Source organism: Methylobacterium sp. AC315, assembly GCF_979253755.1.
Map to the genome: position 1 here is coordinate 1 of NZ_CEEDEA010000023.1, position 54,260 is coordinate 54,260.

The following is a 54,260-nucleotide window of genomic DNA, read 5'->3' on the forward strand; positions in this document are numbered from 1 at the left end:
GGACGGGGCGGGATTGGGCGCGGCACCGGCGGTGCCTCCGGAGTGCGCGTCCCGGCGACGGGTTGCGGCGCGGGCTGGGCCACCCGCGGCGGGCTCGCGGGAATTGCCGTGTCAGGCTCGGCGCCGGGGGCCGCCGGGATGCGCTCCGGCTCGGCCGGCGGCAGCGCGGCTGGCGGGGGCTCCGGGCGCGGCTCGGGCCGGGCCTTGAGGCTGGCGATCTCGGTATCCTGGGTGCTGACCACCGTCGTCAGGTCGCGGACGATGCCGCTGAGCAGCCCCAGCTCCACGGTCAGCTCCTGGACCTCGGCCCGCAGTGCGGGATCGCCGGCCTCCGGCCGCGGCGGCACGACGGCGGTCTCGGCCTTCAGCAGCCGCCGGGACAGCAGATCGACCTCGCCGGACAGCTTCTCGCAGCGCGCCTTCAGGGCGGTGGTACGCGCCTGGGCGAGGCCGGCCGCCACGGCGGCGAGCGCACCGAGCGCCAGGGCGCTCATGAGCGGCGCGAACACCGCCAGCGGCCCGAGCACGACCAGCGCCAGGAGCCCGGCCGCCAACAGCCCCGCGTACCGGCCGAGGACCGGGACCATCTTCAAAAACACCTACCCGGGTCACGCACCGGCCGCCGGGAGAAGTCCCGGGATTGATTCGGCGGGCGAAGACCGATTCGGAGATCTTTGTCGCCGCGCGGCCCCGGCGGCAAGGCGAGCGGACGCGATTTCCGCCCGGTGTGGTGCCGGAGCCAGCCGGAACGTTGCGGAATCGTCACGGACAGGCGGTTTGCGAGTGCTCGGAAGACGATTGCGCGGGTCGCTCATGTGGATGGAAAGAAAAGGCGGCATAAAGCGCGGCTATGACCACAGTGTCTTCAAGCGTTCCGAAGTGCGTTCCGATGCTCCGTTCTCTCCGTCGTGTCGGCTCGTCCGTCGGCGCCCTCGTTCTGGTCCTCGCCGCCGCCCCGAGCCGCGCGGCAGATCTTGAGGCGGCGCCCGCGCGCCGGGGGCCGGTCTTCACGCAGCTCGACCCGGGCGCCGTCGATCCGAGCACCTGGATCGTCACGGTCAGCGCCTCGCTCCAGGCAATCCCGCGCTATCCCGGCGCATCGGACTACACCGCGGTCGGCTATCCCTCGGTCGACATCCGCAAGGCCGGCGAGCCGCGCCGCTTCTCGACCCCGGATGACGGCTTCAGCGTCTCGTTCTACGACGATCCGGTGTTCCGGATCGGCCCGACCGCCCGGATCGTGCCCGGCCGCTATTACGGTGACGACCGGCGCCACCTGTTCGGATTCCGGGATGCGCGCATCGCCCTGGAGCCCGGCGTGTTCGCCGAGTTCTACCCCGCCCCGTCCATCCGCACCCGTGTGGAAATCCGCCAGGGCGTCTACGGGCATCACGGCACGGTCGGCTCCTTGGCCGCCGACTACCTGATGCCGACGGGTGCGTTCCTGTTCTCGATCGGCCCGCGCCTCAACGTCGGCGATGCCAGCTACGCCCGGAAGTATTTTGGCGTGTCGCCGGCCGAGGCCGCGCTCAACGGCCGTGTGACCCCGTACAATCCCGGCGGCTTCTATTCGGCGGGGGTGCTCGGCGCCGTGACCTACACCCAGAGCGAGACCTGGGCCTACACGGCCTATGCCGGCTACGCCCGCATCCTGGGCGCGTCCGGCGACAGCCCGCTGGTGCGCCGGCCGTTCGGCAATCCCGACCAGTTCCAGTTCGGCCTGAAGGTCGACTACGCGTTCCGCATGCCCGCTCAATTCTGAGGCGTCTTGCGCCGGCTGCGCCGCGCTCCGACATGCCCGTCACAGGAATGCCGGTGACACGGTTGATGGAGGCCCGGATGGACGAGACGCGCGCCGACCTGCTGATGCAGGTGGAGGGCATGACCTGCGACGGCTGCGCCGCCGCGGTGACCCGCACGGTCAACCGGATCGACCCGGGGGCCGAGGTCGAGGTGGACCGGGAATCCGGGCGTGTCGCGATCCGCACCGACGCCCAGGCCCTGGTGATCGCCGACGCCCTCACCAAGGCCGGCTACACCGCCACGGCCATGACCGGGTGAGGGGAAGCCCGGTCGGCATCTCCCGTCCGCGCTCGGCTCGCGTCGGATGAGGTCGCGCCGCGGGGTGGGGCGGGGAACAGCTACCCCCCGATTTCGACCGCCACGCCCGCCTATGACCGGCTGAGGAACATCCCGGTCAGCAGCAGCCCGAAGGCCGCCAGGCCGAACAGGCCTTCCTTGCGGTGGGTGTGATCGAGGAAGTGGGCGGCGGCGCCGGCCGCGCAGCAGGCGGCACCCAGGCCGATGGTCAGCGACGACATCGCAATCCCTCCGCATCGCGCGCCGCCCGCCGACGCTGCGAAACAGTCCCGGTCCCGGGGCCTGTCGGACGCCGTTGTCCGTTCAGGATTTCATCTCGTGTACAGGCTGGCACGACGCGAAAGCACTGGCAAGCGTGCGCGAGAGCTTATCTGTCTGCGCGCCGCTTGGAATTTCCGAAGTTCTGCCGGCAAGAATTCGTGCTGCGCTCGCCCGGACGGCCTCGAATACTGCGCCGTGTTCATGGCCCCCTGCCCCGCCATGCGTGGGACACAGGCGTCGAGCGCGTCGATTCTCTGGTTCGATCCAAGGGTCCCGCGGCCGGATGCGTTGACCGTCCCGGCCGCACCCGCGTAATCACCCGCATGCGCACCACATCATCCGACCGGTTCGACGTCGTGGTCGTCGGCGGCGGCCATGCCGGCGTCGAGGCGGCTGCCGCCGCCGCCCGCTGCGGCGCCCGCACGGCCCTGGTCACCCACGACCCCGCCACGATCGGGGCGATGTCGTGCAATCCCGCCATCGGGGGGCTCGGCAAGGGCCATCTCGTCCGGGAGGTCGACGCCCTCGACGGCCTGATGGGCCGGGTCGCGGATGCGGCCGGCATCCAGTTCCGGCTGCTCAACCGCCGCAAGGGGCCGGCCGTGCGCGGACCCCGCACCCAGGCCGACCGCAAGCTCTACGCCGCCGCCATGCAGGCGGCCGTCGCGGAAACGGACGGCCTCACGGTGGTTGCGGGCGCCTGCGAGGATCTCGTCCTCGATCCCGAGGGGCGCCTCCGCGGTCTCGTGCTGGCCGATGGCCGCACCATCGCCTGCGGGGCCCTGGTGCTCACCACCGGCACGTTCCTGCGCGGGCTGATCCATATCGGCGAGCGCCAGATCCCGGCCGGCCGGGTCGGGGAGGCGCCGGCGATCGGGCTGGCCCAGACCCTCGACCGGCTCGACCTGCGACTGGGTCGTCTGAAGACCGGCACCCCGCCCCGCCTCGACGGACGCACCATCGACTGGTCCGGTCTGGAGATGCAGGACGCGGATGCCGACCCGGTGCCGTTCTCGACGCTCACGGACAGGATCACCACGCCGCAGATCCGCTGCGGCATCACCCGGACCAACCAGGCGGTCCACGACCTGATTCGGGCGAACCTCCACCGCTCGCCGATGTATTCCGGCGGCATCGCCAGCCGCGGCCCGCGCTACTGCCCGTCGATCGAGGACAAGGTGGTGCGCTTCGGCGACCGGGAGGGGCACCAGATCTTCCTCGAGCCGGAGGGGCTGGACGATCCGACGATCTACCCGAACGGCATCTCCACGGCTCTGCCCGAAACTGTGCAGAACGACTTGATCCGGCTGATCCCCGGGCTCGAGCGCGCCGCCATCCTGCGGCCGGGCTACGCCATCGAGTACGATTACGTCGATCCGCGCGAGCTCGATGCCGGGCTGCAGGTCAAGCGCCTGCCCGGCCTGTTCCTGGCCGGCCAGATCAACGGCACCACCGGCTACGAGGAGGCGGCAGGCCAAGGGCTCGTGGCTGGGCTCAACGCGGCCCGGCGCGCCGGCGGCCTCGACGCCGCGACCTTCGATCGGGCCGAATCCTATCTCGGGGTGATGATCGACGACCTCGTCACCCACGGGGTCAGCGAGCCGTACCGGATGTTCACCTCGCGCTCCGAGTATCGCCTGTCGCTGCGGGTCGACAATGCCGACGAGCGCCTGACCCCGCGCGGCCTCGCGCTGGGCTGCATCGGGCCGGGTCGGGCGGCTCATTTCGCGTCCTCCCAGCAGCAGCTCCAGGCGGCGCGGGCCCGCCTCGACGCGGTCAGCCTCACCCCCAGCCAGGCCGCCACCCACGGGATCGTGCTGAACCGCGACGGCATCCGCCGCAGCGCGTTCCAGCTGCTGGCCTATCCCGAGATCGCCTGGGGGCAGCTCGCCGCGATCTGGCCGGAACTGGCCGGGACGTCGCCGCGGGTGGCGGACCGGCTCAAGACCGACGCGACCTACGCGGTCTATCTCGATCGGCAGAATGCCGACATCGCCGCCTTCCGGCGCGACGAGGCCGTGCGGCTGCCGCCGAGCCTCGACTATGCCGGGATCAGCGGCCTTTCGAACGAGATGCGGGTCAAGCTTGAGACCGTTCGGCCGGGCACCCTCGGCCAGGCGGCGCGGATCGAGGGCGTCACGCCGGCTGCCCTCACCCTCCTGGCCGCCCATGCCAGACGGGCCGTGCCGGACGCCGGCCGGCGCGCGTCATGAGCGACTCGGACCGCACCCGGATCCTGGCGGCCTCCGGTGTTTCACGTGAAACAGCCGCGCTGCTCGATCTCTACGTCGCGCAGCTCCGGCGCTGGCAGCCGATCAAGAACCTCGTCGGCCCGGCCACCCTGGCGGAGGTCTGGAGCCGGCACATCGACGACGCGCTGCAACTCCTGGACCTCGCCCCCGAGGCCCGAACCTGGCTGGACCTCGGTTCCGGCGCCGGGATACCGGGCTTGATCCTCGCCATCGCGGGTCGGTCACGCGGCATCCAGGTCGATCTGGTGGAGAGCAACGCGCGCAAATGCGCCTTCCTCACCGAGACGGCGCGGCTGACCGGTGCCCCGGCCCGGGTGCGCAACGCGCGGATCGAGGCGGTGATCGGCGAGTTCGCCGGCGTCGACGTGGTCTGCGCCCGTGCTCTGGCGCCGATGACGCAGCTCCTCGCCTGGACCGAGCCGCTGTTGAAAACGGGCACCACCGGCCTGTTTCCGAAAGGGCGCGACGTGCAAGCTGAATTGACCCAGGCCGCCGCGCAGTGGAGAGTCGTTAACGACCTCGTGCCGAGCCGGACTGATTCCGAAGCCCGGATCGTGCGCGTCACTGCCCTCGCCGCCCCGAGCCATCGATGACCGAAGCGATCCTCGGCGACTCCGCCGACCGGTCCATGGATCCTTCCCGCGATCCTGTCCGTGATCCCGCCCGTAGCTCCACCCCAGGCCCGTCCGTGCGGCATCCCCTGCGCATCCTCGCGCTCGCCAACCAGAAGGGCGGCGTCGGCAAGACCACGACCGCGATCAACCTCGGCACCGCGCTGGCGGCGATCGGCGAGGACGTGCTGGTGCTCGATCTCGATCCGCAGGGCAACGCCTCCACGGGGCTGGGCATCGACCGGGCACGCCGTCACGTCTCGACCTACGACGTCATGATCGGCGAGGCGACGCTGGCCGAGGCGGTGATCCCCACGGCGGTGCCGCGGCTGTCGATCGCGCCCTCCACCATGGATCTGCTCGGCCTGGAGATGGAGCTGGCGACCCTGCCCGACCGGGCGCACCGGCTGCGCGCCGTGCTCAAGGACATCGCCCAGGCGCAGAGCCTGAACCGGATCAGCTACGTGCTGATCGATTGCCCGCCCTCGCTCAACCTGCTGACCATCAACGCGCTCGCCGCCGCCGACGCGGTGCTGGTGCCGCTGCAATGCGAGTTCTTCGCCCTGGAGGGCCTGAGCCAGCTGCTGCGCACCGTCGAGCAGGTCCGGGGCGCCCTGAACCCGAAGCTGACCATCCAGGGCATCGTGCTGACGATGTTCGACCCGCGCAACAACCTCTCCGCCCAGGTGGTGGCGGATGTGCGCGGTTTCATGGGCGACAAGGTCTACGAGACCGTGATCCCCCGGAACGTCCGCATCTCCGAGGCGCCGTCCCACGGCAAGCCGGCTTTGCTCTACGATTTGAAATGTGCCGGCAGCCAAGCGTATCTGCGCCTCGCCTCCGAGGTGATCCAGCGTGAAGGCCGGGTGCCGGCGGCGGCGTGATTGTGTGATCCCCAGAAGCCGGGGATCGAGTGCGGAGCGTGACACGGGTGACAAGGATGGCGGAGGAGGGGGCACGACCCCGTCTCGGGCGCGGGCTCGCGGCGCTGATCGGCGATTTCGGCGACGCCGGACAGGCGGCCAAGCTCGACGGAAAGATCGAGCCGCAGCGCAAGGTCCCGGTGGAATTCCTGCGCCCGAACCCGCGCAACCCGCGCCGCAGCTTCGGCGAGGCGGAACTCGCCGAGCTCGCGACATCGATCAGCCAGCGCGGCATCATCCAGCCGATCGTGGTCCGGCCGCTCGGCGATGTGCCGGGGGCTTTCGAGATCGTGGCGGGCGAGCGGCGCTGGCGCGCGGCCCAGAAGGGCGGCCTCGACGAGGTGCCGGTGGTGATCGTCGAGATCGACGACCGCGCCTCCCTGGAATTCGCCATCCTGGAGAACGTCCAGCGGGCCGACCTCAACCCGATCGAGGAGGCTTCGGGCTACGAGCGCCTGATGCAGGATTTCGCCTATACCCAGAAGGAGTTGGCCGAGATCCTCGGCAAGAGCCGCAGCCATCTCGCCAACACCCTGCGGCTGCTCAACCTGCCGCCCGCCGTGCAGGACCGGGTCACCGCCGGGGAACTTACCGCCGGCCATGCCCGGGCGCTCCTGGCCGTGCGCGATCCCGAGGGCGTGGCCCGCCGGGTCGTGGCCGAAGGCCTGTCGGTGCGCGAGGTCGAGGCGGTGGCGGCGTCGGAGGCCGCCGATGCCGCGAAGCCCGACACTCCCCGCCCCGGCCGTCCGCGGCTCTCCGCCGAGCGCCCTGCCCCGGTGCGCGACCTGGAGTTGCGCATCCGCCGGGCCCTGGGCGTCGAGGTGACGTACAAGCCCAAGGACGCGGAATCCGGCGAGATTCGCATCCGCTACGAGACCCAGGACGAGCTGGAAGGTTTGCTCAACCGCTTCAAGGTGTCGGAGCCGGAGGAGGGCTGAGGACGCGTTTCGCGGTCTCCCAGCGCTTCAACGACCTCCGAGATCCCGCCTTCGATCGGAGGTGTCGCGGCCACAGGATGAATCGCCTTGTCGTTCCGGGGCGCCGCAGGCGAGCCCGGAATCCGGATCCGCCGACGGCGCCGGACCTTGATCTTTCGGCGGCTATGGATCCCGGGCTGCGCTGCGCGGCCCTGAGATGACGAAGTGGATGATCGCGCGCTGCGAGAAGTCCCGACCGTGCGAAGACTCAAATCCCCCCGTGAGGGGAACGCACGCCATTGCAGGCCTGCGCGTCCTATCGAGCCAGCATCACCTCTAACGCCGCCGCCTTGCCCCCGCCTCCGCCACCCGCAGCAGCGCCGCCGAAGCGAGAGCGTGGGCCAGTTCCGGCTCGGCCCGTCGGCAGGCCAGGACGGCCTCCTGCAGGGCCTTGGCGGCCTGCCGGAGGGTGCCGGCCGGCCACGTGGCGAGCTGGCCCTCGATGCTGGCCTTGCGCTTGAAATGCAGGCCCCGCCAGGCCGCCGCCATCAGGGCCGGGGTCTTGTCCGGATTGTCGAGGCGAGTCGCCAGCAGGGTCAGGGCGTGCCGCAGGGCCGAGCCCAGCACCACGCCGGGATCCAGCCCCTCGTGCCGGAAGCGCCGGTAGTCGCGCTCCACCGCCTCGCGGCGCCCGTCGAAGGCGGCGTCGATCAGGGTGTTGAGCACGCTGGCGGCGACGTCGCTGGTCACGGCCTCGACATGGTCGAGGGTCACGGTCCCCTCCCCGGCCGCGTAGAGCGCCAGCTTCTCGATCTCCATCAGGCTCGCCCGTCGGTCGCCGCCCAGGCTGCGGGCCAGGACTTCCCGGGCGGCCCGGTCGATCCGCAGGCTGCGCTCCTGAAGGGTGCGGTCGATCAGGTCGCCGAGCGTGCGCTCGTCGTCGGCGTAGCAGGGAATCGCCAGCGCCCGGGGCGAGCGCTCGCAGAGGACGCGCATCGGGTTGTTCTTGGCGAGGTCGCCGCCCTCCACGACGACGCGCGCGTCGGCGATCTCGGCGGCCAGCACCGCCTCGACGGCGGGCGCGTAGTTGCGGCTGCCGGGCCGGACCCAGATCGACCGGCGGCCGCCGAACAGCCCCATCGTGCCGGCCTCGTCGCACAGCCGGCCCGGGTCGGAGGCGAGGGTGTCGCCGTCGATCCGCACCAGCGCGAAGGGATCGCCGGGGTCGGTGACGAAATCCTCGGCGAGCTTGCGGGCGCGCTCTGTGACCAGGCCGGTATCGGGCCCGTAGACCAGGATCACCGGGATGCGCGGATCGGGCCCGCGCCGGATCAGCCCCTCGATCTCGCCCGCCTTGACGGCCGTCAAAGCCGGCTCACGGCTTGGTGGACAGCACGGCCGCGAGGCGGGTCTTGATCTGGTCCGCCAGCACGCTGGCCAGGCGGATCTCGGCGTCGCGCGCCGCCCGCTGGCTGGCGAAGCGCTGGACCGAGCGGTCGTAGGTCGCGGTCGAGGTGGCCACGCCCTCGGAGTAGACCTTGGCGCCGGCCATGTCCTCCAGGCTGTACTTGATGTTGGCGACCAGCGTACCGGCCTCGGCGCGGCCGGTGGTGGAGGAGACGATCGGGGTCTGCACGATCTCGGAGCCCGAGAGCTTCAGCCGATAGCGCTTGCTCGACGGCTGGCCCGACCCGTCGAGCTCGAACACCAGTTCGCTGCGCAGGTAATGCCCGAGCCGCTCCTGCCCTTGCGCCATCGCCACGTCGTCGACCTGCACGGAGGCCAGCAGGGCCTGCACGGTCTCGCCGGAGGCGGTCGGCCCGTACAACGGACGGAAGCAGGCCGACAGGCTCAGCGCCAGGCCGGCGACGCAGGCGAGGCGGCCGACCCGGCCCGCAACCGATACTTCCGAACGCACCATCACGTCGCCGTTCCGCCCCGCGTCATCGCCGCCACTCTTAGCCCGGACCGGGCGGGCCGCGCCATGAGGCTACGCGGCAACCGTTACGATTCCTCTGCGGCGGGAGCGTGGTCGCGGTGTTTCAGACCGTTGCCAGATAGCCCGACACCGTGACGATCGACAGGATCGTCGAGACCAGCACCACCCGGGCGGTCAGGTCGGCCTCCCGGCGGTAGAATTCCGCCAGCATGAACGGGCCGGTGCCGGTGGGGAGGGCCGCCATCAGCACCGCGACGTGCAGCAGCAGCGGCGGCAGGTCGAACAGGAAGCGGCCGAGCCCGTAGGCCAGCAGCGGCTGCCCGGCGAGCTTGAGGCCGACCAGAAGGGCGGCCGCCCGGGTCTGCGCGCCGCCGGGCCGGCGCTTCTGGGCCAGGAACAAGCCGAGCGCCACCAGGGCGCAGGGCGAGGCCGCGCCCCCGAGGAGCTTCAGGAAGGTCTCGGCCGACACCGGCAGGGTGAGGCCGGCGGTCGGTACCAGGGCGCCCAGCGCCGGCGCCACCAGGAGCGGGTTGCGGATCAGCGACCGGCCGACCGTGCGCCAGACCGGGACGCCGGACCCGCCCGCGCCGCCATCGCCGGTCTCCCGCCGCAGCCCGGTCTCGATCAGCACGATCGCCACCGCGAACACCCCGCAGACCGTGAGGATCGCAGCCACGGTTGTCGGGGCCAGCGCCTCCGGGCCGAACGCGACCAGCCCGAGCGGAAAGCCCATGAAGCCGGTATTGGGATAGCCGGCGTTGAGCCCGTCCACGGCGGCGTCGGAGAGCGGTCGCCCCTCCCCGCGCCGGATCAGCACCGTCAGGGCGAACACCGCCAGGCTGCTCAGCCCGAAGGCGCCGATGAAGCCGGGTTTCCAGATCGCGCTCCAATGCGCGTGCGCGGTCACGTCGAACAGCAGCGCCGGCAGGGCCAGGAACACCACGAACCGGTTGAGCTCGGTGGTCGCCGCAGTGCCGAGCACGCCGATCCGCCGCGCCAGCCAGCCGGCGAAGATCAGCGCGAAGATCGGCAGCACGACCAGCAGGGTCGAGAGCATGGGCGGCCCGGGTGGGAGGACGAGGCTCCGGCCTTAGGACAGGAGCCGCATCGACCTCCAGTGCCGGGGACGGGAACCTGCCATGCTCCCCTGCCCCGCGGGAGCCGCGACCAGCGATAGATCAGGCTGCCGATCACCGTGGCGGGGGCGCCGCGATAGCAGAAGCCCGCCTCGCAGGTCGTGGAGCTGCGGTCGAAGAGGTTGAGCGCGTTGATCGGTGCACGAAACCCTTTGTCTTTCGGATCGAGCGCCGCAACGTCGTAGGCGACCAGGGCGTCGGACAGGGTGACGGTCGGCGGTGAGACCCGAGGGCCGCCGCCCCCGCCGCCGGTGGCCGCGCTGTTGCCGTTGCCGCCGCTCACGTTGGCGCCGCCGAAGCCGGCCCCGGCCGGGAGAACCGAGGTCGGGCGGGCGGCCTCGACCGAGATCTCGTTGAGCTGCACGTCTGCGCCCTTGACGTCCGTGCCCCGCGCGACGGCGGCGTTCGTCAGGGCGGTGGCGGTGAGCAGAAGCCCGAGGCGGGCGGAACGCGGCGGCACGATGGATCCCGGGATGCGCCACGCATCGGCGCTTCGACCCCAAGATCATCCCGTCGCGGGCGATCGATCAGCCCGAAAGCGTGTCGTCAGTCGGACACTTGGAGGTGTTCGCATCTGGACTCGTTCGTGGCTCAGAACTCCAGCGGCGGCTCCCGGAGGGCGTCGGCCTCGCGGGTGCAGATGGCCTGGTCGGGGGCCGCGCCGCCGCCGGACAGGGCGCCCCGGAGCTCGGCCCGCGCCTTCTCCAGATCGGCCCGGAAGCCCGGATCGCCCATCAGCGTGGCGAGGACCGAGGAGCCGGTGATCCGCCCCGCCGCCACGTCGCTCAGCCAGTGCACCCCGCACACGACCCGGCTCTCGCCGTAGGCCCGGCCACGAGCCAGGATCGCGGTCGCCTTCTCGGGCACCAGGGAGGCCAGGATCAGCGCGTAGGCCCAGCCCTGCGTGGCATGGCCGGACGGGTAGCTGAAGCTGTCGGTGAGCGCCTGGGTCCGCTGGACGCAGATCGGCGCCTCGTTGCCCACGAAGGGCCGCAGCCGCCGGTAATGGACCTTGGGGCCGCGGGTCGCCCGGGCGAGGTCGAGGCGCGTGCGCTCGAGGAGGTTCATCACCGCCGGCACCCGGGTCTGGTCGATGCGGATGCCGAGCACGCAGGCGAAGTTCTCGAGGACCGCGGAGGCCCCCTCCGACACGTCGTTCGCGGCGATCTCCCAGCGGGCACTGCCCTTCAGCGCGCGGGTGCTGTTGAAGGCCGCCCGGTCGGCCTTGTCGAGCGGCGCGTCGTGGGCCGGCGGCGCCGGCAGGATCTGGACGGCATCGGGACCCGCGGTCTCGGCCAGGTAGGGCTTGATCGCCGGCTTGCCCGGCTTGAGCGTGTCGGCCCCGAGCGACGGCGCCGCCGGCGGGTTCGCCGGGGCTGGCTGGGGCATATCCTCGGCGCGCACCGGGGTCGCGGCCGCCAGCAGAGCGAGGATCGGCAAGGTCAGGGTGCGGCGCATCGGATCCTTGGCGGTGTCGGCGAAGGGGCGGGAGCGGAGGCGGGCCGGTCCCGCAGACAAACGACCGACTTGCAAACGAACGACTTGGCGGGACGGTTCAGTCCGCACACAGGGCTCTCATTCTGTCCAGGGGCGAACCCGGCGGTTCGTCGAGCGGGCGGGGCGGTTGACCCGAAGCCGCGTTCACGCGAACGCTGCACCATCCCCGCTCCGGCCTTCCGACCCCATGGCTCAGCCGCTCGACCGCGCCCGCCTCCTCGAGGCTTTCGAGGCACTCGGTGCCGACCTCGCCGAGTACGGACGGTTCGTCGAGATCGCCGTCTACGGTGGCGGCGCGCTGATGCTGCAATTCGCCTGGCGGCGCAGCACCGAGGATGTCGATGCGGTCGTGCGACCCGGCTACGACGAGGCAGCCCTGGCACCCTCGGTGGCCCGGGTCGCCGCGCGGATGGGACTGGAGTCGGATTGGCTCAACGACGCCGTCGGGATGTTCACCCCGCTCGACGAGGATGAGACGCTGTTCGCCCTGTCCGGCACGTTCCCGGCTGATGGGACGCCGGGACTTCGGACGGTTGTGGCCAAACCCGCCTACCTCCTGGCGATGAAACTCCATGCCCTGCAGAGCCTGGATCGCGGCGACCGTGACCTGAACGACGCCCGTGCCCTGGCCGCTCACTTGGGCCTGCGTGATGTGGAAGCCCTGGAACAGCTGTACCGCGCGATCTACGGCGAAGACCCATCACCGGAGGCCCGCAGTCGATTCTCGGCCGTCTTCGCGGGGACGCCATGAGGCCGCGTTCCCTGGCTGCCGTGGTCGAGCGCGCGCGCGGCGACGGCGACTGGGAGCATCACCTGCGCGACTTCCTCGACGCCTTCTACGCGGCCGATGGCGACGTTGCCCGGCAGGCCGCCTTCGTGGCCGACGAGCCCGGCCTGCTGGGGCGGCCGGAGGCGGACGCGTTCCTGGGTGGGGCCGGTGAGCATCTGGCCCGGCGCTGGGGCCTGCCCATCCCCGGTTGGGTCCGGGCCGAGGAGCGGTATCTGGCGACGGCCCTGTTCGTCCCCGGCGACAAGGCCCTGCGGGGCTACCTGATCTGCGTCAGCCCGGTCTCGTTCCGGACGCGGCTGATCTTCACCGGCCCAGATCCGCTCCAGCGCGCCCGCTTCCCCTACCATCGCGGTGTCATCACGATGCCACCGGAGCATGGGTTTCCAAAGGGCTGAGCCCGGTGATCGGGGCTGAGCCCTGATGATGCCAGGGCTCAGCCCTGGACCCGCAAAAGGTCCCGGACTTTTTGAATCGATAAATTTGCCGGCTAATTCGCTCGGATCGCGGTTGCGACCGCGGCCGGAAACTCCTCGTGCGGGCTGAGCGCGCCGGGGATCGCGGTGCTGGCGACCCGGCCGTGGGCGATCAGCGCGTCCATCTCGGCGCCGGAGCGGCGCGGGGCGTTCTCCGGCCGCAGCACCAGGGTCGGCGGCAGGCCGTCCCCGAACAGGTCCAGGAAGGCCGCGCGGTCGCCCACCGGGTCGAGGCCGCCGGTGACGAAGGCGGCGGTGCCGAAGCGGCCGTTGCGCTGCCGGGTGATGGCGTGCTTGGCGCGAATCAGAGCCGGTGTGACGTGAGCCGCGTCCGCGTAGACGTGGGCGCGCATCATCCGGCCGATGATCGGCGGGCTGATGTTGAGCCGGTAGAGCGCCTCGCCGAGGATCGGCGCCTCGACGGCCCGGCGGATCCGCGGGAACCAGTGCGCCCGGCTCGGCATCGCGGTGGGCAGCGGCCCGCGCCAGGTCGGCGCCACCAGAACCAGGCGCGCGAACGCTGCCGGGTGCCTGCGCGCCGCGGCGACGAGATAGCCTGCGGCGTGGCCCGCCGCGATCCCGACCGCGTAGGGGCCGGGCGCGGCGGCGAGCAGCGCGTCCAGGAAGGCGTGCAGGGTGTCGGGACCGAGCGGCAGCCGGGTGCGCGGCCGGGCGCCGAAGCCCGGCCAGTCCGGCACCAGGCAGCGGTACTCGGAGCCGATGGCGTGGGCGAGGGCGTGCATCTCGGACCGGTCCGAGATCGTGGACAGGGCCGGCAGCAGCAGCGCGTCGGGCCCCGCACCGATCACGGCGCACGGGGTCGGCACCGGCCGGCCCGCCACGATCAGGTCCAGGGTCCGCGTCGACTCCACAGGGCCGCCCTCAAGTCCCAAAAGAATCAGGTGCGCAGCAGCTCGTTGATCGCGGTCTTGGAGCGGGTGCCGGCATCGACGCGCTTGACGATCACCGCGCAGTACAGGCCCGGGCCCGGGGTGCCGTCCGGCAGAGCCTTTCCGGGCATCGTGCCCGAGACCACCACGGAGTAGGGCGGCACGCGGCCGTACATCACCTCGCCGGTGCTGCGGTCGACGATCTTGGTCGAGGCGCCGATATAGACGCCCATGGACAGCACGCTGCCCTGGCCGACGATGACGCCCTCGGCCACCTCGGCGCGGGCGCCGATGAAGCAATCGTCCTCGATGATCACCGGGTTGGCCTGGAGCGGCTCGAGCACGCCGGCGATGCCGGCGCCGCCGGAGATGTGGCAGTTCTTCCCCACCTGCGCGCAGGAGCCGATCGTCACCCAGGTGTCGACCATGGTGCCTTCGCCGACATAGGCGCCCAGGTTGACGAAGCTCGGCATCAGCACGGCGCCCGGCGCGATGTAGGAGCCGCGGCGCACGAAGCAGCCCGGCACGGCACGCAAGCCCGCGGCGCGGAACTCCGCCTCGCCCCAGCCCGCGAACTTGGACGCGACCTTGTCCCACCACGGCGCGCCGCCGGGGCCGCCATCGATCGTCGCCATGTCGTTGAGCCGGAAGGACAGCAGCACCGCCTTCTTCAGCCACTGATTGACGACCCAATCCTGGTTGCCGCTCTTCTCGGCGACCCGGGCCTTGCCGGAATCGAGCAGGTTCAACGCCTCCTCGACGGCCTCGCGGACGGCGCCCTGGGTCGAGGTCGAGATGCCGGCGCGCTCTTCCCAGGCCGTCTCGATGGTCTTGGCGAGGTCGGAGGTGGACATGGGCGCACGATGCTCTCGATGGCGGGAGCCCGTGCTTACTCGCGGGCACCGGGGCTGTCACCCGGGGAGCCGGCGCAATCCGCCCGGATCAATCCTCGAGCAGCACCCGCACCCGGTCGAGATCGGTCACGAGGTCCACGAGGTCGATCGCCAGGGTGTCGTAGACGGATTGCGCGGCCGCGGGGAATTCCTCCAGCACGCGCCGCATCAGCGTCGGGGTGATGCGCATCACCTCGGCGGCGCCCTCGGCCCGCGCTTCGGTCGGCCGGGTGCCGCGCACGAACAGGGCGAGCTGCCCGATCAGCGCCGAGCGCCCGGCACGGACCGGCTCGGCATCCGGCACCCGGGGCGCGAGCCGGATCGTGCCCGACATCACCACGAAGCCGCCATCGGCCGGGTCGCCGCGGGCGAACAGCAGGTCGCCGTCCGCCAGCTCGCGCCGCTCGGCCGCGAAGGTCAGCAGGCGCAGCGCGTCCCGGTCGAGGAAGCCGAACAGCGGCGCGTCGGCGAGGATCGCGATGTCGTCGTCGAGCCCCAAGGAACCGCCTCACCGCCTGCGTGCAAACGAGCCTGCGCCTCGCGTACACGCAAATCCCTAAAGCCGTTCCCAACCGCGTTGCAATCGCACCCGGCTCCGCGTGCGCCCTGCGACGGGCGCGATTCGATCAGGGCAGCAGCTTGTAGCCGCCGCCCTCGGTGACGAGGATCGCCGCGGTGGCGGGGTTCGGCTCGATCTTCTGGCGCAGCCGGTAGATATGCGTCTCCAGCGTGTGCGTGGTGACGTGGGCGTTGTAGCCCCAGACCTCGGCGAGCAGCGTGTCGCGGTTCACCACGGCCCGGCCGGCCCGGTACAGGAAGCGCAGGATCGCGGTCTCCTTCTCGGTGAGCTTCAGCTTCGAGCCGCGCTCGCCGACCAGCAGCTTGGCGCCGGGCCGGAACGTGTACGGGCCGATCTGGAACACCGCGTCCTCGGACGCCTCGTGGCTGCGCAGATGCGCGCGGATCCGGGCGAGCAGGATGCCGAACTTGAACGGCTTGGTGACGTAGTCGTTGGCGCCCGCCTCAAGCCCCTCGACGTGGTCCGCCTCCGAGTCCTGCGCGGTCAGCATGATCACCGGGCCGCGGAAGCCGCCGGCCCGCATCCGGCGCACGGCCTCGCGTCCGTCGAGGTCGGGCAGGCCGACATCCATCACGGCGAGATCGATGCGCTCGGCCCCGACCCGCCGGACCGCGTCCGCGGCGTTCGCCTCGGTGACCACGGTGAATTCTTCGCAGAGGTCGAGCTGCTCGGTGAGCGTGTCGCGCAGGATCGCGTCGTCGTCACAGATCAGCAGGCGATAGACATTCGACATCGTCCGGGGCCCTGGAGCACGCTGCGGGACCGGGAGACCCGGTGTTCGGAGACAGTGCGCGATGACAAGGATCTGGAGCACGCCGCCCGTCGCGTGACAACACGGCCGGCTCCAGGAAAGCGGGGCCGGCGCGCCGGAATCCAAGGGCGCTCGGTCCCCCCGTCGCAGGGCGGTGGGCTGATTCGCTCCCGAATCCCGGCTTCGACGGCCTAGGTTCCACCGTAAGGATAGAGCTTCGTTTGTGGCCGGAAATTGCCTTGTGCGCAATTTTTCACGGTTTCGGTATTGGATACCGGGCATAACCCCTGCCGATCCGCCCCTGGCGCCGCATCACCGCGGGCCGGACCGGGGCGCGTGCGACCGGTAGGGGAGGGGTGTTGTGCGGGGACATCGGCGCGAGCGGCCCGGACCGGTCCGCATGACCGTGAGCGAGATCCGGGTCCGCGCACTGGTCGGCGACCGCTGCCGGGGCCAGCTCCTGGTCGGCCCGGCGGTGATCCCCTGCGCCCTCGGGGCGGGCGGCATCGTCTCCGACAAGCGCGAGGGCGACGGCGGCTCGCCGCGCGGTCGCTTCCGCCTGCGGGGCGGCGCGTACCGCCCGGACCATCTCGGCCTGCGCCCGCGCTCGGCGCTGCCCCTGCGGGCGACCCGGCCGGGCGACGGCTGGTGCGACGACCGCCGGGACCGCCGCTACAACCGGCCGATCCGCCTGCCGGCCCCGGGCATCAGTGCCGAATCGATGTGGCGCGACGACGGGCTCTACGACGTGGTGATCGACCTCGACTACAACCGCGCGCCGATCCGGAGGGGACGGGGCTCCGCGATCTTCCTGCATATCGCCCGGGACGGCTACCGCCCCACCGAGGGCTGCGTCGCCCTGGCCCGGTCGGACCTGCTGCGCCTGCTCGGGCGCCTCGGCCCACGCACGCATCTTCGGATCGGGTGAGGCTCACGCCTTCCGGGGCCTGGCCCCGAAGATGGCGGTCCCGACGCGGACATGGGTGGCGCCCTGCTGGATCGCCGCCGGAAAATCCGCGCTCATGCCCATCGAGAGGATCGGCAGGTTGTGATCCCGCGCCAGGCGGGCGAGCAGGGCAAAATGGGCCGAGGGCGGGTCCTCCGCGGGCGGGATGCACATCAGGCCCTGGATCGCGAGCCCGTGGGTGTCGCGGCACTCGGCCAGCAGCGTGGCGAGCTGATCCGGGAGGACCCCGGCCTTCTGCGGCTCCGCGCCGGTATTGACCTGGATCAGCAGCTTCGGGGTCCGACCCGCGCGGTTGATTTCCTTGGCGAGCGCCGCCGCGAGCGACAGCCGGTCGAGGGCGTGGATCACGTCGAACAGGGCCACCGCCTCGCGGGCCTTGTTGGATTGCAGCGGGCCCACGAGGTGCAGCTCGACATCCGGGTAGCGGGCCCGCAGGTCCGGCCATTTCGCGGCGGATTCCTGGACGTAGTTCTCTCCGAACACCCGGTGCCCCGCCCCCAGGGCCGGAACGATGCCCTCCGCCGGCACGGTCTTGGAGATGGCCACGAGCTGGACCTCCGCGGGGTCGCGCTCCGAATCCTCGGCCGCCTGCGCGACGGCGGCTCGCACCTCGGCGAGGCCGGCGGCGACGTCGGCCTCGCCGACCGGGGGTTTGGCGGTCGGCTGCCCCATCCCGTCGGTGGCGGGAGCGGTCTGCCCGGTGATCGCGTCGTCCATCGCGTGCCTATCCTGATGGGACATCGGTCCCTTGCCCCGCCGACCTATGCCGTTGCGCGCCTCGCGCAAGCCCGGATCCCTGCATCCGTTGACCGGCTCCGGCGCAGATATGCTACTGGGCCGCAACCGTGCCGCGGCTCTCCCCGATCAGCCGCCGAGCCTCTGACCCAGCCGGACCCATGACCAGCACCGCCCCCCAGCCCGTCGAGCGCTACAACGCCAAGGATGCCGAGCCGCGCTGGCAGGCCGCCTGGGCCGAGCAACGCCTGTTCGAGACCGACAATTCTGACGGGCGCCCGAAATACTACGTGCTGGAGATGTTCCCGTACCCGTCGGGGCGCATCCACATGGGCCACGTGCGCAACTACGCGATGGGCGACGTGGTCGCCCGGTACAAGCGCGCCCGGGGCTTCAACGTGCTCCACCCGATGGGCTGGGACGCGTTCGGCCTGCCGGCCGAGAACGCCGCCATGGAGCGCAAGGTCAACCCGCGGGACTGGACCTACGCCAACATCGCGTCGATGCGCGACCAGCTGAAGGCCATGGGCCTGTCGCTCGACTGGAGCCGGGAGATCGCCACCTGCGACCCCGATTACTACAAGCACCAGCAGCGGATGTTCCTCGACTTCCTGGACAAGGGCCTGGTGACCCGGCGCACCGCCAAGGTGAACTGGGACCCGGTGGACCACACCGTGCTGGCCAACGAGCAGGTGATCGACGGGCGCGGCTGGCGCTCCGGCGCCCTGGTCGAGCAGCGCGAGCTGACCCAGTGGTTCTTCAAGATCACTGACTTCGCCGAGGATCTGCTCACAGCCCTCGACGGGCTGGACCGCTGGCCGGAAAAAGTCCGGCTGATGCAGAAGAACTGGATCGGCCGCTCCGAGGGACTGGAAGTCCGGTTCGACCTGGCCCGGCCTCCGGCCGGCGAGGCCGAGTCGGTGACGGTCTACACCACCCGGCCCGACACCCTGTTCGGCGCCCGGTTCCTGGCGATCGCGGCCGACCATCCGCTGGCAGCAGCGGTTGCCGCGAACAACCCGGATCTCCAGGCCTTCATCGAGGAATGCCGGCGCACCGGCACCGCCCAGGCGGCGATCGACACCGCGGAAAAACTCGGCTTCGACACCGGCCTGACCGTCCGACACCCCCTCGACCCGGCCTGGACGCTGCCGGTCTACGTCGCGAACTTCGTGCTGATGGACTACGGCACCGGAGCGGTGTTCGGCTGCCCGGCGCATGACCAGCGCGACCTCGACTTTTCCAACAAGTACGGGCTCGGCAACGTCCCGGTGGTCTGCCCCGAGGGGCAGGACCCGGAGGCGTTCCTGATCACCACCACCGCCTATGTCGAGGACGGGCGGATGATCCATTCGCGCTTCCTCGACGGCATGACCACCGGGGAGGCCTTCGAGGCGGTGGCGCGCCGGCTGGAGCGGGAGGGCGTGGCCAAGCGCAAGGTCCAGTTCCGCCTGCGCGACTGGGGCGTCTCGCGCCAGCGCTACTGGGGCTGCCCGATCCCGATCATCCACTGCGAGTCCTGCGGCCCGGTGCCGGTGCCGGTCTCCGACCTACCGGTGAAGCTGCCCGAGGAGGTCTCGTTCGACCAGCCCGGCAACCCGCTGGAGCGCGACCAGGTCTGGCGGACCGTACCGTGCCCCACCTGCGGCGCCCCGGCCCGGCGCGAGACAGACACGATGGACACATTCGTCGACTCGTCCTGGTACTACGCGCGCTTCACCGCGCCCTGGCTCACCGACGCCCCCACCGACCGCGCCACGGTCGATCGCTGGCTGGCGGTGGACCAGTATATCGGCGGTATCGAGCACGCGATCCTGCACCTGCTCTACGCCCGGTTCTTCATGCGGGCGATGCGCGAGACCGGCTGGGCCGGCGTCTCCGAGCCGTTTGCCGGGTTGTTCACCCAGGGCATGGTCGTCCACGAGACCTACAAGGACGCGGCCGGCGCCTGGGTGCCGCCGGCCGAGATCCGCTTCTCCACCGAGGAGGGCGAGCGCCGCGCGTTTCACGTGAAAACTCAGGCGCCGATCGCGATCGGTTCGATCGAGAAGATGTCGAAGTCCAAGAAGAACGTGGTCGATCCGGACGACATCATCGCAAGCTACGGGGCCGATACGGCGCGCTGGTTCGTCCTCTCCGATTCGCCGCCCGAGCGCGACGTGATCTGGAGCGAGGAGGGCGTGCAGGGCGCCGCCCGGTTCGTCCAGAAAGTCTGGCGGCTGACCCATGCCGCGCTGGCCGCGAGCGGGGATGGCGCCGCCGACCTCACCCTGCGCAAAGCCGCCCACCGGGCGCTCGCCGCCGTGCAGGACGATATCGAGCGCCTGCGGTTCAACCGCTGCGTCGCCCACATCTACACCTTGGCCAACGCCCTCGAGGACGGGCTGCGCGGGCCGGTCTCGGGCGCGGCGGCGACGGAGGCGGCGGGCATCCTGGTGCAGCTCATCGCCCCGATGATGCCGCACCTCGCCGAGGAATGCTGGACCGCGCTCGGCCGCCCCGGCCTCGCCGCCCAGGCCCCCTGGCCGGAGGCCGAGGCGGGGCTCCTGGTCGAGGACGAGATCACCCTGCCGGTCCAGATCAACGGCAAGAAGCGCGCGGACGTGACCGTGCCGCGCGACGCCGACGCTAAGGCTGTCGAAGCCGCGACCCTGGCCCTGGAGACGGTCCAGAAGATCCTGGAGGGCAAGCCGCCGCGCAAGGTGATCGTCGTGCCGGGGCGGATCGTCAATCTGGTGGTGTAACGAGGGCGGGCCTGCCGATCCCGCTCACCTCGGCCTGCGAGGTCCGGCGATCGAGGATCGCTGGGCCTCGCAGGAGGGCTCCAGGGATCGCGCGAACACACCGATCGAAGCGCCTGACATGGCGGCACGGGCCGACCCGCTGCTTGCAGCGTCGCCGCGCAGCCCGGCCTTGCGCGCCCGCGTGGCGACCTGATGCGCGGGAAGCGCGACACGTTCTCGCTGGACGCCCGCGTCGATATCGCCAGCGCGGCTCACCCTGCGCTGCGAATCGCGCTGATCGAGGCGGCAGGATGCACCCGGCTTGGATCAGGGTGCTGCCAGCCCGGGATCCTGCCCGCCGGCCGCGAGGCTGCGTGCGATCATCCCGTCCGCCTTCGCCTGGGCGAGGAAGTCGGCCAGATACGCCGCCCCCGCGTCCCGGCCCACCGGCAGACCCATCGCCTGCGGGATCTCCATGAAGTGCCCCGGCAGCAGTCGCACCTCCGGGTGCGCGGCCGCGTAGGCGGCGAGCGGCTGGTGGACCCCGGCGGCCACGTCGAGCCCGTCCCGGGCGAAGGCCGTGACCGCCTCCGCCGAGGTCGGCGCCCGCACCAGGGTCGCGTGGCGCAGCGTACGGGTCAGGAACAGGTCGTAGGCGCTGTCATGCCCCACCGAGATCCGGATCCCGTCGCGGTCGACGTCGGGCAGGCTCCGGATCGGCGCGTCGGCCGGGACGAGGTAGCTGCCGGCGATCAGCACGTAGGGGGCCGTGAAGGCGATGCCTTCGGCGCGCTTCGGGTCGATCGCCAGGAAGCAGATGTCCCAGGTCCCGGCCCCGGCCGAGCCCGAGACGGCCCCCGCGCCGGTAAACGTCACGAACGCCACCGGCACGCCGAGCCGCTGCGCCAGCGCCCGGGCGAGATCCACCGACACGCCGGCCGGGCCGTCCGCCCCGGACCGGGCGAGCACCGGATTGCCGAGATTGATCGCCGCCCGGAGGGTGCCGGTGGGGGCGAGGTCGTGCCGGGCCGCAGGGGAGGGGGGCATCGGGACCGTCTCCGCGCCGGCGGGGCTGGCGGTCAGCAGGGCGCACAGGAGGGCCGCGATCCGCATGGGTGTCTCCAGCGCCGTGTCGCCGCTTGCGCCGGAGGCCGGCGGGACGGGACCGCTCAGCGCGGGCTCCGCTCCGTGCCGGCGGCGGCCGCCCGCTTGCGTCCGCGGGCCAGCATGTTGAGGCCTTCGACGCCGGCCGAGAACGCCATGGCGGTGTAGATATAACCCTTCGGCACGTGCGCCCCAAAGCCTTCCGCGATCAGCGTCATGCCGATCATGATCAGGAAGCCCAAAGCCAGCATCACCACGGTGGGGTTGCGGGCGATGAAGGCCGAGAGCGGCTCGGCCGCGACCAGCATGACGATCACCGCCACGACCACGGCCACCATCATCACCGGCACGTGCTCGGTCATGCCCACCGCGGTGATGATCGAGTCGATCGAGAACACGAGGTCGAGGAGCAGGATCTGGCCGATCGCCGCGCCGAACCCGATCGTGCCGCCGGATTTCCCGGTGTCGGCCGGGTCGTCGGGGTCGACGCTGTGATGGATTTCCTTGGTGGCCTTCCAGAGCAGGAACAGGCCGCCGCCGATCAGGATCAGGTCACGCCAGGAGAAGTCCTGTCCGAGCACCGAGAAGACCGGCTCGGTCAGGTGCACGATGAACGCGACCGTGCCCAGCAGACCGAGCCGCAGGATCAAGGCCAGACCGATGCCGATCCGCCGCGCCCGCGTCTGCTGGTCGGCCGGCAGCTTGTTGGTCAGGATCGAGATGAAGATCAGGTTGTCGACGCCGAGCACCACCTCCATCACGATGAGGGTCGCCAGGGCGACCCAGATCGCGGGCTGGCTCGCAAGCTGGATCAGGTCGGTCACGGGTCGTGCGTCTCGCTGGTCGGGAAGAGGCGGCTGCCGAGGGCGGCCAGATCGAACGGACCGGCACTGTCCGCCGGATCGGGAGCGTACACCCGGAGGATCTTCGGGAAGACCTTGAAGTGGGCGGGCGTATGCGTGGTCAGCTCGCCGTCGGTATTCACCGGCCGGGGCTTGCGCGTCGCGATCTTGATCTCCCGGGTCTGGAAGGCGCGCACGTCGGCCGCGCGTCCATGGGTGCCCCGGCGCAGGGCCGGCAGCAGCGCGATCAGCCGCCACCAATGGGCGACTTCCAGGCTGTAGAAATCGAGCTTGCCGTCATCGACCGTGGCGGCTTCCTCCACGGTCATACCGCCACCGTAATGGCGCCCGTTGCCGACCGAGACCTGGATGGTCGTCACCCGCTCGACCGTGCCGTCGTGCTCGATCGTCACCGTGAACGGCCGCACCCGGCGCAGCACCCGGATGGCCGCCACCGCGTAGCCGAGCACGCCCCAGGTCTTCTTCGATTCGGCCGTGAGTTCGCCCGCGAGCTCGGCTGAGAAGCCGATGCTGGCGACGTTGAAGTAGTAGTGGCCGTTGACCCAGCCGAGATCGACCGGCCGCGTCGCGGCATTCGGGATGAACCGCGCCGCGGCGATCGGATCCAGCGGCAGGTCCAGGGATCGGGCGAGGTCGTTGGCGGTGCCCAGCGGCAGGATAGCAAGGGGCAGCCCGCTCTCCACCAGGGCGGGTGCGGCCATGTTCATGGTGCCGTCGCCGCCGCCCAGGATCACGAGGTCGACATCCTTGGCGTGCGCCCGGATCACTTCTCGGCAATCGGCGTCCGGCGGCGGCTCCACCGGCTCGATGCCGCCCGCCCGCAGGATGCTCCGCACCTCGTCGAGGTCGAGGCCGCCGTTGCGCGCCTTCGCGTTGCAGATCAGCAGCGCCCGGCGTTGGTCGGCACTCATCACGGGCTCCGATGCATCTGCGAGGTCACCGCGGTCTCGAGTCGGGACACAGGAACCTCGATGCTCAGGGCGGCGAAAGGGGGGATGACAGCCCGAAACGCGCGACAGCCAAGATTGTCCCCGACTTGGTGGTGAAAAGATCGAGCGCAACCCCGTCATCCACGCAATCCCGGGCTGGTGTGGGCCCGGCACATCGTCAGAGTCACGGGTGCGCCCGGGGAAACCGTGGAACCGCTTCGGCATGCGGGCGCGTTCTCCCCACGTACGCTCCGGCCGCCAGGAAGGCACCGATGCCCGCCACCATTCCCACCCGCTCTGCCCTCGCCCTCGGCGTGATCCTGCCGCTGGCCCTCGTCGGCGGCGCCTCGGCCCAGCAGCAGGGGGCGGGGTCCCAGAGTTCCTGGGTCGATCCGCCGGCCCGCAGCGCGCCGTCCGCGGCAGCCAAGTCGAATCCGGCCGACCAGGCGAAGCGGGCCGTCCCGGAGACGGAGCCGGTCCGGCAGGCTGCCAAGCCAGAGCCCGCCGACGACGGCCTGCCCAAGAGCGCCACGACCAAGAGCGCTACGACCAAGAGCGCCGCAACCGGGAGCGCCGCGACCCAGGACGCCGTGACCCGGGCCGCGGGCCCGAAGCGGGCGGCCGCCCTGGAGCGTCCGCACGCCCGCCAGGCCTCGCCGCGGTATGCTGCGCATCCGCGCCGGCTCGCCGACACGCCGGCGGCCGTGGCGCCGGCTTCGGCCGCCTCGGGGCAGCGGGCCGCCGTGGCCCGGGCCCTGGCGGCGAACTACCTCGCCACCGTCTCCAGCTCGGGCGACACGATGGTCGGCGCCGCACCGCATTTCTACGGGTCGCGGGTGCGCTTCTACGGGCACCCGGTCACCCTGGCGGGGCTGGTCGCCGAGAAGCGCAGCTTCGTGCAGCGCTGGCCCGAGCGGCGCTACGAGCCGCGGACCATCCGCACCGCCTGCGACACCGAGACCTGCACGATCCGCACGATCGTGGATTTCCGCACTGCGAACCCGGATCGCGGCGCCGTCTCCACCGGGGCGGCCGAGCTGGTCCTGGAGGTGAGCTTCGCGGGCACGCGCCCGGTGATCGTCGGCGAGTCCGGACGGGTCCTGCACCGGAGCGTCCAGGCCGGCACCCTGGCCCCCTCGCCCGGCAAGGCGTAAAGCGGCTTCCGTGCGGCGCGCGGTGATGCCGGGATCGGGTTTATGACGTCTTCAACGGTGGTGGCGGAACAGGAATCGAGGCCGGCGCGTCCGGCGCTCGACGATCCGGAGCGCGCCGCCCTCCGCGAGGCGATCCAGGCGGCGATCGCCCGGGCGCGCCCGCGCCCGGTGGCGGTGCGGACCCTCGGGCTCATGGCCGAGGCCGCGATCGTGCGCGGAGACGCGGGCTACCGGGTGCTCGACCGGCACGGCGTCGTGCGCACGCGGCCCGGCACCGGCGAGCCGCTGACGCTCGCCGACTTCGTGGCGGAACTCCAGGCGCGGCATCCGGCCCTGTTCCTGCCGCCGGAGGTGGCACCGGAGCCCGAGGCCGAGCCCGAAGATCCGAAGGATTCCCCGATCCTGACCGGCGCCTACGAGATGAAGGCCGCGACCGCGCGCTTCGTCGAGACCCAGTCCGAGCGGGCCCGGTCTCTCGCCGAGCGCTCCTCCGTCCAGGGACGGGCGCTGGCGCAGACCGCGGCCGGCCGCTTCGCCACCCTGCGGACGGGCCTGCAGGCCCGTCTCACCCGCCGTTCCGAGGCCGCGGCGTCCGGCGCGGATCCGGTCTCGGCGTGGAACGACGGCCCGGGCCGGCTCGGCGAGTCGGTGCGTGACAGCCTGCCCCGTCTGCGCGAACGGCTCGGTCTCGCCGGCGGCGACGAGGGCAGCCGCCGGCATCGGCGCTGGCTCGCGGGCGCGAGCGCGGCCGCCCTGGTGGCGGTGGTCGCGGCGGGCCTCGTCCTGGCCGGCCGCGAGCCCGAAGCCACGCGCTCCACGACCACCTCGCCCCAGACCGGCGACGCGCCCGCGAGTGTCCAGACCGCCGCACCGCAAGCGGGATCGCAAGCCGGATCTCAAGCTACTGGGCCGTCGGCGGCGTCTCCCGCGGCCCCCGATACGGTCACGCCCCCGCCCGAGACCGGCGGCGATCCGGAGCCCGATACGCCGCCGCCCGCGGCCAACGCCATCACCGGACCGGCCCAGGTGATCGACACCGCGACCCTGAAGGTCGCCGGCAAGGTCGTGCGCCTGTTCGGCGTCGAGTGGGTGCGCGGCGGCCAGGCCGACGAGCTGACCCGCTACATCGGCGGCCGCCCGGTGACCTGCCAGCCGGCGCCGGGCAGCGACACGATGAACTGCCTGGTGAACGGGCGGGACCTCTCGGAGGTGGTGCTGTTCAACGGCGGCGGCCGCGCCTCCCCGGAGGCCAGCCCCGAACTGGTCGCCGCCGAGGACCACGCGCGCACCGAGCGGCTCGGCGTCTGGAAGCGCTGAGCGGGGATCGCAGCATGGCGGGCGAGATCTTCGGGCGCACCGCGGACGGTCAAATCGTCACCCGGCACCGACTGGCCCGGGGGAGCCTGCGCGTCCACGTCATCGATTTCGGCGCGGTGATCACGGCGATCGAGGTGCCCGACCGCGTGGGCCGCAGCGCCAACGTCGTCCTCGGGCTCGACACGCTCGCGGGCTACGAGACCGTGAGCCCGAGCTTCGGCGCGGTGGTCGGGCGCTACGCCAACCGCATCGCCGGCGGGCGCTTCAACCTCGACGGCCGCACCTATCGGCTGCCGGTGAACGAGGGACCCAACACCCTGCACGGCGGCGACCGGAATTTCGGCACACGCCTCTGGCAGGCGGAGGCGGCGGACGCCACCAGCCTCACCCTGGCCCGTCGCTCCCCGGACGGCGAGGAGGGGTTCCCCGGCAACCTCGACGTCCGCGTGCGCTACAGCCTGCCGGAGGACGGGCTGCTGCACATCGCCTACGAGGCCCTGACCGACCGGCCCACGGTCCTGAACCTCACCAACCACAGCTACTTCAACCTGGCCGGGGAGGGGACGGGCAGCGTGCTCGACCACGTGGTCCAGATCGAGGCCGACGCGTTCACGCCCACGGATGCGACGCAGGTCCCCACCGGCACGGTCCAGCCGGTCGCCGGCACCCCGTTCGATTTCCGGACACCGCACCGGTTGGGCGCGCGCATCCGCGAGGGCGACCCGCAACTCGCCTACGCCAAGGGCTACGACCACACCTTCGTGCTGCGCGGCCCCGCCGGGACCCTGCGCCCGGCCGCCGCCTGCATCGATCCGGGCAGCGGCCGGCGGCTCGACGTGGCGACCACGCAGCCGGCCCTGCAGCTCTACACCGGCAACAACCTGGACGGCACGCTGATCGGCCCCTCCGGCCGGATCTACCGCTCCGGGGACGGCGTCTGCTTCGAGACGCAGGGCTTTCCGGACGCCCCGAACCAGCCGGACTTCCCGTCCGCGACCCTGCGCCCGGGGGAGGTCTTTCGGGCGGCCACCACGTTCCGGTTCTCGGTGGCGTGAGGCGCCACGCCTTCGAGACACCGGTCTCCGCAGGCGATCGATGATCAGCCCCTTCCCCTGCCCAATGGTGGGTTCCCGTGACCGGGGCCCGCATCCGAACTGCGACCCGCCGAGAGCCGCCAGCCCAGCGCCGCTGTCAGAGACGCGGCCACGATGATCCAAAGGGCGACGGGCAGGGCGCGGTCGAAGCTGGCCAGTGCCGTAAGCAGCGCGCCGAAGATGGCGACACCCAAGGCCGCGCCCGTTTGCCGGGCCGATTGCAGGGTCGCGGCCGCGACGCCCGCATGATGCGCCGCCACGGTACCGAGGGCTCGCCCTCGGCGGCCGCCACCGCTTTCAGGGACGCGTCCCAGGCCCGGAGCCGGTCCCCACGGTGCAATCGGGACCGGCGCTCGAGCCTTGATTCGACGCGCTCGGTCGAACCGCGAGACCCTCAGCCCGCAGCCTCCTCCAACAGGATCTCGCGCTTGCCGGCGTGGTTGGCCGGACCGACGATGCCCTCGGTCTCCATCCGCTCCATCAGGGAGGCGGCGCGGTTGTAGCCGATCTGGAGCCGGCGCTGGATGTAGCTGGTCGAGGCCTTCTGGTCGCGCATAACCACCTGCACGGCCTGGTCGTAGAGGTCGCCGCCGGTCTCGCCGAACGAGCCCTGGTCGAACACGGCGCCGTCGAGTTCCAGCTCGGCCGCGCCGGCCTTGCCCTTGGTCCCCTTCTCGGGGGCGCCGTCCTCGTCGTCGGCCGTGACGGCGTCGAGGTAGCTCGGGCGGCCCTGGCGCTTGAGGTGGGCGACCACGCTCTCGACCTCGCTGTCCGAGCAGAACGGCCCGTGCACCCGGGTCGTGCGCCCGCCGCCGGCCATGAACAGCATGTCGCCCTGGCCGAGCAGCTGCTCGGCGCCCATCTCGCCCAGGATCGTGCGGCTGTCGATCTTGCTGGTGACCTGGAAGGAGATCCGGGTCGGGAAGTTCGCCTTGATCGTGCCGGTGATCACGTCCACCGACGGGCGCTGCGTCGCCATGATCAGGTGGATGCCGGCCGCGCGCGCCATCTGGGCCAGCCGCTGGATCGCCCCCTCGATGTCCTTGCCCGCCACCATCATCAGGTCGGCCATCTCGTCGACCACGATCACGATGTAGGGGAGGGGGGCGAGGTCCATGGCCTCGTCCTCGTAGATCGCCTCGCCGGTCTGCCGGTCGAAGCCGGTCTGGACGGTCCGGGTCAGCACCTCGCCGCGGGCGGCGGCCTCCGAGACGCGGGCGTTGTAGCCGTCGATGTTGCGGACCGCGATCTTGGACATCTTCTTGTAGCGCTCCTCCATCTCGCGCACGGCCCATTTGAGGGCGATCACCGCCTTCTTGGGGTCGGTCACGACCGGGGAGAGCAGGTGCGGGATGCCGTCGTAGACCGACAGCTCCAGCATCTTGGGATCGACCATGATCAGCCGGCACTCCTCCGGCTTCAGCCGGTAGAGCAGCGACAGGATCATGGTGTTGATCGCCACCGACTTGCCCGAGCCGGTGGTGCCGGCCACCAGCAGGTGCGGCATCCGGGCGAGGTCGGCGATGATCGGCTCGCCGCCGATGTTCTTGCCGAGGCACAAAGCCAGCTTGTGCTTGCTCTCGGCGAAGTCCGTGGAGGCCAGAAGCTCGCGCAGGAACACCGTCTCGCGCTTGGCGTTCGGCAGTTCGATGCCGATCGCGTTGCGGCCGGGGACGACCGCCACGCGGGCCGAGACCGCCGACATCGAGCGGGCGATGTCGTCGGCGAGCGCGATGACGCGGCTGGACTTGGTGCCGGGTGCGGGCTCCAGCTCGTAGAGCGTGACGACCGGGCCGGGGCGCACCGCCAGGATGTCGCCGCGCACGCCGAAATCGCCGAGCGTCGCCTCGAGCAGGGTCGCGTTCTGCTCCAGGGCGTCGGCCGAGACCTGGCTTGCCGGGGAGGTGCCGCGCGGGGCCGCCAGCAGATCGAGGGCCGGCAGGGCGTAATCCTCGGGCCGGACCTGCGGCGCGGGCGCCCGGCGGGCCGGCACCGGCGCGGCGGCCGGCGCCGCGACCCGCGAGGCGGTCGGCTCCGGACGGGCGGCGGCCGGCCGCGGCGGGGCCTCCTCGTACGCGTCCGGCTCGTCCTCTTCCGGGGGCAGCGGGACCGGTGCCCGGCGGGCGGTCGCCCCCGCAGGAGCCGACGCGTCCCGGCTCGGATCCTGACCGTCGAACGGGGCCTCGAAAACCGGCTCGCGCCGCGCCTGGCCCGGCTGGGCGGCCTCCGGCAGGTGCTCGGCCCAGGGCAGGTCCGCATCCGTGAAGGCGCGCCGCGCCGCGAGCGCCGGGGAGGCGCTGTCGAACGGCTCGACCCGGCCGGTCCGCCACGCCTCGATCCGCCGCGCCAGGGCGACGCGCATCCGCATCAGGCCCTGGGCGAGGGCGCCGATGCCCACGAGGCCGAGGCTCGGCTCGTCGGCATCCTCGCGCTCGTCGCGACCCCGCACGGACGGATGCCGGGCGGGATAGGGCTCGTCGTGGAAGGACTCCTCCTCGGCGGCCCCGAACCGGCAGGCGCCGGTCAGGCTGAGGATCGCCACCGCGGCGTAGACGAAGCCGACGAGGTGGGCCGCCGCCGACGACACCGCCCCGACGATCACCCGGGCCATGGACAGCAGGCCGTCTCCGGCGACGCCGCCGAGCCCGGTGGGCAGGGGCCAGCGCGCGGTGGGCGGCAGGGCGCTCGCCACCGCGCTCGCGGCGCAGAAGCCGATGATCCAGAGCGCCAGGCGCATGCCGCCCTGGGGCAGGTCGCGCTCGCGCATCAGCCGGACGCCCCAGAGCACGGGCGGCAGCACGAACGCGAGGGCACCCAGACCGAGGATCTGCATGGCGAGGTCGGCCACGACGGCGCCCGGCTGGCCGAGCACGTTGTGGGCCGGGTGGTCGGTGGCGTGGTTGAGGCTCGGGTCGTCGATCGACCACGTGGCGAGCGCCACGGTGAGCGCGACCGCGCCGGTGAACAGGACGAGCCCTCCGAGCTCCGTCAGGCGCTTGCCCAAGAAGGGGCGAACGCTGTCGACGTAAGTGTCGTAGGGCGACGCGGGACGGCGAAGCGAGCGCATGCGGGACCGGACGCGAACGGGGACTCTGACCCGAAGGCTAGTCATGCCGGCCTTAACGACCTGCTAAGGTTGAGGAAGCCTGACCCCCCGTACCCGGGCCCGCGCGGGATCCGGAGCGGGCGTGTCCGGGCCTGGGGTGGTGCAAAAACCGCCCCGCTATGGCACAGAAACCGCCATGAACATCGACGGTCAGCCCTATCGCACGATCTTCCCGGACCCGGACGGCGTCAGCGTCCAGGTGATCGACCAGACACGCCTGCCCTTCGCGTTCGAGCTGAGGCGCCTCGCCACGCTGGACGACGCGGCGGTGGCGATCCGCACCATGATCGTGCGCGGCGCGCCGCTGATCGGCGTCACCGCGGCCTACGGGCTGGCGCTCGCCATGCGGGCGGATCCGTCGATGGACGGGATCGACCGGGCGGTGGCGACGCTCGCCGCGACGCGCCCGACGGCGATCAACCTGCGCTGGGCGCTCGACCGGGTCGCCGGCAACCTGCGGCAGATCCAGCCGGCCGAGCGCTTCGCCCACGCCTTCGCGGAAGCCGGCCGCGTCGCCGAGGAGGATGTCGCCAGCTGCCGCTCGATCGGCGCCCATGGCGGCCAGATCATCGCCGACCTGCACAAGGCGAACGGCGGGCGGCCGGTCACGGTGCTGACCCATTGCAACGCCGGCTGGCTCGCCACGGTGGATTGGGGCACCGCGCTGGCGCCGATCTACGCCGCCCACGAGCGGGGCGTGCCGGTGCACGTGCTGGTGGACGAAACCCGGCCGCGCAGCCAGGGCGCGGCGCTCACCGCCTTCGAGCTGAACGGCCACGGCGTGCCCCACACGGTGATCGCCGACAATGCCGGCGGCCACCTGATGCAGCATGGCGGCGTCGACCTGTGCATCGTCGGCTCGGACCGCACCACGGCGTCGGGCGACGTCTGCAACAAGATCGGCACCTACCTGAAGGCGCTGGCCGCCCACGACAACCGCGTGCCGTTCTACGCCGCCCTGCCGTTCTCGACGATCGACTGGACGCTCCACGACGGCGTCAAGGAGATCCCGATCGAGGAGCGCGACGGCCGCGAGGTCACCCACATGACCGGCCGCCTGGCCGAGGGCGGCTTCGCCACGATCGAGGTGGTCTCCCCGGGCAGCCCCGTGGCCAACCCGGCCTTCGACGTGACCCCGGCCCGCCTCGTGACCGGGATCATCACCGAGCGCGGCATCTGCGCGGCGAGCGAAGAGGGGCTGTGCGGGCTCTACCCGGAGCGCCGGAAGGCGGCGTGAGCCGCCTCAGCGCACGCCGGGCCGGCCGGATTCGGCGAGCTGCTGCGCCCGTGCGTTCTGACGCTCGAACATCCAACCCGGGTATTCGGGCGGCAGGACGCTCACCGCGTCGAGGGCATCGAGTTCCGCGTCGGTGAGGCTCAGCCGCGTGGCCGCGATGTTGTCCTCGAGTTGGTCGAGGCGCTTGGCGCCGACGATGACGCTGGTCACCGCCCGGCGGTGCAGCAGCCAGGCGAGCGCCACCTGAGCCACCGAGACGCCGCGGCTCTCCGCCACCGGGCGCATCGCGGCGATGCAGGCTTCGCCGCGCGGGCCGTCGACCGGCGGAAAGTCGAAGCTCGCCCGCCGACCCTCCCCGGAACCGCCGGAATACTTGCCGCTGAGCAGGCCGCCGGCGAGGGGGCTCCAGACCAGGAGTCCGAGACCCTCGGACCGCAGCATCGGGACGATGTCCCGTTCGAGGTCGCGCCCGGCGATCGAGTAATACGCCTGCAGGGTCTCGAACCGCGCGAGGTTGGCCCGCTCGGCGATGCCCTGCGCCTTGACGATCTGCCACGCCGCCCAGTTCGAGACCCCGACGTAACGCACGTGGCCGTGCTGCACGAGGATGTCGAGGGCCCGCATCGTCTCCTCCATCGGCGTCGCCGGGTCGAAGCCGTGGATCTGGTAGAGGTCGATGTGGTCGAGCTTGAGCCGCTTCAGGCTCGCCTTGCAGGCGTCGATCAGGTGCAAGCGCGAGGCGCCCCGCGCGTTGGCGCCTGGACCCATCGGCCCGTAGCCCTTGGTGGCGACGACGATGCTGTCACGCGGGACCTTGAGATCGCGCAAGGCCTGTCCGGTGATCTCCTCGGAGAGCCCCTCGGCGTAGACATCCGCCGTGTCGATGAAGTTGATGCCGGCGTCGATCGCCCGCCCGACGAGCCGCCCCGCCTCGGCTTGGTCGAGGGCGCCGATCTGGCGCCACATCCCGGCTCCGCCTCCGAAGGTCATCGTCCCGAGGCAGAGTTCCGAAACGAACAGCCCCGTGTTGCCGAGCTTCTTCTGGTACATGTATCCGGTATCCCGTCCGTCTCCGTCGCGACAACGCACGGGGACCGGAACCGCTGCGCCTCACGGCTCCCAGCGATGGAACACCGCGCTGTCGAACGAAAAAACCGGCTCGCCGCGCTGGTTCATCCCGGAGTTGCGCGCAAACGCCAGGCCCCAGCCGGGGCGGGACGCGGAGGCGCGCTTGTCGGTGAGCTTCGTGCTGAACCGGACCGTGTCGCCCGCGTAGACCGGCTTGAGCCAGCGCAGGTTCTTGAAGCCCGGGGAGGGGCCCGATTCCGGAACTGGGCCGCGGCTCGCCGTGTAGGCGGCGTCCCGGGCGCGGGTGGTGAGCAGCCGGTTCATGTAGGCTGAGGCGGTGTGCCAGCCGGAGGCGCAGAGACCGCCGAAATGGCTGCGCTTGGCCGCCGCGTGGTCGAGGTGGAACGCCTGCGGGTCGTAGGCCTCGGCGAAGGCCACGATCGCGGCGGCGCTGAACGGGTAGGCCCCGAGGTCGCGGACCAAGCCGATTTCGGCGTCCCGCAGGAACGGCAGGATCTCGGCATCCTCCGGCTCCTCGACCGGGCCCGGCTCGCCGATCTCGACGGGGCGGGGCGGCAGGGGATCGGTGCCGCGGCGGGCCAGCATGAAGGTGAAGCGCTGGGTCAGCACCGTCTCGCCGCGCGGGTTGCCCAACGCGACCTCCGCGGTGACGAAGCCGAGCCCCGGCTTCGAGGCCGAGTCCCGCATCCCCACGACCCGGAAGGTCAGCGTCAGCGCATCGCCGGGCAGGACCGGCGCCAGCCAGCGCAACTCGTCGATCCCGGGCGCGCCCAACGACGAGCCGCCCTGGAACGGACCCCGCTGCAGCAGCCGCATGCCGAGCGCGGCCGTGTGCCAGCCCGACGCGATCAGACGGCCCACGAAGGTCGGCTCCGCCGCCGCCTCGTCGAGGTGGAATGGCTGGAAGTCGAACGCCCGCGCGAACCCCACGATGGCGTCGCGGGTGACCGTCAGGGGCTCGCCGGCGATGACGTCGCCGACGGAAAAATCCTCGACCGCGGGGTCCGGCATGGCAGCCTCGTCCAGTGCGTCAGGGGAGGGGGGCTCAGTTGGCGAAGCGGAAATGCAGCACGTCGCCGTCCTGCACCACGTAATCCTTACCCTCGAGCCGCAGCTTGCCGGCGTCCCGGGCACCGGATTCGCCGCCCAGCGTGGTGTAGTCCTTGAACGCGATGGTCTCGGCGCGGATGAAGCCCTTCTCGAAATCCGAGTGGATCACCCCGGCGGCGCCGGGCGCGCGGGTGCCCTTGGTGATCGTCCAGGCCCGGGCCTCCTTGGGGCCGACCGTGAAGTAGGTCACGAGGCCCAGGAGGTCGTAGCCGGCGCGGATCACCCGGTTGAGGCCGGGCTCGGTCAGACCCACGGCCTCCAGGAACTCGGCCTGGTCGCCCTCCGGCATCACGGCGATCTCGCTCTCGATCTTGGCCGAGACCACCACCGCGATGGCACCCTCGGCCTTGGCGCGGGCGAAGACCGAATCCGAGTAGGCGTTGCCCTTGTCGGCATCACCCTCGTCGACGTTGCAGACGTAGAGCACCGGCTTGGCGGTCATGAGGCCCAGGGACTGGAACAGCTTCTCCTCGTCCGGCTTGCGCTCGACCAGCCGCGCCGGCTTGCCCTCGCGCAGCAGCGGCAGGGCGCGGTTGACGAGATCGAGGCTCTCCTTGGCCTCCTTGTCGGCACCCTTGGCCTTCTTCTCCAGGGCGATGGCCCGGCGCTCCAGGCTGTCGAGGTCGGCCAGCATCAGCTCGGTCTCGATGGTTTCGATGTCGGCGGCCGGATCGACCTTGCCCTCGACATGGGTGACGTCGCCGTCGGTGAAGCAGCGGACCACGTGCGCGATGGCGTCGACCTCACGGATGTTGGCCAGGAACTGGTTGCCCAGGCCCTCGCCCTTGGAGGCGCCGCGCACCAGCCCGGCGATGTCCACGAAGGTCAGCCGCGTCGGGATTTTCTCTTTCGAACTCGCGATCCGGACGAGGTCGTCCAGGCGCGGATCCGGCACCGCCACCTCGCCGACATTCGGCTCGATGGTGCAGAACGGATAGTTCGCCACCTGCGCGGCCGCCGTCTGCGTCAGCGCGTTGAACAGGGTCGACTTGCCGACGTTCGGCAGGCCGACGATGCCGCATTTGAAGCCCATGGACTCAGTTCCGTTGAAGCACGTCGCCGGGCGACGCGCGGAAAGGGTTGATGAGGGTCAGGCCCTCGAACACGGTGCCGTGTGCCATATCCTCGGTCAGGAAGTATCGGCATCCGGCGAGCTGGGCCGCGGCTACCAGGAGGCAATCGAACCACTGATAGCCCAGCTTGTCCCGCACCGCCCAGGCGACCTCGAGTTCCTCCTCGTCCAGGGGCTTGTCGCCCCAGACCTTAAGCGCCTCGATCTCCTGCTGAATGTCGGCGAGGGGACGCCTCGGCTCGTTCCTCAGGATCCAGCGTGTCAACTCGTTGAGGACCTGCATGTTGATGCGCGCGGCGCCCTGTGCGCCGAGGCTTCGCACCCATTCCTGGGCGGTCGCCTTTTTGTCGCTCTGCTTGGCGTCGCGCCCATAAATCAGCACGTTGGTATCGACGAAGACCTGGTCAGTCATCGTACAGCTGGTCGCGTGTCGGGGCGCGTCCGTTCTCGTCGGTCAGGTTCATTGGGGGGCCGGCCAGGAACCGCTCGATCGCTTCGAGCTGCGTCAGCGGCCGGCCGACGCGCTGCTCGACGGCCTCGGCGACGAACCGCGACAGGCTCTTGCCGTCGCGCGCGGCGGCGACACGCGCCCGCTGCAGCAGGGCCTCGCTCATCGTCACGGTGACGTTCTTCATCGCAGCCTCCGCCGGCTATATCGTGTCCTCGTGTTTCCGTGTCAATTTTTCGCGCCCAGCGTCTTCACCGCGTCCCAGCCTCGGCCGGCCATGGCGAGGTGGACCTTGTTCTGGAAGCTCGCATCCTCGCCCACCGCCAGCAGGGCGACGTGGTCGGCGACCGCGTGGCAGAGATCCTCGACCCAGGGCAGCTCGGCCTTGCCGAAATCGTTGAGCACGTAGGCGTGCACCTGTGCCTTGTCGCCGGGATGGCCGATGCCGAGCCGCACCCGGCGGTAGTCGTTGCCACATTGGGCGGTGATCGAGCGCAGGCCGTTATGGCCGGCATTGCCGCCGCCCAGCTTCACCCGGAGCTTGGCCGGGGCGAGGTCGAGTTCGTCGTGCAGCACGATCACGTCGCTCAAGGGGATCTTGTAGAAGCGCTGCGCCTCCGAGACCGAGCGCCCGGACTCGTTCATGAAGGTCGAGGGCTTGAGCAGGATCGCCCGCTCGGTGCCCAGCACGACCTCGGCAGCCTCGCCCTGGAAGCGGTGCCGGAACGGGCTCGCCCGGTGCTGGCGGGCGATCGCGTCGATGGCCAGGAAACCGATATTGTGCCGGTTGTTCGCGTAGCGCGAACCCGGGTTTCCGAGGCCGACGATCAACCGCATGGCAGAGTTCCTGGCGCGATCCGGTTCATACCCGCTCACGGGGCATCCATTGCGGGGCGGTCTGTGGCACGCTTCCCCGCGCGACGCATCCCCGCGCCGGCCGCGAGACCCGCACCGCCGCGCCTGCCGTTCCGGCCTCACCGGATCCTGCATCGGGCCTTCGGAGCCGCACGGTCGCCGACCTTGCGCCGACCGTGCGCCACCGCACGGCATCGGTCGAACCGCCGGCAGAGTATCGCGGTTGAGAGGTCACATTCGGCCAAGCAAAGCCCGAGCGATCAAGACCGCCGCACCGACGATCTTCCTCACCCGACACGGTTGACCGGATCACTTCCCGTCGCAGTCAGACTCAGACACGAGGAGATCGTCATGACGATTCGCATGTTCGCCGCCGCCGCCCTGTTCGCCGCCGCGGCCACCCCGGCCCTGGCGCAGGGGCTGGACTCGAAGCATTCGCCCTACCCGGCCTCGGCCTATTCGGGCTGGGTCGGGAATGCCGGCGTCCTGCAGCAGGATCGGACCCAGTCCGCACGGGCCTCCGCCTATCGCTACGCCGGCCCGCATGCCGGCGGCCCGGCCAACGCCCTGCCGCGGTACTGAGGCCGGGGGGGCGCCGCCCGTCAGCGTACCGGGACGGCCAGCTCGTCCCGCACGCCGATGCCGGCTTCCGGCCCCACGCCATCGATCGCCCGCAACTCGCCCGGCCGCAGGGTCCCGCTCAGGAGATCGACCTGGCTCACGAGGCGGGCGAGCGACTGCCCCCGGTCGAGGACCGGCCGCTCGGGCAGCGGCCGGTCCTCACCGAGCGCCGCCAGGGTGGCGGCGATCCAGGCCCGCCAGGCCTCCGCCTCGGGGGCGCCGGCCTCGGGCGCGTGGCGCAGCACCGACAGCCGGGCGCTGATCCGGCGCAGGGTCGCGTCCGCCACCATGGCGGCCTCCACCTCCGGGTGGCTCCCCGCCCGGGGCTGTTGCAGGGCCCGCGACAGGGCGGCTTCCAGGTCGTTGAGGGCGAGGCCGGCCGTGCGGGCCCGGGCCAGCACGACGGCATCGCGCGCCTCGCCGGGGACGGCGAGCAGCACCGCCTCGGCGAAGCCGGCATGGGCCTTGAGCGCCCGCCGCAACTCCTGTCGGACCTGGTCCGGCTCCCAGATCGGCCAGAGCAGGAGACAGCTCGCCACCGCGATCAGCCCGCCCAGCACGGTGAAGCCGGCGCGCATGCCGACGATCTCCCAGGAGCTGTGGCCGGGCTCCAGCAACTCGACCAGCAGCACCACCAGCGGGGTCAGACAGGTGACGAAGAAGCCGTAGGAGATCTGGCGCGCGGCGAACCCGACGACGCTGAGCACGAGGATCAGCCCGGCCTCCACCAGCGGGGTCGTGGCGTAGTAGGCCAGCACCGCGCCCGCGAGGCCGCCCAGCACGGTGCCGCCGATCCGCTCCAGTGCCCGCTGCCATGTCGCGGCGTAGAACGGCTGCATGGTCAGCACCACGGTCATCACCAGCCAATGCGTGAACGCGCCGGCATAGGTCAGGGTCGCGGCCAGCGCAGGCGCCGCGACCGCGGTGGCCCGCAGGGCGTGCCGGAGGTTCGGCGAGGCCGGGGTGAAGTTCTGCCGCAGCGGCTCCCAATAGCGGGTCCAGCGGTCGAGGCTGCGGCCGTCCGTGAGGGTGCCGCCGGGCCGATAGCCCTCCGGGGTCGAGAGCTTGGCGCCCATGCGGACGCGCCCGACGATCCGGTCGGCCAGCCGCGCCAGGGTCGGATCCTCCGACAGGTCCTCGGCCGCCCGGGCGATGGAGCGCTCCAGCCGGGCGAGATCGAGGCTGGCATCGTCGCGGATCGCCCGGGCGATGGTGACCAGGAGCGGGCGCAGGCGCCGCAGGAAGGTCTTGGCCAGGGCCCGGCGGCGGGCATCGGGCCGGCTGTCGATCAGCTCCGAAACGGCGATCAGGGCGGAAAAAATCTGCTCGGCGCTCTCAAGGCGCAGGAGCGCCTGGGCGGTGCGCTCGGAGACGCGCTCCCGGGATCGGGCGAGGTCGAGGATCATGGTGCGGGCGGCCTCGATGCTCGCGCGCACGCCCCGCCGGTGGCCGCGCGCATGCCCGTCGAACGCGTCCGCGTCGGGAGCGGGCAGGGCGACGAGCCGCTCGAGGTCGCCGCAGAGCCGCGCCAGGCCGTGCCAGACCTCGGCCACCGCCCGGTGCGCCGGCCGGTACGGGTGCAGGCGCCAGATCACCAGGGCGAGCAGCGTCGCCCAGAGCCCGCCGGCCGCGAACATCAGCGCCACGATCCCGGCCTGCTCCAGGGTCAGCGGCCGGTCGAGCGCGATGCACAGCACCACCACCAGCACGTTCCCGGCCGATTGCGCCTGCACGCTCCAGACCCGGACGTAGGAGCACGCGAAGATCAGCGCACAGGAGACCGGCACCACCACCAGCAGCCCCAGGGGCTGCAGCAGGCCGAGGCCCGCCCAGAGCAGGCCGCCGAGCAGCGAGAACGCAGTCAGCACGCGCAGGCGCACCCGCATCGGGCCGCCATTGTCGCAGAAGCACGCGAGGTTGGCGGCCAGCGCCATGGTCAGCAGCGGCGGCCATTGCACCCAGATGTTGATCAGGATCACGACGCCGAACGCGAAGGCCGCACGCACGCCTTCGACCAGCCGCACGTTGCGCAGATCCAGGCCCGTGGGCAGGCGCCGCAGATCCGCCCCGGGCCGGCCGAGGCTGCCCCGGCCCTCAGCCCGGCGGCGCGGCGCCGGCCTGGGCGCCCCTTTCGGCGCCGGGTTGGGCGCCGGGTTGGGCGACGATGCGGGGGGACTCGGGGCCGACAAGCTCGGACTCCTGTGCGGGCGCTCCTGCGGGCGCTGGGCCCCGGCATGAACCGCGCCCCGACCTGTCCGGATCCACCCCGCGCCGCAACCCTGCCTTGCCGCGCCGGGGCGACGGAACGCGCTCGCTGCCACGCCGACCGGCTGCCCCATCGGGGCGCCCCGGACCGGCCGCAGACGCTTGACCCTCGGCCAAGCCCGTGGCTTCTGGGCCTGCTGGCACCCAAGACTCCGTAGCTCAGCTGGATAGAGCAGCCGCCTTCTAAGCGGCAGGTCGTTGGTTCGAGCCCAACCGGGGTCGCCAGGCGTTTTCTGGAGGCGGTGGAGCGTCGCCTGCGCCAGTTCACGCAGCGTACGAGCCCGGCGCCCCGGGGCGGAGGTCGTCCCCGTCGTTGCCGGCCCTGGCGTGTCCGAACGATTCGCCGGCCGCACCCTGGCTCAGCATCCTGCCTGCTGAGCTCGTCGGAGCGTCGGCCCGACGTGTCTGTGCGGGTGAGGGTGAACGCGCTCCGACAACTGCCACCGTCGCACCGGCGCTCCGGCATGGGCGCAACGGCGATCGTCGGATCACGGCGCCGCTTCGGCGCGTGGGTTGGGTGGAACGTGAAGCGGTTCGACCCTTCGTCGGGCTCGTAAGCCGCTGATCTGGCCCTGTGAAAGGCTTTCGGTTCCGGCGCGTCGACCGAGCTGCGGCGGGCGCGCCTTCGGTGCGAAGACGGCTCAGGCGTGCGCCTCGAACCCAGGTCCCCAGAGCGGGCCGGCCCCCAGGACGATGCCGTCCCGGAGGCGCCGTATGTCCTCGTCTTCAGCCCCGCGGAAGCGGAACAGGAAGCGCCGCCGTCAGATCGAGGCGGCGCGATGGATGCGGTGGTATCGCGCTGCGCGCTGGCTGGCGCGCGCATTGTGCAGACGGCGCATCCGGTCCTGATGAACCTCATCCTCGTACGATGGATTGACTGTCATCGCGGCGTGGATCGGCAGTGCAGGAAGCCTCTCGTTCTGCGGGTGTACGGTTTTCATGGCGATGCCCCTCGTCACTACTTACGCATTCGAGCTTAACCGCTCATTTGCGATTTGCAAGCGGGCGGCGGGACCCCGTCACCATGGGATTGGCCACCGCGTCCGGCGATCCGCCCGATCCGCATGAGCCCCCCGCTTCCGGACGCAGGGCCTGCCGGCAAGATCCGGCGGAACGCGGCCGGGTGTCGGTCGGCTCTCAACGCCCCCTCCGTTCGAACACGTGCGCGCGGACCGAACACGTGCGCACGGCCCGGCGCCTGCCCGCAGCACGGCAGCTCCCGACCGCATGCCGCGGCGCGCCGATGAGCGCCCAGGCCTGCGCCCGGGGGCTCGAACGCGGATCAGTTCCGCAGCGGCTTGGCGTCGATCTGCATCCGATAGATCGTCGTCGGGAATTTCACCGCCGAGGCCTCGCCACCGTTCATCGCCGGCGTGCGGTTCATCTGCGCGGCCGGAATCCACAGGCCGCCCTGCTCGTCGATCCACATCGCGTCGACCCAGACCAGGCGCGGATCCTCCACGAGCGTGCTCATGCGCCCATCCGGGGCGATTTTAAGGATACGCAGCCCGTCCGTATCGCTGGCGTAGATCGTCCCGTCCGCGTCGATCGCGGTCCCGCCCGTGGCTACGGTGGCGGCGAACAGCGTCACGTGTTTGGCCCGCTCGGCGTCGGCCAGGCCGGCATCGTCCAGATAGCGGGTCTCGATGCTGTAGAGCGGGCCAGTGCAGGCCTGGTAATACAGGGTCTTGCCGTCGGGAGAGACTTCGAGCTGGTCGGCGTGGATGAACAGGAGCTTGCCTGTGTCGTCCCGCAAGGTGCGGCCCTGGCCGGTCAGCGGCCGCTGCGCGATGGTGGACCAGTGCCCGTCGAGCGCACGCCGCAAGGCGCCTGTATCGAGATCGAGCACGATCAGCCCGGGCTGGCCGGCATCCGTCAGGTAGACGTTGCGGCCGTTGAACCGGAAATCGTCGATGAAGCTCCGGTCGGTGGTTGCGGCTTGCAGCGGATAGACCCGGCGCACGGCGTTGGTGGCCAGGTCGATCTGCACGAGCTTCGGGCCGCCCGGGAGTGGCGCCTCGCCCATGCCGGGTGCGCCCTTGTCGACCACCCAGAGGTCGCCGTCCGGTCCGATCCGGATCGCGTTGACCGCCACGAAGGCCTTGGCCGGGTCGTCACCGGGCTTCCACGCGTTCCAGCCCGCGTCGGGGAATGCCACCGGCTGACCGTCCCGCCATTCGCCGAGTTCAATGCCCTTGCCCTTCGACTGGCGCTGGAACGGCGAGAACAATCGGCCATCCTTCGATCGCGTGAACCCGTTGAAGACCAAGCTATCGGATTGCAGCATCGGCTTGAGCGTGTCGGACCCGTGCTGCGCGTCGGCGGCACGGCCGGGCAAGATCAGGCCTCCGACAATCAGAAGGGCGACGATCGAGGAGCGGATCATGCGGAGTCGGGCCTGATGTGCGGTAGCCGGGTCTCCTGCTGCAAGGCGCGAGGCGCCGCGGGTGTTCCTCGGCGGCGGCCGGAAACGGCAGCTTCCCCCGCCCGCACCAGCCGGGCGGCCCTCTCATGACGACCTGCCCGGCCTCTCGCTTATCCAGAGGCGTGCGGCCGTCTTCCCATCGACGTTGATCCTCAGGGTTGCAGCGGGCACAGTGAGCGTAGATCAACGGGGCTTGAGACCGTGATAGGATCGGAGGCGCTCCATGAAGCGCCGCACCGTGTACCGGAAGGCGAAGGGCTGAACTGACGTGATCGCTCAATCTCTGCTTGCAGCCGCAGGTGTCTGCCTGGTCGCGGGTACAAGCCAGGCTGGCAGCGCCGGCGTCCGGGTCGCGCTGGCGAACCCCTCGTCCGTGAACTGCGCCAAACAGGGCGGCACGACGGAGATCCGGGACGGCGTCGGCGGCCAGATCGGATATTGTCGCTTTTCGGACGGTCGCATCTGCGAGGAATGGGCCCTGTTCCGGGATAACCTATGCAAGCCGCCGGCATGAGACCGGCACGCAATCGAGTCGGCGGCCCCTGGGCTCGTGAGACAACGGGATTCCCGACGTGACCGGCTCCCACACTGAACCCGACAAGGTGGCCGAGGTGGCCAGGCTCGCGACGGCGATCGCCGACCGCATCCTCGAGCAGAACGCGGCCGGGATCACGATCCCGCCGGAGCAGTTCACCATGCTGGTTAGGGCCGCCCGGATGCTTCTCGACAACGGGACTCCCTGGCCGCCGCCTGTGGAGTATGTGTTGATGGAGGTGGCCAAGCGTGTCGCGGAGGCTGAGGTTGCAGCCGACCTCGGCTCGACCGCGTCCGAGGGCGATGACGTCGTGGCGCACCTGACGCAAGCTCTCGATGCGACGAAGCGGCGTTAGGGAGGCGACCATGCGTATGGGGCGATCCAAGCATCGGCGACCCGAGCGTTCGACCCAGCCGCTCTCCGATCCGAAGGTCGTGGTCCTGAGGCCCCGAAGCCGTCGTCGTGGCGTCGATCTGGGATCGGAGGCGGCCAGGAAATTTGCAGTCTCGGCCGTGACCCTCACCATCATCGTGCTGGCCGGCGGGTACATGCTGCGCGTGTGGTAACCGTAGCGTGGAATGCGGCGCCGAGGGTTCAGCGATCCTTAGCGTTGGCTGCGTAGCCAGATCTATCTCGGCGCGTGAAAATATTCGCCGAACCGTTGCGTTTCCAATCCATGATAAAGCGTGCGGCCAATGCGGCTATAGCCTGCTTCGTGGATGGGGATCCCAACCATGGCCGATGACCGCTCGGATCACCTCGACAATGCGAAGGATCGGTCTGTCATTCGCATCATCGCCATGATGCTGGCGATAGAGATTGCGTTCCTGCTTGCATCGCTCATGGTTCTGGATTGATCAGGAGCCTCCCCGCCACCCCGGGGCAAACGCCCGGGCGCGGGGCATCAAAAAGCCCGCACCGGCGAACCGGGCGGGCTGAAGATTGCTGATCTAGGACCATGGACCACAGCGAATGTCGATTATTATAGTTAAAAAAGTCTAAACGCCAGACAATGACGGTCTATTCGGCGGGGCTGGTCAAAGCGATCCACGACCCGCCGCGCCCATGATCTGGTTCCCTCGTCGCGTCGCTTTCGAGTGCGCGCGGTGGGCGGCGGGGGCCGCGGCGCGGAGCCGGTTCCGATCGCAAGACAACCGGGCTCGCCCTTCCGGCACCCGTGGGCACGTCGGATGTCGCGGGCGGGGTCGCTGACGCATGGGGGCGCGGCCCGAGCGGGTCGCGTGGGATCTGGCACCATGCGAAGTGAAACGAGAGCCCCAGATGCTCGAAGCTTGGCTATAATCTTAACTGCATGTTTTATCTGTGATTGAGTGCTATTAACCACAATAAATAATTGCCAATGGCCCCTCTGAAGGTCAATGTATTTACGTTGCGTAACTTGAGTATTGGCAATGGACTACGTAGGGATATGCTACTTTACTGAGGTCGGACGTTGCCTGTGCGCTCATGCGGCGGGCGGCGGCGGCAATTCCGGCGTGGCCGATCAGAACCCCGGTTTGTCCGCCGGCATTCTCCGCTTGCTTCCCGCCATTGCCCCGGTGACCGGTGCAGATCCGTCCTCCACGTCGCCCCCGGGCGCCGGGGGAAGCAGGACGATGTCCTTCACCGCCGCGCTCCGCGGTTCCGAAGACCCCGTCTTCGCGTTCAGCGCCGTCGGCGGGGCAGGGGCGGGTTGGGGAGCTGGAGGCGCCTCCGGCGGAGCGCCGTCGCCGGAGGTGAATGCCGGGCTCAGCGTGATCCTGGCCGCGGGGGCTGTGGCGTTCCTTCGCCGACGGCGTGCGCGGGCCTGAAACGCCGGCGACGAATGCTCTCGTCGTGCGTTGACGGCATCATCCAGCCTTGCCCATCCTCGAGCCTTGCCCATCCCTCCTTGCCGGAGTGTCCGATGCTCATCCGATCCGCATTGCTTTTCGTGGCCCTGACGTCGGGCGCGCACGCCGCGGCGTTCGATGACGTGAAGGGGTATCTGGCGTCCTGCCTCAGGTTCGAGATGAAGGGCGCCGAGGCGCAACGCGGCGTGAACCCGGCCTCCAAAATCCGCCCTGCGCTGGAGCGGTGCGGTCCGGAGTTCGATCGCGTTGAGCGGGCGGACGGGCGGCGCCTACGCGGCGATGGCGGGATCAGCCCCTCGACCAAGGAGGTCATCCAGAGCGTCGTCGGCCGAAGCGGAAACGGTTTCTCCAACGTCCGGTACTGACGATCCGGCCGGTTCCACGGTGGCCGGTGGGCTGGATCCGGCCACCGGCGATCCGGCGTCCCGCCCGGTCACGTTCGCCGCTGCGTGTCCGTTTTCGCCGTGTCGAACGCTTCATGCCCGGCGCGCTCGACCGGCGAGCGTGTGTCGCCCTGCTCGGCCACCCGCTTCGCCTCGTCGTTTCGCGGCGCACCGATATCCCCGGGCTCGGAGGCGCCAAGGGAGCGTGGGCCTTGCGAGGTCCCGCGGACCGGCAGGTTCTCGTAGCCACGCTCCCCCGGCTCTGCCTGGGCGGGATCGGTCTCTGGGCGCTTCGGGTCGATCATGGTCGCGGCGCTCTTCGTATCGGCCTTCGGACGGGGTTGGGCGGCCGAGATCAGGTCGGCTGCACCTCGGTGTCCTTCACGTCGGGGTCGTCCTCTTCGGGCACGGTGGGCTTGGACGGCTCGATCTCGTCGAGGCGGGACGGATCCTCGATCAACGCGCCCGGATCCTCGCCGGGCATCGGGGTATCAGCCTGAATCATGGTGCGCGCCTCCGTTCTCGTAGCGCTACGCTCCATGAGCCCAGGCGTTCCCAGTTCGCATCAAGGGGTACAACCTGCATGTCGACGTTCGCCGAGCGAAAGGCACGCCTGATCGTTCACGGGGATGCGCCCTACAACGCGGAGCCACCGCTGGTCCGGCTGCGCGCCGCCTACCGTACGCCGGCGGATGCGTTCTACGTGCGCTCCCACGGAGATCTGCCGGCGATCGTCGGGGATGAGGCCCGCATCAGCGTCGATGGTGCGGTCCCGACGCCCCTCGATCTGTCGCTGCACGACGTGCAGTCGCACTTTCCGCACGTCGTCGTCACCGCGACGATGCAATGCGCGGGCAATCGCCGCGCCGACATGGGGGCGGTCGCACCGGTGTCCGGTGATCCGTGGGACGGCGGCGCCATCGGAACGGCCGACTGGACCGGAATCCGATTGGGGGATGTGCTGCGCGCGGCCGGGATCCAAGAGGGCGCGGCCCTGCATGTCGCGTTCGAGAGCCACGACATGGTCGAGGGGCATCCCTACGGCGTCTCGATTCCGCTCGCGAAGGCGCTGGCGCCGGAAACCCTGCTGGCCTTCGCCATGAACGGCGAGACGCTCCTGCCGGAGCACGGCTTCCCGCTGCGGGCCGTGGTGCCGGGTTACGCCGGGGTGCGGAGCCCGAAATGGCTCAAGCGCATCACGGTGCAGGACCACCCCTCCGACAACGCGATCCAGGCGAGCGATTACAAGCTGTTCCCGGCCGATGTGACCGCGGAGACGGCCGACCCGGCGAAGGGCCACACCATCAACACCATGCCGCTGAACGCGGTGATCTGCGAGCCGCTGCGCGGCGCCGCGTTGAGGGCCGGAACGACCAGAATCCGCGGCTACGCGGTGTCGGGTGACCGCGCCGTGGTGCGTGTCGACGTCTCCGGCGATGGTGGGCGATCCTGGGCCCAGGCCTCGCTCGAGCATGACGCCGCGTCGCCCTTCGCCTGGACGTTCTGGACCATCGACCTCGACCTGCCCTCCGGTGAGCGCACGTTGGTGGTACGGGCGTGGGACGAGGCTGGGCAGACACAGCCTGCCGACCCCGACGTGACCTGGAACTACAAGGGCTATCTCGGCACGGCATGGCACCGCGTGCCGGTGAGCGTCGCCTGAGGGCTGCCTGACAGAGCGGTCGCCGGGGCATTCAGTGCGGGCGCGCCGGCCGTGCGTGAACGGGTGCGGCACGACGACTGGCGTGCTCGCAAGCGGGAGCCCGGTCAGGCTCGACCGCCGCGATCGGTGAGGAGATCAGGATCGCCGGAGGGGGCGGGCAGATCCCTGCCCGGCCTCAGGCCTCCTGGGTCTTCCGCGGCCGCCCGGCACGCTTCGGCTTCTCCGCAGCTGTCGCTGTGAGGTCCTCGGCCTTCGGGGCCGCCTTCTTGCGCTGCTGGCCGAGACCGAGGCTCCTCGCGAGGGCCGAGCGCTGTTCGGAGTAGCTCGCGGCCGTCGAGGGGTAGTCCCGCGGCAGGCCGTAGCGCTCCCGGTACTGCTCGATCGTCATCCCGTTGCCGTTGAGATGCCGCTTCAGCGTCTTGTACGGCTTGCCGTCGACGAAGCTGATCAGTGCATCGGGGGTGATCGACTTCCGGATTTGGGATGGGGTCGGCCTGTCGGCCGCCGGTGCCTCGGGGGCGCCGCTATGGGCAAGCCCCGCGAGCGCGGCGTGCGTGTTGGCGATCAAGCTGGCAATCTCGCCCGGCTGCAGGTGGTTGTTCGAGACGTAGGCGGAAACGAGACCCGCCGTCAGTTCGATGTAGTCGGGAGCCCCACGCTCGATCGTTTCGACGGTTTCGTCCACGGTGTGCACCTGTGCTTGAAGAATCGGCACAATGTGCTGTCGAACGTCACAAGGCAATGCGATAACGATTGTGCTGATTGTTTCTACAAGCATTCGCGGTGGATACGCTGCACGGCTCCGAAATCGGCGCCCTCCCGCTGTCGTCATCGCGCATGACGGTGAAACCGGGAGCCGGTTCGCGCGGATCGGAGGCCGCGCGGTGCGGGGCATTCCAAGCCCTATTGCCAAGCCCTGTTGCCGCTCGGGCCGACCGGCTCCGGTGACGGGGCGGCGTTGTCTTCGTGCCGGCTGGAGTTGCTCCCTTTCGCCGAACCGGTATCCACTGCGCGGGCGAGCGCTCTAACCAGCGCGACGCGCGCAACGGACGTAGGTCGAGGTGCCCATGGCGCTCGTCCAGGTCAGGCGATCGCCGTTCACCGCGATGCGGACCTGCGAGGACCAGCGGCGGTCGCGGGCGCCGCAATCGGCCGCCATGGCCCAGGCATTGCCGGTTCGATGAGCGCCGCGAAAGCTGCAGATGGTGTCGCCGGCCTGGGCCCGATCGGGCGTGAACGTCGCCGGGACGTAGCCCTTGCGGCGCGCGGGGGCGCTGCAGGCATCCGGAGTGGGCCCCCAGGTCCCGACATAGGCGAACCCGGCTGAGGCCGAACGGGGCGTCGCCGGCGGTGCGACCGGTTGCGTTGCGATGATCGGCGATGCGGGGGGCGCCCCGGCATCGGGTGCCGCAACGGCTCCGGCCGGCTCGGGTGCCGCAAGCGCCATCACAGGCCGGGACAGGTCATCGGGCTGAGCGATGAGCGGTTCCCCGACGGACTGAACCGATGACGTCTGGAGCGGGAGATCCGTGTCCAGATAGGCGCCGCAATAGGCGAACAGCCCGGCCCAACCGAGACCGAGCAGGATGTGCAGCACTGTACTCCGACGGCTCTCGGCGCTGGGGCCGGCGAGCGGTGCCGCCATAATGATCGCCCCCATGTCTCCCTCCCGCTCCGCTCTTCCCCAGGTTGCCTATGCCTCGGGGCGACATCTGCCGCTCTTCAGGAAGCGCGATTTCGCGTCCTGGACAGGCATGTGTCCGGTGTCGAAACGGCGGCGGTTCATTAACATTAATTAAATCGTTAATATTTCGTTAATGTGCCAATATTGATTAGCCGCCACGGCTCCGTTGCCCGGAGCGGCGGTCGGCACCAGACCGCGCCCGCATGGATGCGGCGCGGCAAGCATCCGCCGGGTTTCCGGGAATAGGGCTGTCGCATCAGGGTGTGCCGCGGTCGTCGCCCTCGGGGCGGTGCATGATCCGGGCGGCCGGCCGCCAGAGGATTGCAGCGCCGATCGACCTGCCGGCGATCGCTTCGACATGCCGATCGGACGCGCCCCGAGCGCCGTTCTCCTTCACCGCGACACGCATCCGCTCCATCGTCTCAGGGTTTGATCGGTCGATCGCCGGCGCGCGCGCCGGATCGGCAGGGCACATCGTATGCCGATCGGGGTTCGGCCCATCTCTGGATGAGCATGCCGCAATGGATCTGCGGATATGCTGTTTTCATATCCTATCAACGGCATGATGCACCGGATATATGCCCGATTGAAGAAATCGATAAAATCGAATGCTTGGTGTTGCGAATTGGATACATCGCGTTTGGTTTTTATTGATTACGTTCCTGCCCGTTCGGGGTATTTCGAGGGGCTAGAAGGGTCATGAAAAAGATTTCGGTCGCTCTGACCGCGCTTACGGCACTCACGGCAACAGCATCGGCGGCGGATCTACCGCGCCGAGCGGCTCCGCCCCCGGTCTTCACACCGGTGCCGGTGTTCACCTGGACGGGGGCGTATTTCGGTATCAATGCTGGGTATGGCTTCGATGCCAGCAGCCGGCAGGATAATCTCGGCGTCGGCATCGCCCCCGGGGCCAGCCCGCTGTTCCCGGCTGCCGGTGGCACGCTCATTGGCTTCTCGGGCCAGCGGTCCCAGGAAGGTTTCACCGGCGGCGGCCAGGTCGGCTACAACTATCAATTCACGCCGGGGTCGGGTGTCGTGATCGGCTTCGAGGCTGACGCCCAGTACGTCGACTTCGGCCGGGACCGGAACCGCAACTGCGTCTCCACCCCCGCGACCGGCACCTGCGGTGGCGGCGCCGCGCCCGGGACCCTGATCTTCAACCCGTCCGGTCTGGCGAGCCTGGACTTCTTCGGCACCGTGCGCGGCCGCCTGGGTTATGCCTTCGACCGGGTGCTCGTGTACGGCACCGGCGGGTTCGCCTACGGCGCGGGCGGCGGCCGTGATTTCGGCCTGCCGAACAGCAGCCGCGACGACTTCAAGACGGGTTGGACCGTCGGTGGCGGCTTCGAATACGCGCTGCCCACCGACTCGTTCCTGAACTTCTTCCGTTCGAGTGCCGTGACCTTCAAAGTCGAAGGTCTGTACGTCAACCTCGATCGCGGCAATCAGAACAACGGGATCTTCGCATCGAACGGGGTGACTTCACTGAGCGTCTTCAGCCCTGGCGTCGCCCTGGGCAACAGCGTCACCTTCGTGCCTGTCTCTCCGACCGTGCTGCGCCGTGACACGGAGTTTGCCGTCGTCCGCGCTGGCCTGAACTACAAGTTCGGCTCCTTCTAGAGCCATCGCCGCCGACGCGGATACCGGTTCGGCGTGAGCGAGCGCGTCGAATCCAAGACTCAGAGCCGCTGAACTCATCCCCCGGCGTGCGCGCCGGGGAACTCGGTGGGCGGAGCCTCGCTCTTTGCCCTGTGATTCGCCCACTCACCAGGGAGGCCCCGGACGTCACTCGACCTCGAGTCCCCAGTCCTATCAGCATGGTCGCGAGGTCGGCAGCGCCCTGGAAGCAACCGCTTCCGGGGCGTTCGCCATTGCGGCGGAGCGGTTCCTCGCCGCGACGGCGGTGGTGCGGGATACGCCGGCCGATTGTCGGGCTGGGCCGCCCGCCCCGTCTCGCTGGCCCGCATCGCGTGGCGGTTTGTCTCATCGCTCTTCCCGCGGGAAACTTGGGCTGAGCCGTCCGGTTCGCGGGATGGCACCTCAAGCGACCTCTGGCGCCTCGGTGTCCTCTCTCACGACCCGGAGCCTTCTCATGATGCACCGTCGCGAAGTCCTCACCACGATGCTGGGCGCCACGGCCGCCCTCGCAATCACGCGTACCGCTGTCGCCCAAGTCACCCCGTCCGGCGCGATCCCGTCGGGCGTCTACCTCCAGATGGCGACCACCGGCGGCCTGTTCTTGGAGAACACGGCCCGCGACGCGCACGAGAAGACCCGAAACCCGGCGCTCAAGAAGTTCTCCCGCGCCGAGGTGGTCGAACAGGTGAACCTGGCCCGCAAGATCAACGCCTACACCGGCGGCGTGGCGCCGGCGCCGAGCGCCGGTGCGCCGGCGGGTCCCGGCGGCCTCCTCGGCGGCCTCGTCGCCGCCCCGGTCGCCGTCGCAGGGGCGGCGGTCGGTACGGCCACGGGCGCGGCCGGCGGCCTGCTCGGGGTCGCCCCGCCACCGCAGGGGATGACGACCGACGCGCAGAAGGCGCAGATCCTGTCCCAGCTCACCGCGATGCCGCCGGGCCCGCAATACGACGCCACCTTCGTGGCGAACGCGCTGCAGGGCCACCGGGAAGCGCTCAACATTCACGGCTCCTACGCGCAGTCGGGTGAGGATCCCGGCCTGCGCCGCATCGCCCGCGGCGCGCTGCCTCTGATCAACCTGCACATCGCGCAGCTGACGCAGATGCAGGGCAGGATGAGCAATACCCAAGGCTGACGACCCGGATCCGAGCCTGCTCTCGCGGCCTTCGCCCACCGAGCGGGCAAACCGGCTCGCCCGGTGGGCGAAGGCGGCGGGAACGGTGTCGGCGCCCCTCGGTTTCCTTCCTATCCAGGGAGAAGCCGATGGGTGAGCCAGACCCCGTGAAACCCGGCGACGAGGCACCCCCCGACGCCCCCGGCACCGGCGAGAACCTGTGCCGCGAATGCAGCGGTTCCGGCAAGGTCGCGGGTGAGGCCTGCCCGGCTTGTGCGGGGACCGGTAAGGTCAGGACGGGTATCGGCGGCGGCTGAGAACGGCGCGGCCCACGCAGCGACGCCTCCGGCAGTCTGAGGACCGCCCGCCGCAGACCCGGCTACGCAGCGCGAACCGACCAGGGGCCGCCGCCCTGGCGGTCCGTGCGCCTGAGGGAAGACCCGTCGTCTGGGCAGGGCGGACCGGGTCTACGCGTGCCGCGCCTCATCGCCCCGTGTACCCGAGTGCGGCCGCGGCCTCCTTCAGGCGCCCGAACGCCGTCGCGTAGCGTTCTCGCAGAAAGGTGGCGTTCGGCAGGGTCCGGGAGGGGCAGAGATTGTCCTCGTTGTCGGACATCTTGATCAGGATCGCCGGAAGACTGCCCGCCGCGATCACCTGCGTGATCCGCTCGGAATAAGCCGTCCGTTCCTTCGGTTTCGTGAGGATCCCAACGGCCTCGATCACCTCCGGCGTGAACCCGGCCGCCCGCAGGTCCGCGGTGGAGCGCGGCGTATCCTCGAGCACGTCGTGAAGCAGGGCGGCCTGCATCACCACCATGGGGTCGATGTCGAGACCGTCCACCAGCCGGGCATGACCGGCCCGGGCCAGCGCAGCGTTGGCGACCCGCTCCAGGTGCCGCATGTAGGGCTGGCCACCCTTGTCGATCTGACCTGCGTGAGCCGTGAGCGCGAAGGTGTGGGCGTCGAAGATCGTCGGCACGCTATCTCCCCCAACGGATCCACCAGCACGCGTGCAGGATAGCGCATGGCGCGCGCCCGCACCGGCCCGTCGGTGGAGAACGACCCGAGCGGCGGTGGCGTTCGGGTCGTCGCGTGTCAGAGTTGGCCGCCGAAGCTGAGCAGGCCTCCGATCGCCGTGGTGCCCAGCGCCGTCGTCCGCACGGAGGCGGTCGCCGACACGGAGAGGCTGTTGCCGAGGCCGAACGCCAGGCCGGTACGCGCCTCGCCTCGGGTGCGGCGCAGGTCGGCCTTGTAGCCGAAGTCGCCGATGTAGTCGGCATGGGCCGTGAACCGCATCGTCGGCTTGCGGACAGCCTGCTCGATCTCGACCCCCGAGATCCAGCTGAGGCCCGTCGTCAGCGGCACCGAAACATCCGCGCCGAGAAAGGCGAGCGTGCTGCGGTAGACGATCCCGTCGTACTGTACGGGAAAGCTGACATTGGCTTCCGTGTAGCCCTGACGGGTGACGCGACTGGTCCTGACCCCGCCATGCCAGCCCAGCACCAAATCCCCGAAGACCGGAAGGGACTGCCCGATCTCCAGCGTGCCCGCGAGGCCGCCGATCCGGGCGTTGCCGGTGCCGGCCTCCGTGGCGGTGGATTGCAGGCGGCGGACATCGGCGTGGTACTGGCTGGCCGCCAACGCGGTGCGCAGGTACCACGCACCCCCCGCGTAGGGTTGGCTCCAGTTGAGGAAGGCCCCCGCGCCGACAGCGTTGCGGTTGTCGTTGAACGCCGGTGACGGCAGGGCCCGGTAGGGCGCGTAGCTGAGATGGCCGCCGACCGTCAGGGTGTCGGTCAGGCCGTAACTCAGGGGTAGCGTCGAGAGCGTATCGGTGCTGCTGCCGTCGGAGACGATCCCCGCGCTGGCCGACCAGCAGAGACTCCCGCGGCTGCAGGACCAGGTCTGCTGCAGATAGGAGAGCGACTGGCGCTGGATCTCCAGAACCGAGAACGTGTCGTACCGCAGCCGGGCGATCGACCGGCGCGTGTTCGTGACATCGACGAGTTGAGTCCGAACGTCCGTGGACGGCGCGGAGGTCGTCGCGGTCTGGGCCGGGGCCGGAGACTGGGGGGATGAGACCGTTGGAGCCGGTTCCGGGGTCGGTGCGGCGGGCTGCCCCTGAGCCGACGGGGTCGTCGGGGCGGCGACCTGCCCCGACGCCTGGGTGGAGGCCTGCCCCGACGCCGGGGTGGACGCCTGGACGGCTGCCCGGGCCTGGGGCTGGGTCTGCGGGGTCGAGGGCCCGCTGGCGGGCGTCCCCGGATAGGTGATCTTCCACAGGACGGCATGGGGATCGCCCGAGTCGGTCTCGGAATAACCCGCCGCAACCCGGCCGTCGGCGGAAAGCGCCTGGACCTCGGACACGCCACCGCCATCGGACCTCAGGGTGCCGAGATCGGTCCTGCTGCGCCAGCCGTCGCCGAACCAGACGACGCCGTGCGCGAACCCCGAACTGGTGCTCGCCATGCCGCCGGCGACCCGCCCGTCGGCGGACAGGGCCCGCACCCAGGACGAGCCGCTGTTGTCGGCCCGGAGCGTGCCGAGATCGCGCTTCTCCGACCAGCGCGATCCGGACCAGAGCGCCGCATGGGTGTAGCCGGAATCGGTCGTGCCGCTGCCCGCCGCCACGGTGCCGTCGGCCGAGAGCGCCCGCACCACCGAGGTGCCCCGGTTGTCGGATTTCAACGTGCCGAGATCGGTCTTGGTCGTCCAGCTGGCGCCGGACCACAGGGTGGCGTGCGAATAGACGTCCACGCTGCGGTCGGGAGCCGCATAGCCGCCGACCACGGACCCGTCCTTCGACAGGGCGTAGGCCCAGGACGTCCCGGTATTGTCGGACCGCAGGGTGCCGAGATCGGTCTTGGTCGTCCAGGTCCGCCCCGACCACAGCGCCGCATGGGTCGTCCCGGAATCGACGCTCGACTCGCCGGCTGCGACGCGCCCGTCATCGGACAGGGCGTAGACGCCGGACGTGCCCGACTGGTTCGACGTCAGGGTGCCCAGATCGGTCTTGGTCGCCCAATTGGTCCCCGACCATACGATGGCGTGCAGCCTCTGGTCGGCGTTCTCCGCGATGCCCGCGATGACGCCACCGTCCTTGGACACGGCATAGGCCTTCGCGGCGCCGGTGTTGTCGGCCCTCAAGGTGCCGAGATCCCGCTTCTGCGAGAGGTCCGACCCCGACCAGGCCGCGGCGCGCATGTCGGCGCCCCGGTCGTCGGTATAGGCATCCCCGACGGCGACATGTCCGGTTGCGGAGAGGCCCCAGATCTCCGAAGCCCAGCCATTGTCGGCTTTGAGCGTGCCGAGATCCCTCTTCTCGCTGCTTCCGACCGTGGGGGCGGCCTGAACCTGCCTGCCCGTGCCGGTGGCAGGCACCGCGTTCTCGACGGTGATATGGGTGTCGTTGTCGAGTACGCGGTGGAGTTCGTCGGACGTCAGAGAAATGATACCAGCGTGTCGCGGCGAGAGCTGGTTGACGTCGGAGCCCGAGACGGGCGTGAAGGTCTTGAAATCTGTGGTCTTCACCAGCTGGAAGCCGCCATTCAGGTAATTGTCGTACATGACGATATACCCGCTGCCATCGTTCAGGCGGTAAGCCTGCGGCCCTTCGACGGCGTTGCCGGTTCTCTGCACTTCATCCTGCGAGGGCATGATATAGCCCCAGGTCAGATGGTCGGACACGGCATGCTTGATGACCCGGAGCCGGGCCGTACTTCCCTGAGGCGATGACTCCGCCTTCATCAGCATATGATATTTGCCGTCTTGTTCGTTGATGTCGTAGTCGATGTAGCCGATCCCGTCCCGAGCATAGAAAAGCTGCCGCGGCGTCTCTGTCAGGGCTGTGAAATCTCGGTTGGTGTGGGCGTAATAGGCCTTGTAGGGATCGTTTGATCCGACGGTCAGATAGACCATGTTCCGGTCGGTCAACGGATTGTAGGCGACCTGCGGCGCCCAGGCGGCGTGGAGGCCGGGGAACAGATTTGGATACTGCTTTTCAAAATTGACGGTGGCGGATTTCCAATGAATGAGATCTGGAGATTGCATCAGGACGATGCCCCGGTTGCTTCCCCAACCCTTCCAGCTCTGCATATCGGTCGCGGTCATGATGAAATTGCCGTCCTGCCCACGGTAGATGTACGGGTCGCGGAGGCCGCCCATCTCGCTGTGACTTGCGTCAATGACGGAATTGCCGTTGTTCAGTCTGTTGAAACGGCGGCCGTCCAGGCTGTAGGAGAACTTCAACGTCTCCTCCCAGGGCCGA

At 70.5% G+C, this 54,260-nt stretch carries 54 protein-coding genes, 1 tRNA gene and 2 pseudogenes (1 of these 57 running past the window's edge); 25 read left to right on the plus strand and 32 right to left on the minus strand.

The window, feature by feature from the left end:
• Nucleotides 1-587 (minus strand): annotated as a pseudogene (locus AC0IY0_RS24505) (EAL domain-containing protein); the annotation flags it as partial.
• A gap of 302 nt (nt 588-889) precedes the next feature.
• Between AC0IY0_RS24505 and AC0IY0_RS24510 the strand changes: the two are divergent.
• Nucleotides 890-1,762 carry a MipA/OmpV family protein gene (locus tag AC0IY0_RS24510; RefSeq protein WP_471765906.1) on the plus strand — a complete coding sequence of 291 codons (873 nt, stop codon included), beginning with the start codon at nt 890-892 and terminating at the stop codon, nt 1,760-1,762.
• A gap of 77 nt (nt 1,763-1,839) precedes the next feature.
• A complete protein-coding gene (locus AC0IY0_RS24515; protein WP_147857329.1) occupies nt 1,840-2,061 on the plus strand; it encodes a heavy-metal-associated domain-containing protein in 222 nt (73 codons plus the stop codon).
• A 110-nt stretch (nt 2,062-2,171) separates the two neighbouring features.
• Here AC0IY0_RS24515 and AC0IY0_RS24520 read toward each other — a convergent pair whose 3' ends face one another.
• Nucleotides 2,172-2,321, minus strand: a complete 150-nt coding sequence (locus AC0IY0_RS24520; RefSeq protein ID WP_187193489.1) for a hypothetical protein — start codon at nt 2,319-2,321, stop codon at nt 2,172-2,174.
• A 363-nt stretch (nt 2,322-2,684) separates the two neighbouring features.
• Here AC0IY0_RS24520 and mnmG point away from each other — a divergent pair, with 363 nt between their 5' ends.
• Genes mnmG through AC0IY0_RS24540 form a run of 4 tightly spaced genes read left to right on the plus strand, consistent with a single transcriptional unit; the run spans nt 2,685 to nt 7,085 of the window.
• The gene (gene mnmG, locus AC0IY0_RS24525) at nt 2,685-4,574 is read left to right on the plus strand and encodes a tRNA uridine-5-carboxymethylaminomethyl(34) synthesis enzyme MnmG (protein WP_471765908.1); all 1,890 of its coding nucleotides are present in this window, start codon (nt 2,685-2,687) and stop codon (nt 4,572-4,574) included.
• The gene (rsmG, locus tag AC0IY0_RS24530) at nt 4,571-5,206 is read left to right on the plus strand and encodes a 16S rRNA (guanine(527)-N(7))-methyltransferase RsmG (protein ID WP_471765910.1); all 636 of its coding nucleotides are present in this window, start codon (nt 4,571-4,573) and stop codon (nt 5,204-5,206) included. The genes mnmG and rsmG overlap by 4 nt, the downstream gene beginning before the upstream one ends.
• Nucleotides 5,203-6,108, plus strand: a complete 906-nt coding sequence (locus AC0IY0_RS24535; RefSeq protein ID WP_246692111.1) for a ParA family protein — start codon at nt 5,203-5,205, stop codon at nt 6,106-6,108. The genes rsmG and AC0IY0_RS24535 overlap by 4 nt, the downstream gene beginning before the upstream one ends.
• A 56-nt stretch (nt 6,109-6,164) precedes the next feature.
• Nucleotides 6,165-7,085: a ParB/RepB/Spo0J family partition protein gene (locus AC0IY0_RS24540; protein ID WP_471765912.1), complete on the plus strand. Its 921-nt coding sequence runs from the start codon at nt 6,165-6,167 to the stop codon at nt 7,083-7,085.
• 315 nt (nt 7,086-7,400) lie between these two features.
• Here AC0IY0_RS24540 and holA read toward each other — a convergent pair whose 3' ends face one another.
• From holA to AC0IY0_RS24565, 5 genes and pseudogenes are all read right to left on the minus strand, one after another.
• Nucleotides 7,401-8,432 (minus strand): DNA polymerase III subunit delta, encoded by a 1,032-nt coding sequence (gene holA, locus AC0IY0_RS24545; RefSeq protein ID WP_471765914.1) that lies wholly within the window; start codon nt 8,430-8,432, stop codon nt 7,401-7,403.
• A 7-nt stretch (nt 8,433-8,439) separates the two neighbouring features.
• A complete protein-coding gene (lptE, locus tag AC0IY0_RS24550; RefSeq protein ID WP_147910370.1) occupies nt 8,440-8,985 on the minus strand; it encodes an LPS assembly lipoprotein LptE in 546 nt (181 codons plus the stop codon).
• A 121-nt stretch (nt 8,986-9,106) separates the two neighbouring features.
• Nucleotides 9,107-10,060, minus strand: a complete 954-nt coding sequence (locus AC0IY0_RS24555; protein ID WP_471765915.1) for an AEC family transporter — start codon at nt 10,058-10,060, stop codon at nt 9,107-9,109.
• 110 nt (nt 10,061-10,170) lie between these two features.
• Nucleotides 10,171-10,365: pseudogene (locus AC0IY0_RS24560) on the minus strand (hypothetical protein); the annotation flags it as partial.
• A 365-nt stretch (nt 10,366-10,730) separates the two neighbouring features.
• A complete protein-coding gene (locus AC0IY0_RS24565; RefSeq protein WP_419828729.1) occupies nt 10,731-11,597 on the minus strand; it encodes an acid phosphatase in 867 nt (288 codons plus the stop codon).
• A 226-nt stretch (nt 11,598-11,823) separates the two neighbouring features.
• Between AC0IY0_RS24565 and AC0IY0_RS24570 the strand changes: the two genes are divergently transcribed.
• Both AC0IY0_RS24570 and AC0IY0_RS24575 read left to right on the plus strand, forming a co-directional pair.
• Nucleotides 11,824-12,387 (plus strand): hypothetical protein, encoded by a 564-nt coding sequence (locus tag AC0IY0_RS24570; protein ID WP_419828730.1) that lies wholly within the window; start codon nt 11,824-11,826, stop codon nt 12,385-12,387.
• Entirely contained in the window at nt 12,384-12,821 is a 438-nt protein-coding gene (locus AC0IY0_RS24575) for a hypothetical protein (RefSeq protein ID WP_147940905.1), read from the plus strand. Before AC0IY0_RS24570 ends, AC0IY0_RS24575 begins: the two co-directional genes overlap by 4 nt.
• 92 nt (nt 12,822-12,913) lie before the next feature.
• Here AC0IY0_RS24575 and AC0IY0_RS24580 read toward each other — a convergent pair whose 3' ends face one another.
• The 4 genes from AC0IY0_RS24580 to AC0IY0_RS24595 all read right to left on the minus strand — a co-directional run bounded on the left by AC0IY0_RS24580 (nt 12,914) and on the right by AC0IY0_RS24595 (nt 15,995).
• Nucleotides 12,914-13,771 carry an alpha/beta fold hydrolase gene (locus tag AC0IY0_RS24580; RefSeq protein WP_471765917.1) on the minus strand — a complete coding sequence of 286 codons (858 nt, stop codon included), beginning with the start codon at nt 13,769-13,771 and terminating at the stop codon, nt 12,914-12,916.
• 26 nt (nt 13,772-13,797) lie between these two features.
• Nucleotides 13,798-14,643 carry a 2,3,4,5-tetrahydropyridine-2,6-dicarboxylate N-succinyltransferase gene (gene dapD, locus AC0IY0_RS24585; protein ID WP_147910364.1) on the minus strand — a complete coding sequence of 282 codons (846 nt, stop codon included), beginning with the start codon at nt 14,641-14,643 and terminating at the stop codon, nt 13,798-13,800.
• Between the two features lie 88 nt (nt 14,644-14,731).
• A complete protein-coding gene (locus tag AC0IY0_RS24590; protein ID WP_147910363.1) occupies nt 14,732-15,181 on the minus strand; it encodes a cyclic nucleotide-binding domain-containing protein in 450 nt (149 codons plus the stop codon).
• Between the two features lie 127 nt (nt 15,182-15,308).
• Complete coding sequence (locus AC0IY0_RS24595; protein ID WP_007563457.1) at nt 15,309-15,995, minus strand: response regulator transcription factor; 687 nt, start codon at nt 15,993-15,995, stop codon at nt 15,309-15,311.
• A 418-nt stretch (nt 15,996-16,413) separates the two neighbouring features.
• Between AC0IY0_RS24595 and AC0IY0_RS24600 the strand changes: the two genes are divergently transcribed.
• A complete protein-coding gene (locus AC0IY0_RS24600) occupies nt 16,414-16,941 on the plus strand; it encodes a L,D-transpeptidase family protein (protein WP_147940908.1) in 528 nt (175 codons plus the stop codon).
• A 3-nt stretch (nt 16,942-16,944) separates the two neighbouring features.
• Here AC0IY0_RS24600 and AC0IY0_RS24605 read toward each other — a convergent pair whose 3' ends face one another.
• Nucleotides 16,945-17,697, minus strand: coding sequence for a YggS family pyridoxal phosphate-dependent enzyme (locus AC0IY0_RS24605; RefSeq protein ID WP_471765920.1), 753 nt, complete (start codon nt 17,695-17,697; stop codon nt 16,945-16,947).
• Between the two features lie 179 nt (nt 17,698-17,876).
• On the opposite strand from AC0IY0_RS24605, the gene leuS reads away from it, so the two are divergent.
• Nucleotides 17,877-20,459 (plus strand): leucine--tRNA ligase, encoded by a 2,583-nt coding sequence (gene leuS / locus AC0IY0_RS24610; RefSeq protein ID WP_471765922.1) that lies wholly within the window; start codon nt 17,877-17,879, stop codon nt 20,457-20,459.
• A 306-nt stretch (nt 20,460-20,765) separates the two neighbouring features.
• On the opposite strand, the gene AC0IY0_RS24615 is transcribed toward leuS, so the two are convergent.
• The 3 genes from AC0IY0_RS24615 to AC0IY0_RS24625 are packed head-to-tail and all read right to left on the minus strand — an operon-like array spanning nt 20,766 to nt 23,316.
• Complete coding sequence (locus tag AC0IY0_RS24615) at nt 20,766-21,551, minus strand: ABC transporter substrate-binding protein (RefSeq protein WP_471765923.1); 786 nt, start codon at nt 21,549-21,551, stop codon at nt 20,766-20,768.
• Nucleotides 21,552-21,607: 56 nt separating this feature from the next.
• Entirely contained in the window at nt 21,608-22,366 is a 759-nt protein-coding gene (locus tag AC0IY0_RS24620) for a TerC family protein (RefSeq protein WP_147910973.1), read from the minus strand.
• Nucleotides 22,363-23,316 carry a lipid kinase gene (locus AC0IY0_RS24625; protein WP_147910974.1) on the minus strand — a complete coding sequence of 318 codons (954 nt, stop codon included), beginning with the start codon at nt 23,314-23,316 and terminating at the stop codon, nt 22,363-22,365. Before AC0IY0_RS24625 ends, AC0IY0_RS24620 begins: the two co-directional genes overlap by 4 nt.
• Before the next feature lie 290 nt (nt 23,317-23,606).
• On the opposite strand from AC0IY0_RS24625, the gene AC0IY0_RS24630 reads away from it, so the two are divergent.
• Genes AC0IY0_RS24630 through AC0IY0_RS24640 form a run of 3 tightly spaced genes read left to right on the plus strand, consistent with a single transcriptional unit; the run spans nt 23,607 to nt 26,860 of the window.
• Nucleotides 23,607-24,488 (plus strand): hypothetical protein, encoded by an 882-nt coding sequence (locus tag AC0IY0_RS24630; RefSeq protein WP_471765925.1) that lies wholly within the window; start codon nt 23,607-23,609, stop codon nt 24,486-24,488.
• 42 nt (nt 24,489-24,530) lie between these two features.
• Nucleotides 24,531-25,805: a thermonuclease family protein gene (locus AC0IY0_RS24635; protein WP_471765926.1), complete on the plus strand. Its 1,275-nt coding sequence runs from the start codon at nt 24,531-24,533 to the stop codon at nt 25,803-25,805.
• A gap of 14 nt (nt 25,806-25,819) precedes the next feature.
• Nucleotides 25,820-26,860 carry an aldose epimerase family protein gene (locus AC0IY0_RS24640; RefSeq protein WP_147941678.1) on the plus strand — a complete coding sequence of 347 codons (1,041 nt, stop codon included), beginning with the start codon at nt 25,820-25,822 and terminating at the stop codon, nt 26,858-26,860.
• 433 nt (nt 26,861-27,293) lie between these two features.
• Here the strand turns inward: AC0IY0_RS24640 and AC0IY0_RS24645 are convergent, their stop codons facing one another.
• Nucleotides 27,294-29,966 carry a DNA translocase FtsK gene (locus AC0IY0_RS24645; protein ID WP_471765927.1) on the minus strand — a complete coding sequence of 891 codons (2,673 nt, stop codon included), beginning with the start codon at nt 29,964-29,966 and terminating at the stop codon, nt 27,294-27,296.
• A 175-nt stretch (nt 29,967-30,141) separates the two neighbouring features.
• On the opposite strand from AC0IY0_RS24645, the gene mtnA reads away from it, so the two are divergent.
• Nucleotides 30,142-31,242 (plus strand): S-methyl-5-thioribose-1-phosphate isomerase, encoded by a 1,101-nt coding sequence (gene mtnA, locus AC0IY0_RS24650; RefSeq protein WP_147907935.1) that lies wholly within the window; start codon nt 30,142-30,144, stop codon nt 31,240-31,242.
• A gap of 6 nt (nt 31,243-31,248) precedes the next feature.
• Here mtnA and AC0IY0_RS24655 read toward each other — a convergent pair whose 3' ends face one another.
• From AC0IY0_RS24655 to pth, 6 genes are read right to left on the minus strand one after another with little or no spacing between them, the layout of a single operon-like run.
• Complete coding sequence (locus AC0IY0_RS24655) at nt 31,249-32,292, minus strand: aldo/keto reductase (RefSeq protein ID WP_471765928.1); 1,044 nt, start codon at nt 32,290-32,292, stop codon at nt 31,249-31,251.
• A 60-nt stretch (nt 32,293-32,352) separates the two neighbouring features.
• Nucleotides 32,353-33,342, minus strand: a complete 990-nt coding sequence (locus AC0IY0_RS24660; protein ID WP_471765930.1) for a MaoC/PaaZ C-terminal domain-containing protein — start codon at nt 33,340-33,342, stop codon at nt 32,353-32,355.
• A 34-nt stretch (nt 33,343-33,376) separates the two neighbouring features.
• Entirely contained in the window at nt 33,377-34,474 is a 1,098-nt protein-coding gene (ychF, locus tag AC0IY0_RS24665; RefSeq protein WP_471765932.1) for a redox-regulated ATPase YchF, read from the minus strand.
• Between the two features lie 4 nt (nt 34,475-34,478).
• A complete protein-coding gene (locus AC0IY0_RS24670) occupies nt 34,479-34,925 on the minus strand; it encodes a PIN domain-containing protein (RefSeq protein WP_147941308.1) in 447 nt (148 codons plus the stop codon).
• Nucleotides 34,918-35,148, minus strand: coding sequence for a hypothetical protein (locus AC0IY0_RS24675; protein WP_147907930.1), 231 nt, complete (start codon nt 35,146-35,148; stop codon nt 34,918-34,920). The genes AC0IY0_RS24670 and AC0IY0_RS24675 overlap by 8 nt, the downstream gene beginning before the upstream one ends.
• A gap of 41 nt (nt 35,149-35,189) precedes the next feature.
• Nucleotides 35,190-35,798, minus strand: a complete 609-nt coding sequence (pth, locus tag AC0IY0_RS24680) for an aminoacyl-tRNA hydrolase (protein ID WP_147907929.1) — start codon at nt 35,796-35,798, stop codon at nt 35,190-35,192.
• A 369-nt stretch (nt 35,799-36,167) separates the two neighbouring features.
• Here pth and AC0IY0_RS24685 point away from each other — a divergent pair, with 369 nt between their 5' ends.
• Nucleotides 36,168-36,398, plus strand: a complete 231-nt coding sequence (locus AC0IY0_RS24685; RefSeq protein ID WP_147907928.1) for a hypothetical protein — start codon at nt 36,168-36,170, stop codon at nt 36,396-36,398.
• 20 nt (nt 36,399-36,418) lie between these two features.
• Here the strand turns inward: AC0IY0_RS24685 and AC0IY0_RS24690 are convergent, their stop codons facing one another.
• On the minus strand, nt 36,419-38,626 hold the full coding sequence (locus AC0IY0_RS24690; protein ID WP_471765934.1) for an FUSC family protein: 2,208 nt from the start codon (nt 38,624-38,626) through the stop codon (nt 36,419-36,421).
• A gap of 224 nt (nt 38,627-38,850) precedes the next feature.
• On the opposite strand from AC0IY0_RS24690, the gene AC0IY0_RS24695 reads away from it, so the two are divergent.
• Nucleotides 38,851-38,927, plus strand: a tRNA-Arg gene (locus AC0IY0_RS24695).
• Between the two features lie 536 nt (nt 38,928-39,463).
• Here the strand turns inward: AC0IY0_RS24695 and AC0IY0_RS24700 are convergent.
• Nucleotides 39,464-39,643, minus strand: a complete 180-nt coding sequence (locus AC0IY0_RS24700; protein ID WP_147909629.1) for a hypothetical protein — start codon at nt 39,641-39,643, stop codon at nt 39,464-39,466.
• Between the two features lie 341 nt (nt 39,644-39,984).
• Nucleotides 39,985-41,088: an SMP-30/gluconolactonase/LRE family protein gene (locus AC0IY0_RS24705; protein ID WP_471765936.1), complete on the minus strand. Its 1,104-nt coding sequence runs from the start codon at nt 41,086-41,088 to the stop codon at nt 39,985-39,987.
• Nucleotides 41,089-41,395: 307 nt separating this feature from the next.
• On the opposite strand from AC0IY0_RS24705, the gene AC0IY0_RS24710 reads away from it, so the two are divergent.
• From AC0IY0_RS24710 to AC0IY0_RS24730, 5 genes are all read left to right on the plus strand, one after another.
• Nucleotides 41,396-41,641 carry a putative hemolysin gene (locus AC0IY0_RS24710; RefSeq protein ID WP_147909628.1) on the plus strand — a complete coding sequence of 82 codons (246 nt, stop codon included), beginning with the start codon at nt 41,396-41,398 and terminating at the stop codon, nt 41,639-41,641.
• A gap of 58 nt (nt 41,642-41,699) precedes the next feature.
• Nucleotides 41,700-42,017: a hypothetical protein gene (locus AC0IY0_RS24715; RefSeq protein WP_471765937.1), complete on the plus strand. Its 318-nt coding sequence runs from the start codon at nt 41,700-41,702 to the stop codon at nt 42,015-42,017.
• Nucleotides 42,018-42,027: 10 nt separating this feature from the next.
• Nucleotides 42,028-42,228 carry a hypothetical protein gene (locus AC0IY0_RS24720; protein ID WP_147909626.1) on the plus strand — a complete coding sequence of 67 codons (201 nt, stop codon included), beginning with the start codon at nt 42,028-42,030 and terminating at the stop codon, nt 42,226-42,228.
• A 168-nt stretch (nt 42,229-42,396) separates the two neighbouring features.
• A complete protein-coding gene (locus AC0IY0_RS24725) occupies nt 42,397-42,519 on the plus strand; it encodes a hypothetical protein (protein ID WP_471765939.1) in 123 nt (40 codons plus the stop codon).
• Nucleotides 42,520-43,568: 1,049 nt separating this feature from the next.
• Entirely contained in the window at nt 43,569-43,880 is a 312-nt protein-coding gene (locus AC0IY0_RS24730; RefSeq protein WP_471765941.1) for a hypothetical protein, read from the plus strand.
• A gap of 68 nt (nt 43,881-43,948) precedes the next feature.
• On the opposite strand, the gene AC0IY0_RS24735 is transcribed toward AC0IY0_RS24730, so the two are convergent.
• Together AC0IY0_RS24735 and AC0IY0_RS24740 are read right to left on the minus strand one after the other, a co-directional pair.
• Entirely contained in the window at nt 43,949-44,203 is a 255-nt protein-coding gene (locus AC0IY0_RS24735; protein ID WP_147939117.1) for a hypothetical protein, read from the minus strand.
• Between the two features lie 50 nt (nt 44,204-44,253).
• A complete protein-coding gene (locus tag AC0IY0_RS24740) occupies nt 44,254-44,403 on the minus strand; it encodes a hypothetical protein (protein ID WP_187278406.1) in 150 nt (49 codons plus the stop codon).
• 78 nt (nt 44,404-44,481) lie between these two features.
• Between AC0IY0_RS24740 and AC0IY0_RS24745 the strand changes: the two genes are divergently transcribed.
• Complete coding sequence (locus AC0IY0_RS24745; protein ID WP_147939118.1) at nt 44,482-45,561, plus strand: molybdopterin-dependent oxidoreductase; 1,080 nt, start codon at nt 44,482-44,484, stop codon at nt 45,559-45,561.
• Nucleotides 45,562-45,736: 175 nt separating this feature from the next.
• On the opposite strand, the gene AC0IY0_RS24750 is transcribed toward AC0IY0_RS24745, so the two are convergent.
• The 3 genes from AC0IY0_RS24750 to AC0IY0_RS24760 all read right to left on the minus strand — a co-directional run bounded on the left by AC0IY0_RS24750 (nt 45,737) and on the right by AC0IY0_RS24760 (nt 47,654).
• Entirely contained in the window at nt 45,737-46,246 is a 510-nt protein-coding gene (locus AC0IY0_RS24750; protein ID WP_246692130.1) for a Ros/MucR family transcriptional regulator, read from the minus strand.
• A 339-nt stretch (nt 46,247-46,585) separates the two neighbouring features.
• Nucleotides 46,586-47,221 (minus strand): peptidase inhibitor family I36 protein, encoded by a 636-nt coding sequence (locus AC0IY0_RS24755; protein ID WP_471765943.1) that lies wholly within the window; start codon nt 47,219-47,221, stop codon nt 46,586-46,588.
• Nucleotides 47,222-47,501: 280 nt separating this feature from the next.
• Nucleotides 47,502-47,654, minus strand: a complete 153-nt coding sequence (locus tag AC0IY0_RS24760) for a hypothetical protein (RefSeq protein WP_471765945.1) — start codon at nt 47,652-47,654, stop codon at nt 47,502-47,504.
• 290 nt (nt 47,655-47,944) lie between these two features.
• Here AC0IY0_RS24760 and AC0IY0_RS24765 point away from each other — a divergent pair, with 290 nt between their 5' ends.
• The 3 genes from AC0IY0_RS24765 to AC0IY0_RS24775 all read left to right on the plus strand — a co-directional run bounded on the left by AC0IY0_RS24765 (nt 47,945) and on the right by AC0IY0_RS24775 (nt 50,311).
• Nucleotides 47,945-48,865, plus strand: coding sequence for an outer membrane protein (locus AC0IY0_RS24765; protein ID WP_471765947.1), 921 nt, complete (start codon nt 47,945-47,947; stop codon nt 48,863-48,865).
• Nucleotides 48,866-49,340: 475 nt separating this feature from the next.
• Nucleotides 49,341-50,015, plus strand: coding sequence for a DUF4142 domain-containing protein (locus tag AC0IY0_RS24770; RefSeq protein ID WP_471765953.1), 675 nt, complete (start codon nt 49,341-49,343; stop codon nt 50,013-50,015).
• A gap of 128 nt (nt 50,016-50,143) precedes the next feature.
• Complete coding sequence (locus AC0IY0_RS24775) at nt 50,144-50,311, plus strand: hypothetical protein (protein WP_187193505.1); 168 nt, start codon at nt 50,144-50,146, stop codon at nt 50,309-50,311.
• A 166-nt stretch (nt 50,312-50,477) separates the two neighbouring features.
• On the opposite strand, the gene AC0IY0_RS24780 is transcribed toward AC0IY0_RS24775, so the two are convergent.
• Together AC0IY0_RS24780 and AC0IY0_RS24785 are read right to left on the minus strand one after the other, a co-directional pair.
• Complete coding sequence (locus AC0IY0_RS24780; RefSeq protein WP_419828807.1) at nt 50,478-50,972, minus strand: phosphohydrolase; 495 nt, start codon at nt 50,970-50,972, stop codon at nt 50,478-50,480.
• Nucleotides 50,973-51,088: 116 nt separating this feature from the next.
• Nucleotides 51,089-54,260 carry the 3' portion of an autotransporter domain-containing protein gene (locus AC0IY0_RS24785; RefSeq protein ID WP_471765949.1) on the minus strand. 20 nt of this gene lie beyond the right edge of the window, so the window shows 3,172 of its 3,192 coding nt (coding positions 21-3,192); the start codon falls outside the window, past its right edge; its stop codon occupies nt 51,089-51,091.

Bases quoted from the DNA above. Each gene is read 5' to 3' on its own strand.
- AC0IY0_RS24510 (WP_471765906.1), top strand. From the start codon at position 890: ATGCTCCGTTCTCTCCGTCGTGTCGGCTCGTCCGTCGGCGCCCTCGTT.
- AC0IY0_RS24515 (WP_147857329.1), top strand. From the start codon at position 1,840: ATGGACGAGACGCGCGCCGACCTGCTGATGCAGGTGGAGGGCATGACC.
- AC0IY0_RS24520 (WP_187193489.1), bottom strand. From the start codon at position 2,321: ATGTCGTCGCTGACCATCGGCCTGGGTGCCGCCTGCTGCGCGGCCGGC.
- mnmG (WP_471765908.1), top strand. From the start codon at position 2,685: ATGCGCACCACATCATCCGACCGGTTCGACGTCGTGGTCGTCGGCGGC.
- rsmG (WP_471765910.1), top strand. From the start codon at position 4,571: ATGAGCGACTCGGACCGCACCCGGATCCTGGCGGCCTCCGGTGTTTCA.
- AC0IY0_RS24535 (WP_246692111.1), top strand. From the start codon at position 5,203: ATGACCGAAGCGATCCTCGGCGACTCCGCCGACCGGTCCATGGATCCT.
- AC0IY0_RS24540 (WP_471765912.1), top strand. From the start codon at position 6,165: ATGGCGGAGGAGGGGGCACGACCCCGTCTCGGGCGCGGGCTCGCGGCG.
- lptE (WP_147910370.1), bottom strand. From the start codon at position 8,985: ATGGTGCGTTCGGAAGTATCGGTTGCGGGCCGGGTCGGCCGCCTCGCC.
- AC0IY0_RS24555 (WP_471765915.1), bottom strand. From the start codon at position 10,060: ATGCTCTCGACCCTGCTGGTCGTGCTGCCGATCTTCGCGCTGATCTTC.
- AC0IY0_RS24565 (WP_419828729.1), bottom strand. From the start codon at position 11,597: ATGCGCCGCACCCTGACCTTGCCGATCCTCGCTCTGCTGGCGGCCGCG.
- AC0IY0_RS24570 (WP_419828730.1), top strand. From the start codon at position 11,824: ATGGCTCAGCCGCTCGACCGCGCCCGCCTCCTCGAGGCTTTCGAGGCA.
- AC0IY0_RS24575 (WP_147940905.1), top strand. From the start codon at position 12,384: ATGAGGCCGCGTTCCCTGGCTGCCGTGGTCGAGCGCGCGCGCGGCGAC.
- dapD (WP_147910364.1), bottom strand. From the start codon at position 14,643: ATGTCCACCTCCGACCTCGCCAAGACCATCGAGACGGCCTGGGAAGAG.
- AC0IY0_RS24595 (WP_007563457.1), bottom strand. From the start codon at position 15,995: ATGTCGAATGTCTATCGCCTGCTGATCTGTGACGACGACGCGATCCTG.
- AC0IY0_RS24600 (WP_147940908.1), top strand. From the start codon at position 16,414: ATGACCGTGAGCGAGATCCGGGTCCGCGCACTGGTCGGCGACCGCTGC.
- AC0IY0_RS24605 (WP_471765920.1), bottom strand. From the start codon at position 17,697: ATGGACGACGCGATCACCGGGCAGACCGCTCCCGCCACCGACGGGATG.
- leuS (WP_471765922.1), top strand. From the start codon at position 17,877: ATGACCAGCACCGCCCCCCAGCCCGTCGAGCGCTACAACGCCAAGGAT.
- AC0IY0_RS24615 (WP_471765923.1), bottom strand. From the start codon at position 21,551: ATGCGGATCGCGGCCCTCCTGTGCGCCCTGCTGACCGCCAGCCCCGCC.
- AC0IY0_RS24625 (WP_147910974.1), bottom strand. From the start codon at position 23,316: ATGAGTGCCGACCAACGCCGGGCGCTGCTGATCTGCAACGCGAAGGCG.
- AC0IY0_RS24630 (WP_471765925.1), top strand. From the start codon at position 23,607: ATGCCCGCCACCATTCCCACCCGCTCTGCCCTCGCCCTCGGCGTGATC.
- AC0IY0_RS24635 (WP_471765926.1), top strand. From the start codon at position 24,531: ATGACGTCTTCAACGGTGGTGGCGGAACAGGAATCGAGGCCGGCGCGT.
- AC0IY0_RS24640 (WP_147941678.1), top strand. From the start codon at position 25,820: ATGGCGGGCGAGATCTTCGGGCGCACCGCGGACGGTCAAATCGTCACC.
- AC0IY0_RS24645 (WP_471765927.1), bottom strand. From the start codon at position 29,966: ATGCGCTCGCTTCGCCGTCCCGCGTCGCCCTACGACACTTACGTCGAC.
- mtnA (WP_147907935.1), top strand. From the start codon at position 30,142: ATGAACATCGACGGTCAGCCCTATCGCACGATCTTCCCGGACCCGGAC.
- AC0IY0_RS24655 (WP_471765928.1), bottom strand. From the start codon at position 32,292: ATGTACCAGAAGAAGCTCGGCAACACGGGGCTGTTCGTTTCGGAACTC.
- AC0IY0_RS24660 (WP_471765930.1), bottom strand. From the start codon at position 33,342: ATGCCGGACCCCGCGGTCGAGGATTTTTCCGTCGGCGACGTCATCGCC.
- ychF (WP_471765932.1), bottom strand. From the start codon at position 34,474: ATGGGCTTCAAATGCGGCATCGTCGGCCTGCCGAACGTCGGCAAGTCG.
- AC0IY0_RS24670 (WP_147941308.1), bottom strand. From the start codon at position 34,925: ATGACTGACCAGGTCTTCGTCGATACCAACGTGCTGATTTATGGGCGC.
- AC0IY0_RS24675 (WP_147907930.1), bottom strand. From the start codon at position 35,148: ATGAAGAACGTCACCGTGACGATGAGCGAGGCCCTGCTGCAGCGGGCG.
- pth (WP_147907929.1), bottom strand. From the start codon at position 35,798: ATGCGGTTGATCGTCGGCCTCGGAAACCCGGGTTCGCGCTACGCGAAC.
- AC0IY0_RS24685 (WP_147907928.1), top strand. From the start codon at position 36,168: ATGACGATTCGCATGTTCGCCGCCGCCGCCCTGTTCGCCGCCGCGGCC.
- AC0IY0_RS24700 (WP_147909629.1), bottom strand. From the start codon at position 39,643: ATGAAAACCGTACACCCGCAGAACGAGAGGCTTCCTGCACTGCCGATC.
- AC0IY0_RS24705 (WP_471765936.1), bottom strand. From the start codon at position 41,088: ATGATCCGCTCCTCGATCGTCGCCCTTCTGATTGTCGGAGGCCTGATC.
- AC0IY0_RS24720 (WP_147909626.1), top strand. From the start codon at position 42,028: ATGCGTATGGGGCGATCCAAGCATCGGCGACCCGAGCGTTCGACCCAG.
- AC0IY0_RS24725 (WP_471765939.1), top strand. From the start codon at position 42,397: ATGGCCGATGACCGCTCGGATCACCTCGACAATGCGAAGGATCGGTCT.
- AC0IY0_RS24730 (WP_471765941.1), top strand. From the start codon at position 43,569: ATGCTCATCCGATCCGCATTGCTTTTCGTGGCCCTGACGTCGGGCGCG.
- AC0IY0_RS24735 (WP_147939117.1), bottom strand. From the start codon at position 44,203: ATGATCGACCCGAAGCGCCCAGAGACCGATCCCGCCCAGGCAGAGCCG.
- AC0IY0_RS24740 (WP_187278406.1), bottom strand. From the start codon at position 44,403: ATGATTCAGGCTGATACCCCGATGCCCGGCGAGGATCCGGGCGCGTTG.
- AC0IY0_RS24745 (WP_147939118.1), top strand. From the start codon at position 44,482: ATGTCGACGTTCGCCGAGCGAAAGGCACGCCTGATCGTTCACGGGGAT.
- AC0IY0_RS24755 (WP_471765943.1), bottom strand. From the start codon at position 47,221: ATGGGGGCGATCATTATGGCGGCACCGCTCGCCGGCCCCAGCGCCGAG.
- AC0IY0_RS24760 (WP_471765945.1), bottom strand. From the start codon at position 47,654: ATGCGTGTCGCGGTGAAGGAGAACGGCGCTCGGGGCGCGTCCGATCGG.
- AC0IY0_RS24765 (WP_471765947.1), top strand. From the start codon at position 47,945: ATGAAAAAGATTTCGGTCGCTCTGACCGCGCTTACGGCACTCACGGCA.
- AC0IY0_RS24770 (WP_471765953.1), top strand. From the start codon at position 49,341: ATGCACCGTCGCGAAGTCCTCACCACGATGCTGGGCGCCACGGCCGCC.
- AC0IY0_RS24775 (WP_187193505.1), top strand. From the start codon at position 50,144: ATGGGTGAGCCAGACCCCGTGAAACCCGGCGACGAGGCACCCCCCGAC.